This is a genomic window from Streptomyces sp. NBC_01717 (assembly GCF_036248255.1).
Taxonomy (GTDB): Bacteria; Actinomycetota; Actinomycetes; order Streptomycetales; family Streptomycetaceae; genus Streptomyces.
In genome coordinates, this window is sequence record NZ_CP109179.1 from 748,357 (window position 1) to 799,261 (window position 50,905).

At 67.1% G+C, this 50,905-nt stretch carries 39 protein-coding genes and 6 pseudogenes; 25 read left to right on the plus strand and 20 right to left on the minus strand.

The annotated features are described in order from the left end of the window. Nucleotides 1-683: 683 nt before the first annotated feature. The 4 genes from OHB49_RS45055 (at nucleotide 684) to OHB49_RS45070 (ending at nucleotide 4,265) form a co-directional block, all read left to right on the plus strand. Nucleotides 684-1,148: a hypothetical protein gene (locus OHB49_RS45055; RefSeq protein WP_329167426.1), complete on the plus strand. Its 465-nt coding sequence runs from the start codon at nucleotides 684-686 to the stop codon at nucleotides 1,146-1,148. Nucleotides 1,149-1,385: 237 nt separating this feature from the next. Beyond that, the gene (locus tag OHB49_RS45060; RefSeq protein ID WP_329165699.1) at nucleotides 1,386-2,564 is read left to right on the plus strand and encodes an IS4 family transposase; all 1,179 of its coding nucleotides are present in this window, start codon (nucleotides 1,386-1,388) and stop codon (nucleotides 2,562-2,564) included. Nucleotides 2,565-2,830: 266 nt separating this feature from the next. Then, nucleotides 2,831-3,645, plus strand: a protein-coding gene (locus OHB49_RS45065; RefSeq protein WP_329167428.1) for an IS5 family transposase whose coding sequence is annotated in 2 segments (ribosomal slippage) — nucleotides 2,831-3,179 and nucleotides 3,179-3,645 — 816 coding nt in all. Because the reading frame shifts where the segments join, the coding sequence is not laid out codon by codon here. A gap of 125 nt (nucleotides 3,646-3,770) precedes the next feature. After that, nucleotides 3,771-4,265, plus strand: a complete 495-nt coding sequence (locus OHB49_RS45070; protein WP_329167430.1) for a hypothetical protein — start codon at nucleotides 3,771-3,773, stop codon at nucleotides 4,263-4,265. Here the strand turns inward: OHB49_RS45070 and OHB49_RS45075 are convergent. The 4 genes and pseudogenes from OHB49_RS45075 to OHB49_RS45090 all read right to left on the minus strand — a co-directional run. After that, nucleotides 4,231-5,013, minus strand: a complete 783-nt coding sequence (locus tag OHB49_RS45075) for an IS5 family transposase (protein WP_329167432.1) — start codon at nucleotides 5,011-5,013, stop codon at nucleotides 4,231-4,233. The genes OHB49_RS45070 and OHB49_RS45075 overlap by 35 nt on opposite strands. A gap of 328 nt (nucleotides 5,014-5,341) precedes the next feature. Then, nucleotides 5,342-6,367, minus strand: coding sequence for a terpene synthase family protein (locus OHB49_RS45080; protein ID WP_329167433.1), 1,026 nt, complete (start codon nucleotides 6,365-6,367; stop codon nucleotides 5,342-5,344). A 719-nt stretch (nucleotides 6,368-7,086) separates the two neighbouring features. Next, a protein-coding gene (locus tag OHB49_RS45085; RefSeq protein ID WP_329167428.1) for an IS5 family transposase occupies nucleotides 7,087-7,901 on the minus strand; the annotation gives its coding sequence in 2 pieces (ribosomal slippage) (nucleotides 7,087-7,553 and nucleotides 7,553-7,901; 816 coding nt in all). Nucleotides 7,902-7,951: 50 nt separating this feature from the next. Continuing rightward, nucleotides 7,952-8,260: pseudogene (locus OHB49_RS45090) on the minus strand (transposase); the annotation flags it as partial. Nucleotides 8,261-8,484: 224 nt separating this feature from the next. Between OHB49_RS45090 and OHB49_RS45095 the strand changes: the two are divergent. Beyond that, nucleotides 8,485-8,619, plus strand: a pseudogene (locus OHB49_RS45095) (IS110 family transposase); the annotation flags it as partial. Nucleotides 8,620-8,640: 21 nt separating this feature from the next. On the opposite strand, the pseudogene OHB49_RS46130 reads toward OHB49_RS45095, so the two are convergent. After that, a pseudogene (locus OHB49_RS46130) lies at nucleotides 8,641-9,539 on the minus strand (IS630 family transposase); the annotation flags it as partial. A gap of 350 nt (nucleotides 9,540-9,889) precedes the next feature. Between OHB49_RS46130 and OHB49_RS45110 the strand changes: the two are divergent. Continuing rightward, nucleotides 9,890-11,227: a cytochrome P450 gene (locus OHB49_RS45110; protein WP_329167436.1), complete on the plus strand. Its 1,338-nt coding sequence runs from the start codon at nucleotides 9,890-9,892 to the stop codon at nucleotides 11,225-11,227. A gap of 423 nt (nucleotides 11,228-11,650) precedes the next feature. Further along, a pseudogene (locus OHB49_RS45115) lies at nucleotides 11,651-12,235 on the plus strand (IS630 family transposase); the annotation flags it as partial. 323 nt (nucleotides 12,236-12,558) lie between these two features. On the opposite strand, the gene OHB49_RS45120 reads toward OHB49_RS45115, so the two are convergent. Continuing rightward, the gene (locus OHB49_RS45120; protein WP_329167438.1) at nucleotides 12,559-13,704 is read right to left on the minus strand and encodes a tetratricopeptide repeat protein; all 1,146 of its coding nucleotides are present in this window, start codon (nucleotides 13,702-13,704) and stop codon (nucleotides 12,559-12,561) included. Between the two features lie 518 nt (nucleotides 13,705-14,222). Between OHB49_RS45120 and OHB49_RS45125 the strand changes: the two genes are divergently transcribed. Further along, nucleotides 14,223-15,053 (plus strand): hypothetical protein, encoded by an 831-nt coding sequence (locus tag OHB49_RS45125; protein ID WP_329167440.1) that lies wholly within the window; start codon nucleotides 14,223-14,225, stop codon nucleotides 15,051-15,053. Further along, nucleotides 15,002-15,283: a hypothetical protein gene (locus OHB49_RS45130; RefSeq protein ID WP_329167442.1), complete on the plus strand. Its 282-nt coding sequence runs from the start codon at nucleotides 15,002-15,004 to the stop codon at nucleotides 15,281-15,283. Before OHB49_RS45125 ends, OHB49_RS45130 begins: the two co-directional genes overlap by 52 nt. Before the next feature lie 191 nt (nucleotides 15,284-15,474). On the opposite strand, the gene OHB49_RS45135 is transcribed toward OHB49_RS45130, so the two are convergent. Then, nucleotides 15,475-15,954: a hypothetical protein gene (locus tag OHB49_RS45135; RefSeq protein ID WP_329167444.1), complete on the minus strand. Its 480-nt coding sequence runs from the start codon at nucleotides 15,952-15,954 to the stop codon at nucleotides 15,475-15,477. Between the two features lie 951 nt (nucleotides 15,955-16,905). Beyond that, nucleotides 16,906-18,105, minus strand: coding sequence for a PP2C family protein-serine/threonine phosphatase (locus tag OHB49_RS45140; protein ID WP_329167446.1), 1,200 nt, complete (start codon nucleotides 18,103-18,105; stop codon nucleotides 16,906-16,908). Between the two features lie 232 nt (nucleotides 18,106-18,337). Between OHB49_RS45140 and OHB49_RS45145 the strand changes: the two genes are divergently transcribed. Further along, on the plus strand, nucleotides 18,338-19,429 hold the full coding sequence (locus OHB49_RS45145) for a recombinase family protein (RefSeq protein ID WP_329167447.1): 1,092 nt from the start codon (nucleotides 18,338-18,340) through the stop codon (nucleotides 19,427-19,429). A gap of 1,968 nt (nucleotides 19,430-21,397) precedes the next feature. On the opposite strand, the gene OHB49_RS45150 is transcribed toward OHB49_RS45145, so the two are convergent. Next, nucleotides 21,398-22,111 (minus strand): hypothetical protein, encoded by a 714-nt coding sequence (locus OHB49_RS45150; RefSeq protein WP_329167448.1) that lies wholly within the window; start codon nucleotides 22,109-22,111, stop codon nucleotides 21,398-21,400. A gap of 226 nt (nucleotides 22,112-22,337) precedes the next feature. Here OHB49_RS45150 and OHB49_RS45155 point away from each other — a divergent pair. The 4 genes and pseudogenes from OHB49_RS45155 to OHB49_RS45170 all read left to right on the plus strand — a co-directional run. Continuing rightward, nucleotides 22,338-22,607, plus strand: a pseudogene (locus tag OHB49_RS45155) (WhiB family transcriptional regulator); the annotation flags it as partial. 1,549 nt (nucleotides 22,608-24,156) lie between these two features. Continuing rightward, nucleotides 24,157-24,339: a hypothetical protein gene (locus OHB49_RS45160; RefSeq protein WP_329167449.1), complete on the plus strand. Its 183-nt coding sequence runs from the start codon at nucleotides 24,157-24,159 to the stop codon at nucleotides 24,337-24,339. 275 nt (nucleotides 24,340-24,614) lie between these two features. Next, entirely contained in the window at nucleotides 24,615-24,854 is a 240-nt protein-coding gene (locus OHB49_RS45165; RefSeq protein ID WP_329167450.1) for a hypothetical protein, read from the plus strand. Next, nucleotides 24,854-25,228, plus strand: coding sequence for a toxin Doc (locus OHB49_RS45170; RefSeq protein WP_329167451.1), 375 nt, complete (start codon nucleotides 24,854-24,856; stop codon nucleotides 25,226-25,228). The genes OHB49_RS45165 and OHB49_RS45170 overlap by 1 nt, the downstream gene beginning before the upstream one ends. 281 nt (nucleotides 25,229-25,509) lie before the next feature. Here the strand turns inward: OHB49_RS45170 and tpg (OHB49_RS45175) are convergent, their stop codons facing one another. Further along, nucleotides 25,510-26,064: a telomere-protecting terminal protein Tpg gene (gene tpg / locus OHB49_RS45175; protein ID WP_329166885.1), complete on the minus strand. Its 555-nt coding sequence runs from the start codon at nucleotides 26,062-26,064 to the stop codon at nucleotides 25,510-25,512. 279 nt (nucleotides 26,065-26,343) lie between these two features. On the opposite strand from tpg (OHB49_RS45175), the gene OHB49_RS45180 reads away from it, so the two are divergent. The 5 genes from OHB49_RS45180 (at nucleotide 26,344) to OHB49_RS45200 (ending at nucleotide 30,802) form a co-directional block, all read left to right on the plus strand. After that, entirely contained in the window at nucleotides 26,344-26,583 is a 240-nt protein-coding gene (locus tag OHB49_RS45180; RefSeq protein ID WP_329166884.1) for a hypothetical protein, read from the plus strand. Next, complete coding sequence (locus OHB49_RS45185) at nucleotides 26,583-26,960, plus strand: fic family toxin-antitoxin system, toxin component (protein WP_329167452.1); 378 nt, start codon at nucleotides 26,583-26,585, stop codon at nucleotides 26,958-26,960. The genes OHB49_RS45180 and OHB49_RS45185 overlap by 1 nt, the downstream gene beginning before the upstream one ends. 642 nt (nucleotides 26,961-27,602) lie before the next feature. Further along, nucleotides 27,603-29,528: a MobF family relaxase gene (gene mobF / locus OHB49_RS45190; protein ID WP_329166883.1), complete on the plus strand. Its 1,926-nt coding sequence runs from the start codon at nucleotides 27,603-27,605 to the stop codon at nucleotides 29,526-29,528. A gap of 173 nt (nucleotides 29,529-29,701) precedes the next feature. Further along, the gene (locus tag OHB49_RS45195) at nucleotides 29,702-29,977 is read left to right on the plus strand and encodes a hypothetical protein (RefSeq protein ID WP_329166882.1); all 276 of its coding nucleotides are present in this window, start codon (nucleotides 29,702-29,704) and stop codon (nucleotides 29,975-29,977) included. A 603-nt stretch (nucleotides 29,978-30,580) separates the two neighbouring features. Further along, on the plus strand, nucleotides 30,581-30,802 hold the full coding sequence (locus OHB49_RS45200) for a hypothetical protein (protein WP_329166880.1): 222 nt from the start codon (nucleotides 30,581-30,583) through the stop codon (nucleotides 30,800-30,802). Between the two features lie 51 nt (nucleotides 30,803-30,853). On the opposite strand, the gene OHB49_RS45205 is transcribed toward OHB49_RS45200, so the two are convergent. Together OHB49_RS45205 and OHB49_RS45210 are read right to left on the minus strand one after the other, a co-directional pair. Continuing rightward, nucleotides 30,854-31,630: a class I SAM-dependent methyltransferase gene (locus OHB49_RS45205; protein WP_329166878.1), complete on the minus strand. Its 777-nt coding sequence runs from the start codon at nucleotides 31,628-31,630 to the stop codon at nucleotides 30,854-30,856. A gap of 92 nt (nucleotides 31,631-31,722) precedes the next feature. Beyond that, nucleotides 31,723-32,310, minus strand: a complete 588-nt coding sequence (locus tag OHB49_RS45210) for a molybdopterin-dependent oxidoreductase (protein WP_329166877.1) — start codon at nucleotides 32,308-32,310, stop codon at nucleotides 31,723-31,725. 378 nt (nucleotides 32,311-32,688) lie between these two features. On the opposite strand from OHB49_RS45210, the gene OHB49_RS45215 reads away from it, so the two are divergent. Then, nucleotides 32,689-33,540, plus strand: coding sequence for a hypothetical protein (locus OHB49_RS45215; protein WP_329166876.1), 852 nt, complete (start codon nucleotides 32,689-32,691; stop codon nucleotides 33,538-33,540). A 155-nt stretch (nucleotides 33,541-33,695) separates the two neighbouring features. Here the strand turns inward: OHB49_RS45215 and OHB49_RS45220 are convergent. Next, nucleotides 33,696-34,573, minus strand: a protein-coding gene (locus OHB49_RS45220) for an IS5 family transposase (RefSeq protein ID WP_267009715.1) whose coding sequence is annotated in 2 segments (ribosomal slippage) — nucleotides 33,696-34,180 and nucleotides 34,180-34,573 — 879 coding nt in all. Because the reading frame shifts where the segments join, the coding sequence is not laid out codon by codon here. A 633-nt stretch (nucleotides 34,574-35,206) separates the two neighbouring features. Here OHB49_RS45220 and OHB49_RS45225 point away from each other — a divergent pair. Continuing rightward, nucleotides 35,207-36,229 (plus strand): hypothetical protein, encoded by a 1,023-nt coding sequence (locus OHB49_RS45225; RefSeq protein WP_329166874.1) that lies wholly within the window; start codon nucleotides 35,207-35,209, stop codon nucleotides 36,227-36,229. A 202-nt stretch (nucleotides 36,230-36,431) separates the two neighbouring features. Here the strand turns inward: OHB49_RS45225 and OHB49_RS45230 are convergent, their stop codons facing one another. The 3 genes from OHB49_RS45230 to tpg (OHB49_RS46135) all read right to left on the minus strand — a co-directional run bounded on the left by OHB49_RS45230 (nucleotide 36,432) and on the right by tpg (OHB49_RS46135) (nucleotide 38,609). Further along, complete coding sequence (locus OHB49_RS45230) at nucleotides 36,432-37,199, minus strand: hypothetical protein (RefSeq protein WP_329166873.1); 768 nt, start codon at nucleotides 37,197-37,199, stop codon at nucleotides 36,432-36,434. Between the two features lie 139 nt (nucleotides 37,200-37,338). Further along, entirely contained in the window at nucleotides 37,339-37,470 is a 132-nt protein-coding gene (locus OHB49_RS45235; protein ID WP_329166872.1) for a hypothetical protein, read from the minus strand. A gap of 143 nt (nucleotides 37,471-37,613) precedes the next feature. Beyond that, nucleotides 37,614-38,609, minus strand: coding sequence for a telomere-protecting terminal protein Tpg (tpg, locus tag OHB49_RS46135; RefSeq protein ID WP_443079708.1), 996 nt, complete (start codon nucleotides 38,607-38,609; stop codon nucleotides 37,614-37,616). Nucleotides 38,610-39,192: 583 nt separating this feature from the next. On the opposite strand from tpg (OHB49_RS46135), the gene OHB49_RS45245 reads away from it, so the two are divergent. The 3 genes from OHB49_RS45245 to OHB49_RS45255 all read left to right on the plus strand — a co-directional run bounded on the left by OHB49_RS45245 (nucleotide 39,193) and on the right by OHB49_RS45255 (nucleotide 41,840). Then, nucleotides 39,193-40,014, plus strand: coding sequence for a hypothetical protein (locus OHB49_RS45245; RefSeq protein WP_329166870.1), 822 nt, complete (start codon nucleotides 39,193-39,195; stop codon nucleotides 40,012-40,014). Next, nucleotides 40,011-40,163: a hypothetical protein gene (locus OHB49_RS45250; protein WP_329166869.1), complete on the plus strand. Its 153-nt coding sequence runs from the start codon at nucleotides 40,011-40,013 to the stop codon at nucleotides 40,161-40,163. Before OHB49_RS45245 ends, OHB49_RS45250 begins: the two co-directional genes overlap by 4 nt. A gap of 594 nt (nucleotides 40,164-40,757) precedes the next feature. Continuing rightward, a complete protein-coding gene (locus OHB49_RS45255; RefSeq protein WP_329166867.1) occupies nucleotides 40,758-41,840 on the plus strand; it encodes a hypothetical protein in 1,083 nt (360 codons plus the stop codon). Between the two features lie 153 nt (nucleotides 41,841-41,993). Here the strand turns inward: OHB49_RS45255 and OHB49_RS45260 are convergent, their stop codons facing one another. The 4 genes and pseudogenes from OHB49_RS45260 to OHB49_RS45275 form a co-directional block, all read right to left on the minus strand. Then, nucleotides 41,994-44,042, minus strand: a complete 2,049-nt coding sequence (locus OHB49_RS45260) for a hypothetical protein (RefSeq protein WP_329166866.1) — start codon at nucleotides 44,040-44,042, stop codon at nucleotides 41,994-41,996. Nucleotides 44,043-44,072: 30 nt separating this feature from the next. After that, nucleotides 44,073-45,869 (minus strand): hypothetical protein, encoded by a 1,797-nt coding sequence (locus OHB49_RS45265; protein ID WP_329166864.1) that lies wholly within the window; start codon nucleotides 45,867-45,869, stop codon nucleotides 44,073-44,075. Nucleotides 45,870-46,282: 413 nt separating this feature from the next. Further along, entirely contained in the window at nucleotides 46,283-46,849 is a 567-nt protein-coding gene (locus OHB49_RS45270; RefSeq protein ID WP_329166863.1) for a hypothetical protein, read from the minus strand. A gap of 408 nt (nucleotides 46,850-47,257) precedes the next feature. Continuing rightward, a pseudogene (locus tag OHB49_RS45275) lies at nucleotides 47,258-49,931 on the minus strand (Helicase associated domain protein). A 157-nt stretch (nucleotides 49,932-50,088) separates the two neighbouring features. On the opposite strand from OHB49_RS45275, the gene OHB49_RS45280 reads away from it, so the two are divergent. Next, on the plus strand, nucleotides 50,089-50,454 hold the full coding sequence (locus tag OHB49_RS45280; protein ID WP_329166860.1) for a deaminase: 366 nt from the start codon (nucleotides 50,089-50,091) through the stop codon (nucleotides 50,452-50,454). Nucleotides 50,455-50,905 lie beyond the last annotated feature (451 nt).

Here is a 50,905-nt window from a genome sequence, read left to right on the forward strand (position 1 = left end):
TCCGCCCGTACTCTTTCATTGTGTCCTCGTCGAGCATGGCTGTGGCCAGGTACCGGCCCAGTCGCACAGAGGCGGCAACGGCCTCATCGTCTCTTCGTCGAGGAAGACCCGGCGTGCCGTCGAGCACACCCCGCCGCCGGGTGTAGTTGCCTGCCCCCGATGCACCTGCCTCGGTCGTTCTGGGGGCCGCCTGTGGCCGCCTCGACATCCCGCCCGCCTCACCCGGCCGTCTGAGCCGACGCCGCGAACCTTGGCGGAGTGCGGTGCCGGCCGCCTGGTGGGTCACCGTCACATCTCTCACGGATTCGTCACCTGGGACCGTATCTGCCCGTGGCCGCAACCTACTGCCCAACGGGCAGGCGGGTAGCACATAGTGGACCGACCCACCGACCCACCGACCCACCGACCCACCGACCCACCGACCCACCGACCCACCGACCCACCGACCCACCGACCCACCGACCCACCGACCCACCGACCCACCGACCCACCGACCCACCGACCCACCGACCCACCGACCCACCGACCCACCGACCCACCGAGCAACCATGAATGGATGGCCCGTGACGACCGTGCACAGTGAATCCTCCACCGAGCGTATCCCCGGACGGTCCTGGACGGTCCGGCTCGTCGGTTACACCGACCGCTCCGCCACCATTACCTGCAGCACCGCGGGATGTCGGATGCCAGCGAGGTCCAAGGACCTGGTGGCGCTGCGCACCTTTGCTGCCCGGCACGCTATGGCCCACGCGAAGGCGGCCGCGATCCGCGCCAACGCTTCCTGCCACTGCTACGCCCAGCGATGCGCTGCCCATCCGGACGCCAAAGTGCACTGCGCCGGTGGCATGGTGATGATCGGGCGTCACGACCCGGTGGTGGGGCGGGTATGGACCGTCGAAGAGGTCTGCGAGACGTGCGCCCGGCTGATTCCGCATGCCACGGTCATCGCCCGCGCCGTTCCGGCCCGGCCTGCCGCCGCGCAGCCTTCCGCGCAGTCCGTCCCGAAGGTTCCGGCACCGGCACGTCCTGCGGTGGCGGGCGGTTTCTCCTCGGCCGGCGCCGAAGCCAAAGAGGGGCCCGCGGCACCTCGGCGCTCTCGCAGTGTGGCGCGGCGACCTGGCCGGGACAGCTTTGGCCAGGGGCGCTGAACAGCGCAGCCCCCGGCGGGTACCGGCATGGCCTCACACGGAACCGCGGCGTGAGGCCGCGCCGAGAATGTGCCGAGCCTGAGGGAAGACCACCGGCCAAGAGCTGGTCAGTAGGACCGCGGCCCGGCATCATGGCGCAGCTCACATCATCACCACATGAGACATCCTCTAAGACCAATGCCGTTGCTTTTGCCGTGAGCGTAGGCTGGCTGGCAGTGGGTCCCGGGGGTGGTGTGGGTGGCTGCGAGTGCGTCTGACTTATCGGGTCTTGGTCTGTTGACCTGGGTGTATCCGCCGGGGTTGGTGGACCGGGTGGTGGCGGCGTGCGGACGTTCAGAGCAACGTAGGCGACTGCTTCCTGCGCGGTTGGTCGTGTACTTCGTATTAGGGCTGGCACTGTTCTCGCCTGCTCCCTATCTCGAGGTCATGCGGCATCTGGTCGCGGGTCTGCGGGGGCTGGGACTGCTGGGTAAATGGCACGTTCCGGCGAAGTCTTCGCTGTTCAGAGCCCGGCAACGGCTCGGCTTCGAACCGCTCCAGGTGCTGTTCGCGGCGACTGCAAAGCCGATGGCCAACGAGTCGACGCCTGGCGCATTCTGGCGGGGCCTGCGGCTGCTGGCCGTCGACGGGACCTGCTGGGACGTAGCCGATACCGAAGCCAACCAGGCCGCCTTCGGCCGTCCCGGCAACGGCCGCGGAACCAGGCGCAGTGCATTTGTCCAGGTGCGGATGGCGGCCCTGGTGGAAGTAGGCAGCCATGCGGTGCTGGACGCGGAACTCGCCGGCTGCCGGACCGGTGAAGTCACCCTCGTCGGCCGCCTGCCCCGGTCCTGCGGCGCAGGCCAGCTGGTCCTGGCCGACCGCGGGTTCCTCGGCGTCCCGCTGTGGCGAGCCTTCACCGCCACCGGGGCTGACCTGCTGTGGCGGGTGCCGGCCAACCGCGTCCTGCCCGTCCGCAAGCTGCTTCGTGACGGATCATGGCTCTCCGACATCCACGCCGGCACCGACCCTGCGAAACGAGACCCGGTGCAGGTCCGCGTCCTTGCCTACCAACTCAAAGACACCGGCAGCGCCGCTGGACCAGACGGCTACCGCCTGGTCACCACTCTTCTGGACCCCCGCCGCTATCCAGCCAGGCAGCTGGCCGCGCTCTACCGTGAGCGCTGGGAAATCGAATCTGTCTTCGCCGAGATCAAGACCTGCCAGCGCGGCGCGAAGGTGGTCCTCAGCAGCAAGACACCCGACGGTGTCCTCCAACAGATCTGGGCTCACCTCCTGGTCCACCACGCGCTGCGGGAACTGATGCTGAGAACCGCAGCCACACGCCAACTCGACCCTGACCGCATCTCTTTCACCGAGACCCTGCGCTCCGCCCGGCGCAGTGTGACTGTCACCCCGGGCGGTTTTTCCCCCTGAACTTCTGGTCCAAGCACTGCAAGTACTCCAAGAGGACCTGCTGGAAAGACTCCTGCCCGCCAGACGGCCCAGGAGCCAGCCCCGTGTCGTCAAGCGCAAGATGTCCAACTACTGGCTCAAACGAGCTGAGCACTACACATGGCCCCAACCCACCCACACCGGCACCCAAGCCATCCGCATCAGACGACCCAGATCTCCAGACCCGTAAAGCAACGGCATTGCCTCTAAGACAGTGTCCTACATGGCTGTTGGTCGTTGAGGAGGACATGGGGAGTAGTGGGTGGGGTTGGATCGTTCCGGACGGTTTGTGGGAGATCACGAGGCCGTTATTGCCGCCGGCTCGTGTGCGGCCGCAGGGTGGTGGGGTGGCAAACATCGATGATGAGGCGGTGTTCGCCGCGATCATCTACGTGCTGGTCAGCGGCTGCGCCTGGCGTGCGCTGCCGCCCTGTTTCGGGGCGTCTAAGTCGACGGTGCATCGTCGGTTCGTGATCTGGTCGCGGGCCGGAGTGTGGGGCCGGCTGCACCAGAAGGTGTTGCAACTCCTAGACGAACAAGGGTTGGTCGATCTCTCTCGCGTGGTCCTGGACTCCGCCCATGTGCGCGCTAAAAAAGGGGCGAACTTGCAGGTCCGAGTCCCGTGGACCGGGGTAAGCCAGGTTCCAAGATGCACGTCCTGTCCGACGCGGAAGGACTGCCCCTACGCGTCGGGCTCTCCGCGGCCAACACCCACGACAGCCAGGCGCTGAAGCCGATGCTGTCCCACTTCCACATGGGACACGAATTCCACGCAGCCGAATCCAAGCCCCAACGTCTCCACGCGGACAAGGCGTACGACGTCCCTCACCTGCGAAAATGGCTATGGGGCAAGCGCATCGGAGTCCGGATTGCCCGCAAGGGTATTGAGTCCAGCGAACGATTAGGACGCCGGCGATGGGTCATCGAGCGGACCATGTCCTGGCTAACCGGCTACCACAGACTCAACCACCGCTACGAACGCTATCCCCGCAACTACCTGGCCTTTCTCGGCCTCGCCGCCGCCCTCTGCTGCTACAAACGCTTCCTCAAACTCACCATGTAGGACACCGTCTAAGAAGCCGTTGTCTTTCCGAGAGTGACGGATGAGTTTGCGCTGGTCAGGTGTAGGTGCGGTGTCTCGGCGGCAGGGACGAGGTGTTGTGTCGTCTCTCTGGTGGAGGTGCCGGGATGCCGTCGGTGATGGGGTTGTTGGAGGAGCGTGAACGCGGCGCTCGGCAGCGGGTGGAGGCTCTTCAGGCCGAGCTGCGGGGGGCCGAGGCCGTGTGGAAGCGGTTCGTGGTCGCCCGTGAGACGGTGGGCGAGGTTCTGGCGGAGCCTCGCAGAGGCGAGGACGTGCCGCCGATCGCGGTGGCCGGCGAAGAGTCGGTGCAGGTCCCGGCAGCAGTGCCCGGTTCGGTGGTGCCGCACTGGCGGGAAGAGCTTGCCCCGACTGTTCTGGCGCCGGACTACCAGCGGATCATGGATGCCTTGGCCGGTGGGAGCGGAACGTGCGGGGAGGCGATGGACTGCCGGCAACTCGCGGCGGCACTCGGGCTGGAGCCGGTCCCGGCGAAGGTCGAAGGGGTGCGGTCGAAGGCGAAGCGCCTGGCCGCACGAGGCTGGCTGGCGGAGGAACGTCCGGGGCTGTTCAGCGTGCCCGTCGCGCGAGCCGGCGGCTCATGACCATGCTCATCGACCAACGGATCACCGCCTCCGAGGTGTCGGTGCGCGTCTCGTAGTCGCGGGCCAGCCGACGTGAGTGCATCAGCCACGCGAACGTGCGCTCCACCAGCCACCTCTTCGGCAGCACTCTGAAGCCGCTCGTGTCGTCGCTGCGTCGCACCACTGTCAGCGCGACGCGCAGGGCATCGCGGGTGAAGTTGACCAGGCGTCCGGTATAGCCTCCGTCGGCCCACACGCGCGTGACGCGCCAGTGCCGCTCGCGCAGTCGGACCAGCAGTGTCTGCCCCGCGTCCCGGTCAGTGACCGAGGCCGCGGTCACCATCACGGCCAGCAACAGTCCGAGGGTGTCCACCACGATGTGCCGCTTGCGGCCATTGACCTTCTTCCCGCCGTCGAAACCCCTGCTCGCGGCAGGCACCGATGCGGCTCCCTTCACCGACTGCGCGTCGATGATGCCCGCCGTCGGCTCCGGGTCCCGGCCTGCAACCATGCGGACCCGCTCGCGAAGCCGGTCGTGGAACTCGGCGGTCAGGCCCTTGTCCCGCCAGCGCCGGAAGAAGGCATAGACGCGGTCCCACACGGGGAAGTCCGCGGGAATGGCCCGCCAGGTGATGCCGCCCGCGACCAGGTAGCGCACCGCGTCGACCATTTGGCGGTGGCAATAGCTCTCCGGTTGGCCGCCGCGGCCCTCCAACCAGCCGGGGACGGGCATCGCGTCGCGTACGACCGCCCACTCCGCATCGCTCATGTCGGACGGATACCTCGGGCGCCTGTACGGCCGGTCCCCGGCGTTCCCGAACCGGTGAGCGAGGCAATCACACGTCAGAGAAGCCGGGTTGGACGACATCGGCGTCGGCACGGAAGACTGCAGCACCAGGGGCCTCCTGTTGCTCGGTTGGATTCGACACCCACGAGCTGTGCGGGAGGCCCCGCTTTCATGCCCGGCCAGCCAGAAGACCACCCGACCGAGTCGACGACCTCGAACTCACGCTCACCAAGATCGATAGAGCAACGGCTTCTAAATCAAATGCCCTCTGAAAACCGACTGGGACGGCCACTCGGCGAGTGACCATGAGTCACTGGCTTCCGTTCTCGAATATGGTCCTGTCTGGGTACAGCACCAACTCGGTGGGCCAGCGACCGTCCCAAAGGTGGCCGGGCCCGTGATAGCGGGAGGATTCGTAATGCCATGCGACATTGCCAGCCATCATGTAACCCACCCCTTCGAGATACCGGTGCACAGCGTTGCCCAACGGATGGTGCCGGTAGCGCGCCCGCAACACTCGGCATGCGCGACGGTAGTCGTCGTCGGCCACCTTGATCCGATCCAGCATCACATCGGCGGCTGCCTGCGCAGATAGGTCATCATGGAGCATCAGGGAAAACATCAGGTTCATGCAGTCACCGGATGCCATTTCCTTACGCGCTGACAACAAGTCGTTAACCAGCACGACGTGCGTCCCAGCAATGCGCCACAGACCTGCCAGATCACCATCGCGTTCCATTAGGATGGTCAGATCGATGCCCAGACCAAATTCGATGGGAACCATGATCGTCTCGCCGCCGGTAGAAAGACGGCGCAGAGGAAAACAGACGTCTGGATGGATGGGATATCCGGTAGCCCGCAGGGCGTTCTCCATTGCCAGAGCCTCGGCCCAGCGTCGCTGCGTGCGAGCGTGCCGGGTGCGAACACCCGAGGGCATTGCATCTGTCAGAGCTGCCCAAACGCCATTATAGGCGCTGGAGTAAGGGCTGGCGTCGTCACCTGTGCCGTCGAGCATTTGCATGAAGCCACGGTAGGTGCCCCAATCGTGGGCAGCTCGGTCATCGAGAGCGAACAACAAAGTGTATAGGCGGCTGATATGCCCCATGCGTGCGCTCGCGGCAGTGGGGTAGCACCAGCACGACCAGCGCGGGATCTTCTCCTGGATGAATGCATCTCTGCTCTCCTGGCTGGCGAAGGGAACTGAATCCCGCAGCCACGTGTGGTCAGCATCAGTCACGACGGCATGACTCGGGTGGATTCTCGCCTGCCCCGGAAATGGGATTGCAGAGATGTGAACGCGCGACCCGGGATCCATCAGCTCGGCCAGAGAGGCCATGACACTTCTCCATATCCCCGGATTCGGTTATAAAGCCGGGTCGGAAGTTGACGTCGCCAGAGCCCAACGCGAGACTCTGTGCATTGCCTTTGATGTCGTCACCCGATCGTGGGGTGCGTTGATATATCTTTGGATGGAGGCATCTGTCGGCTATGTTTAGATTCTCATTCGTGTTATCCCTAGATAATCTTTTCTGTTTGGTCCCAGTTGGTAGCGCAGGCGACGCCTCCCGTGTTCCAGCCCACCAGGAGACATGGATAGCCCACCGATCGAAAGGCGTGGCCGTTAGCCGCCTGGGTGGGTATCCATCGCTGGCCTGAGTCAGCGGTATTGCAGCTGGAAAGGTAGGTGTCGGCCCCGTTGGTGTCCAGGCGTGGCGAGATTGATGGGGCGCGGAATGATGGCTGGGTCGGTCTCCCGGTCAGTGGAACGAGTTCCTCCACTGACCGATAGGCCGCAGGTAGCCTGATTGACTGTGCGCCCACTGCCGCTCAGACACAGGCCTGGGTTCTGGTTCTTGAAATTGTGGACCCGGCCCTGTCGCGATTCGAGCTTTGCGCACGTCATCTCCGTCTCTTGTGCAGTCGGCGTGTGTCTGCCGATCACTACAACGTCGGGACGGACCCGGCGGTTCAACGACGAGATGGGCACGTTCCCGGGACCGCGGCGATAGGGTGCGGCCCTCGGCGTTGCTGCGCACGTACGGCTTAGACGGTGTCCTACATGGTGAGTTTGAGGAAGCGTTTGTAGCAGCAGAGGGCGGCGGCGAGGCCGAGAAAGGCCAGGTAGTTGCGGGGATAGCGTTCGTAGCGGTGGTTGAGTCTGTGGTAGCCGGTTAGCCAGGACATGGTCCGCTCGATGACCCATCGCCGGCGTCCTAATCGTTCGCTGGACTCAATACCCTTGCGGGCAATCCGGACTCCGATGCGCTTGCCCCATAGCCATTTTCGCAGGTGAGGGACGTCGTACGCCTTGTCCGCGTGGAGACGTTGGGGCTTGGATTCGGCTGCGTGGAATTCGTGTCCCATGTGGAAGTGGGACAGCATCGGCTTCAGCGCCTGGCTGTCGTGGGTGTTGGCCGCGGAGAGCCCGACGCGTAGGGGCAGTCCTTCCGCGTCGGACAGGACGTGCATCTTGGAACCTGGCTTACCCCGGTCCACGGGACTCGGACCTGCAAGTTCGCCCCTTTTTTAGCGCGCACATGGGCGGAGTCCAGGACCACGCGAGAGAGATCGACCAACCCTTGTTCGTCTAGGAGTTGCAACACCTTCTGGTGCAGCCGGCCCCACACTCCGGCCCGCGACCAGATCACGAACCGACGATGCACCGTCGACTTAGACGCCCCGAAACAGGGCGGCAGCGCACGCCAGGCGCAGCCGCTGACCAGCACGTAGATGATCGCGGCGAACACCGCCTCATCATCGATGTTTGCCACCCCACCACCCTGCGGCCGCACACGAGCCGGCGGCAATAACGGCCTCGTGATCTCCCACAAACCGTCCGGAACGATCCAACCCCACCCACTACTCCCCATGTCCTCCTCAACGACCAACAGCCATGTAGGACACTGTCTTAGACGGTGTCCTATGTGGTGAGTTTGAGGAAGCGTTTGTAGCAGCAGAGGGCGGCGGCGAGGCCGAGAAAGGCCAGGTAGTTGCGGGGATAGCGTTCGTAGCGGTGGTTGAGTCTGTGGTAGCCGGTTAGCCAGGACATGGTCCGCTCGATGACCCATCGCCGGCGTCCTAATCGTTCGCTGGACTCGATGCCTTTGCGGGCGATGCGCACGCCGATGCGTTTGCCCCGTAACCATTTTCGCAGGTGGGGGATGTCGTAGGCCTTGTCGGCGTGCGGGCGCTGGGGCTTGAAGTACCTGCCTCGGTGGGGGTCGTGTCTCCTTACGTTGTTGGTGGGTTGATTCCGGTCACTCGTAGGATCGGAAGGCCCAGGGATGCTGGGTGTGGCTGCGTGTCTCCAGCCCAGTGGTGGCTTCAAACGATTGGCCGCCTGGCCTCCCGCGACGACTCGACCACTCATTGGGATGCGCGCGACAGGGTAGCTCGGTAAGGACATGCTGGCGAAGTCGTCTGCTGGGACAAATACAGGCAACGATTTCGGGGGTGGCCGTGCCTGAGCTGTGGGCCGGTACGGACGCGGGCAAGGCCGAGCATCACTGCGTGGTGATTGACACCGACGCCAAGCGGGAGTTGTCGCGGCGGGTGGCCAACGACGAGGCCGCACTGCTCGAACTACTGAGGTTTTCAAGGTGGGGTCGGCGGGTTGAGGGGGTCGGGTGCATACGGCGGAAGCCGGACGGTGGTGAGCCAGTCGTGTTCGGCCTCGTACCGCTTCAGCCCCGCGGCCAGATGGGTGTTGAGATTGTCCCAGACCACCACGATCGGTCCGTCGAGCTGGATGTGTGCCCGCACCAGGAGGTCGCGATAGTCCTGCCACGAGAAGCTCTTGCGGGCGCCCTTGAGCAGGAGGTGCGTGCGGGGCCGGTGGATGAGACGGCTCTTCTCGCCGGCCTTGTAGCAACACAGCGCGGCAACCGAGGTCCGGCGGCGGGACCTGCCACGCACGCGGATGACGGGGGTGTGCCCGCGCCGGCCCCAGGTGCGGGCACGGGGCGGCGTCATCGAGAAACCGGCCTCGTCCTCGAAGACGATCCAGGCCCCAAAGGCCGCCGCGAGCCTTTTACCCGGGGCCAAACCTCCTTCTTCCACAGCTCCACCGCGTGCTCGTCACGCTCCAGTGCTCTGCGGGCGGGAGCCTGCCAGGACCAGCCGTGCCGTTTCAGCAGCCGCCACACCGTCGCCACCGACAGGCTCACTCGCAGCCGACGGCGGATCACCGCCTGGACCCGGACCAGGGTCCAGCGTTCGTCTTCGAAGCCGTGCGTCGCCGGGCCTTTGCCGAGTTCCTCCTCCAGCACGGCGAACTGGGCATCGGTGATGGTCGGTGAGTTCGCCGGACCCGCGGAACGCAGGCCCTCCATGCCGCCCTCGCGCCAGGCACGGCGCCAGCGTTCCACCGACCGCACGCTCACTCGCAAGTCCTTGGCGATCACCGAGGTCTTCTCACCCGCCGCGAACCGTTGCCCGGCCTGAAGCCGGATCTCCTCACGAAACGCCCGACGTTCAGCGGTCAGGCCCCCACCCTCCGAATACCTCACCCCACCGGCATACCGCAGGGATCACGAACCGTCACCACCCGACGACAACACGAAAACCTCAGTAATCCCTTCCGTGGGGGCCTGGTGAGTTGTATTGACGTTGCAACACGTGAGCAAGCAGATGTGCTACTTCCCAACGCCACCGTGCGGTAGCAGAGTTGGCGCGTCAGATGTATGGTCCAGCTGGATTCCAGCCAATCTCGGCTTGCTGGAGCGTACGTATGTGATGTGCCCGTCGGTGTCGGCTGCGTAGCTCGGTGGTTCCCCTTCCCGACGGAAGAAACGATTGGGGGCTCGAGCGTTCCCTGGAGGATGCCGAGGCGCCTACGCGAAAGGACGCTGCATCAAATATGCTGAGCACAAACAAGATGCCGAAGGCCCCGCAGGCTCTCCCGCTGGTGGGACACGCTTGGCAGTTCCTCAAAGACCCCCTCGGTTTCCTCCTGTCCCTGCCCTCGTACGGCAGTCTGGTCCGCATACAACTCGGCCCCGAGCCTGCCATCGTGGTCTGCGACCCGGAGCTCACGCGTCAAGTCCTGGTCGGCGACCGCACATTCGATAAGGGTGGGGCCTTCTTCGAGCGCGGACGAGAAATCGCGGGCAACGGGCTCGCGACGTGCCCCTATGGCCAACATCGGCGGCAGCGGAGGCTGGTGCAACCTGCCTTTCAGCAAGGCCGGATGCCCGTATACGCAGATGTGATGACCGCCTTCATCGCGGACATGGTCGAGGGCTGGCGCGATGAGCAGGTCCTCGACGTGCCCGCGGTCATGCATCAACTCTCCATGAAGGTGACCTGCGCGACGATGTTCGGCGCACAGCTGGACGCGTCCAGCCAGGCGGAGATGCTTGAGGATCTGCACATTCTCTTGTCGGGGATGTTCACCCGGACACTCCTGCCGCCGTTCCTGGACAAAGTACCCACCCGTGGCAACCTCCGGCATGAACGGGCACGCGCGCGCCTATACGAGACGATTGGCCGGATAGTCAAGGGCCGCCGCCGTGCCGGAATAGACGGGGACGATGTCCTGTCGACGCTGCTGGCCTCGTCTGACAACGCCGACGGCTCGGACGGCCTGTCAGACGCTGAAATCGCCAACCAAGTCGTGACGTTCTTCCTCGCCGGCACCGAAACCACCGCGAACACCCTGGCCTGGACCTTGCACCATCTGGCGTTGAATCCGGGCATCGAGAGTCGGCTTCAGGCTGAGACGAGCGCTGTATTGGCAGGCCGCTGCGCAACCTTCACGGATCTCCCCGCGCTGGAGCTGACCGGACGCGTCATCACCGAGACGATGCGGATGCGCCCCCTGCTGTGGCTGCTCACCCGCATCACGACCGACGACACCGAACTGGGCGGACATCGAATCCCGGCCGGGACCACCCTCATCTACAGTCCTTACCTCATTCATCACCGGTCGGACGCATATCCCGACCCGCACCGATTCGACCCAGACCGCTGGACTGACAAGGAAACCGCCAAGAAACCCCGTGGAAGTCTCATTCCTTTCGGCGGCGGCGCCCGCAAATGCATCGGCGACACGTTCGCCATCATGGAGGCCACCTTGGCACTGGCCTCCATCACAGCGCGGTGGCGCCTGGAACCAGTTGAAAACTCCCGCGTCCGCCCTGCGGTCCGGGCCACTCTGGTCCCCCGGGGGCTCCACATGCGCTGCGTAGCCCACTGAGCGTCTCTAGAACTCTGTGTGTGCCTGTGGTTTCCAGGCTTGTCGGGCGCGGCGTGGCCGGGTGTGGTCACCGTTATGGGGTCCGATCATCGGGGTGAGGGGGTGGGCTTGGCTTCGGTGGTGTGCAGGTGGTGGAAGCCGGTCCGCTCGGCGGCATGGGTGCGTCGTCGACATGTTCTGTGTGAGAGCCGCACCCGGCCGGAAGTTGGTCTTCTAAGGCTGTCCCGTAATCCCTGGCGGGCGCACGACGACAGCTACGGCACCTCGCCGCGTTGTCGGAACGCCCGAATACGACCGGTATGAGGACGCCCCTCCGCCTTGCGATGCACCGCATCTGACGCCGCGCGCTGATCCACCAGGGATTACGGGACAGCCCTTAGTGTTCTGAGTCATGAATTCCATGTAGATATGCAGGCTTGCTCTATGGCGCGGATGGGGCGGCCGAAGGCCGAGTTGACGTTGTCGGACGAGGAGCGGGCTGCGCTTGAGGGGTGGGTGCGGCGTCGTTCCACGCCGCAGGCGTGGGCGCTGAGGTGTCGGATCATCCTGGCTTGCGGTGAGGGTGCCTCGAACAAGGACGTGGCTGCTCAACTCGGCTCCACACCACAGGCGGTGGGCCGCTGGCGGGCCCGGTTCGTGCAGTACCGGATTGCCGGTCTCGGTGACATGCCGCGTTCGGGCGGCCCCAGGACGGTGACGGACGAGCAGGTGGCCGCGGTAGTCACCAGGACACTGGAATCCACTCCGAAGAACGCCACTCACTGGTCGACACGGTCGATGGCCACGGAGATGGGTCTTTCCCAGTCGTCGGTGTCACGGATCTGGCGGGCGTTCGGGCTGCAGCCGCACCGCTCGGAGACCTTCAAGCTGTCGACCGACCCGTACTTCGTCGACAAGGTCCACGATGTTGTCGGCCTCTACCTGGACCCGTCCGAGCGGGCGTTGGTGTTCTGCGTGGATGAGAAGTCGCAGATCCAGGCCCTGGACCGGTTCCAGCCCGTTCACCCCGCAGCTGCTCCTCACGTTTCTCGTCGCCGGCCAGGCGGGCGGGGGTGACGACGGGATCGGTCAGTCCAGCCGAGACAACGGTGCGGGTTGCTTCGTCGCGGGTTGCCGGCCTCGCCCGTTGGTGATGTGCACCGGAACGGCGAGGGCCGGCGCCGTTCCGGCTCTGGCGGACATGATCGACATGTTCCGCCAGCCCCGGCCGTTTCTTGCGGAACCTGTCGCCCGTCGTACCACCTGCCCTGCCCCCGAGCGGGACTATGGCGAGGACACTGTTACTGCAGCCGGCGGCGCCGGGCCAATGTTGTGGGCCAACGGAGGCCTGATTACGTGTGGTGTCTGCGCATGCGGTTGGCTTCAGAGCGATAGTGTTCCGCCTCCGCCTCGTTGCCCAGGTCGCTGAGCCGGTTGGCAAGATTGGTGAGGCAGTCGAGGAGGTCCGAGCGGTAGCGTTCGGGAAAGGCTATGTGGAGTGGGCGCAGGCAGCGGACGGCTTCTTCTGCGTGGGAGAGTGCCTCGTGAGGGCGGCGGTCCACGGCAAGTCGCGTGGCGAGGTTGTTCAGGGCGATTCCCAGATCGCCGCTGAAGCGGTCAGAGTTGGCCTCAACAAGGTGCCTGAGGTACGTCACGGCCGCCCTGGACGCTTGCATGGCTTCTGCCTGATGACCAGCTGCCGCCTGATAGACACTCAGGTTGTTCAAGGCGGTTGACAGGTCGCCGAGCACACCTGGGTTACCAGCCTGGATGAGGGCTTGGTACAGATCCACAGCTCCTGCGGCAGCCTCTGCAGCTTCGGTGGCGCGTTCATCCTCCCACGCGCGGTTCGCAAGGTTGCTCAGGGCTGTAGCCAGATCGGATATATACCGCCCCGGGTATGCCTCGGACAGAGCACGGAAAATATCGACGGCTTCGGCTGTCGTCTCACGTGCCAAATCACCGAGCTTGGAGGCCGCCAGAGCCTCCCCGAGATTGTTCAAGGCCGCGGCCAGCTCCGCCAACTCGGCATCACGCGTTTGCAGATCCGATCGGGTATTCACCCGCTCCCGCTTCAAGGTGACTGCCTCTCGGCCGTGTATCACGGCATCCTCGTGCCGACCGAGTTCCTTGCAGCGCACTGCAAGGTTGTTCAACGCTGAAGCGAGCTCTCCCACGTACCGGACAGGATCTGCCGCGAACAGTTCTCGGCGGAGCGCAACAGCCTCGTCCGCGGCGATCAATGCTTCGTCCAAGCGACCTACCGCGGCCAGGCGGTTTCCGAAATTATTCAGGGCTGACGCCAGGTTCTCCCGATAACGGTCATCGCGCTGCGCGACCCGGCGATGGGCTTCAACGGCCTCCTGCGTCAGCTCCAGTGCTTCATCATGCTGGCCCAGCACGAACAGATACACCCCGAGATTACTGAGCGCGGTTGCCAGCCCACCCTCATAGCGTGCTGCATCTGCCACGGCCAGACGCCGACGGATCTTCACCACATCTCTAGTCGGACCGACTGCCTCATCTGGCTGTCCGTCCCGATACCACTGCTGGCCCACTTCGCTCAGCTGCGAGGCGACATCAGCCAAGTACGCGAAGTCGGCCGGAGAATCAGCGGCCTCTAACCGGCGTCGCACTGGATCAGGCAGTCCCGTCCACGGCATGGACTCAGCTCCCACTCTTCGAACAAATCTGACTCGGCGTCCATTCGGCATCGCGGGAAGACTTCCATCACCCGAAATCCGAACGGATGATCACATCAATAACGTCAGCAAGCGCTTACGCGCGAGTTCGTTCTATACCGAGGGGCCGCCCGACTGCTGACCATATGCGCGGCTGACTCGAGTTGCTTGCCGCCGAGCAGGCGCAGCAATAGGCGGGCGGCGCACGTACAGCAGCGGTCAGGCACCGGTTCATCAGCCGCAGCAGCCCGGACGAGCAGGCCCCGCCACTGGCCCGGCTGCTGCGCGGCGGCGGTGGCCGCGGTGGCTCCGCCCGCCTGAAGTTCTACCTGTCGATGCTGTGGCTGTCCCGCAACGAAGACGCTTCTCTTAACACCTACCCCGCCCACCAGTGGGCCCTGCTCATGGGGCTCGACGCTCCGGAGCAGGGCGCGCCCTCCCACATCAGGCTGCTCAGCGACACCGGTGGCGGCAGGCCTTACCGGGCACCGGGCCTCGCCATGCGGAAGGCGACCAAGCAGGAGAAGGCCGCCAACCTCTACGTGCAGTTGGCGGCCGGCTTCTGGACCAAGGGCTGGGTGGCGCACCTGTCCGGGGCCGCCATCGCTATGTACCTCGTTCTGCTGCACGAGCAGATGGGCGAGGAGAACAAGTCCGTGTGGATCGCGCCCCGCATGGGCCAGGAGCGGTTCGATCTCAGCGACGAGACCCGGCGCAAGGGGCTGAAGGCGCTCGTCGATCAGAACCTGGCAGCGGTCCGCAAGCCCGCGGGTGCCCGCCCGGCCCCGGACATTGCCGCTCACCGTGTCCGCGCATGGGTGGACGCCATGGTCGGCCGCGTCGCGTACGGAATCGGCACTCACCAGGGCCAGCCTGTGTCGGTCGGTGTCGCTGACGCCCGTGCTCTCGCCGACGAGACCGCAACTGATGCCCAGTGCGAGGAGCTGCGGGCCGCCGTCACCGCGTACCTGACCCACGCCGAAGGCGAGCCGCGCACTCTCGCCCCAAGCAACGGCACGCGCCCGCCGCTGTTCACCTACGACGTGCTGGTTCTCCTGGACCTGCAGGACGGTGTGACGTGTCGGTACGGGAACCGGTCGCCGGAGTGGAGTGCATGGAGATCGACCCGCGTGAGCCGTGCGCCCAGGACGCGGAGGCCGAGGTGATCGAAGCCTCCATGGGCCTGCGCGGGCCGACCACCAACGAGGACGGCCGAGGCCCGGTGGACGTCTACGAGGTGACCGTGCTCCGCACCGAGAAGATCACCTTCCGCCTTCCCGCGGCCTCCGCACAGGACGCCGAGGAGCGCTACCTCCTGGACGGCGAGGAGAGCAGCAGCAAGACCGTCGGGCTGTGCGTCGACTCTGCCACACGTCTGGACCCCACACCGGCTTGACCCCCTACTGGGCCCGCGCCGGTGACGGCTGGCTTGGTGACCGATCCCTGGCACCGTGACCGTCCCCCGCCACTGACCCGTCCCCGGGCAGGCCCCGGTATCTGCCTCCTGGTGCCGGGGCTGCCCCATGCCTATATCCGTCCCGCCCGTGTTTTGTCAGGCGGCAGCCGGGCGAGGACACGCCGCCGTTGTCACTTGTTCTGCTCCCACACACAAACGCCGACAAAGGCACCGAAGAGCATGACGAGAGCAGCCTGGCTGTCTCCGAAGTACCAGACGAGTCCCACGAAGAGGGCAAGAGCGAGCAGGCTCCCTGCGAGGTTCGCTTGCCGCTGGGCCTTCGTCACCTGGTGTGGCCGGCGCCCCTTCTCCATCTGGGAGAGCTGCACAGCCGCGCACGGCCCACACAACGGAACGGAATGAGTACCGGTCAGCGTGACCGCGTCGGCCACGATTGTCTTCTTGCACGACTCCCGCAGCCGGTAGACGTGTGCGTGATCGCACGGACACCCGCACGTCCCTTTGCTGCTGTCAGTACGGATCTCGACACGATCCGGCTCCCAGCGTGGCTTCTCGTCATAGCCCTCGCTGCCGCGCGGTCGCTTCATGTGTGCTTCGACGCTCTCCATCCCCGCCCCCTCACCGATGACATTGGCGCCGAAGTCTCCCACGACCTCCCACTCCCCGACGGCGATGCGCTGGAGGAGGAGAACCCCCTGCGTTCGCTCAGCAGAGGACCAGCCTGTCGCTCTTCGACCGCGTATGACTCCCAGGCACCGAGCGGCAACCCACCCGCTCTGACGGACCTCGGTCACTTGCCCCGTTCTGCGGTGCTCTGTACGCCTCTTGTGGTCCTTACCCGACCGGCGGGCAAGCTGCGTCGGCCGGATCAGTGGACCACCCGCCCTGGCTGCCCGGCCGGACGTGGTGCCCCGCCATGAAAGGATCGCATCACGTCATGCGCACTCTGCTGCTCGACCGTTAAAACCACGGCGGCAACCTTCTGATCGAGGAGTCCTACGGGATCGAGGACGACGCCGACACAGGCGCCCTTGTCGACGGCCAGGACGGCACCGAGCGTATGGCCTGGTCCGCCACCTTCGACACCGTCAATCACCGCGAAGCCGTCGATACCGCCTACGAGGTGTACGTCTACTAGGAGAGCGACGGCAAGAACGTGGGCGGCACGCTCATCGACCCGACCACGGGACTCCGGCTCCGCAAGGGGTAGCCGCCACGCCGGGCCGCTCCGAACCCTCCGCCTTCCACCTTTCGGCCCAGGTTCTGTTCTCGCGGTGCCGGGCCGCCGTGTGTCCGGGCACCCTCGATGGCTCTTGCGGTCCTTACCCCACCCGCAGGGATGGTGCGCGGGTCGGGCCGGCGGGGTGGGGTGGGGTTTCCCGCCCCGCCGGCCTGGCTGACCGATCTCGATTCCGATCAGGAGGCACACCTGTGTTGTTCGCTGAACCCAAAGACCTGCACGAGGACCCGGAGGGCTGCGCCGAGTGGGCGTGGCGTTACGGCTACATCGAGCTCTCCTGCAACGTCATCCTCAAGACGCTGACGCCGGAGAGGAATGACCTCTTCCCGGCAGCGGTCTCCGGATGGACACGGGGAAGTGCTTATCGGCTGGCTCCGGCGTGGGCGTGGCGGCCGTCGTGGTGGGGGCCGTGCCAGTCGAGGCACAGCACCGTGGCGTCGTCGGGCAGGTGGCCGCCGCAGGCGTCGGTAACCGCTGCTGTCAGGACGCGCACGACCTCGCGGGGATGTTCGAAGGCGGTCTCGCGCATGAGGCCGGGCAGGTCGACGGACTCGGCTTGTCGTTCCTGCATGCCGTCGCTGTGGAGCAGGAGCCGGTCGCCGGGACGCAGGTCGAGGAACTGTACGTGGTACGGGGTGGGTCCGGGGGCGCCGAAGAGCAGGTCGACGTCCAGGCGCACCTCGTTCACCGTGCCGTCGCGCAGGAGCAGCGGCCAGGGGTGTCCGGCGTTGACGAGCTGTGCGCCGGTCCCGTCCAGGGCGATGCGCAGGAGCTGTCCGGTGGCCATGGTGTGGTGGCCGTGGTCGAGGAGAGCCTGGTGGATCCGGCGGGCCTGCTCGGTCAGGCTGGCGCCGTCGCGACGAGCGCCGCGCGAGGCGTTGACCAGGAGGGTGGCCATGAGTGCGGCGTCGACGTCGTGGCCCATGGCATCGGTGACGGAAAGATGCAGGGTGTCGTCGTCGAGGGCGTAGTCGTAGGTGTCCCCGGCGGCGTCGTCGGCCGGGACCAGGCACGCGGCGAGCACGAACTGTGCGGCTTCGCAGGAGGGCGCGTCGGGCAGGAGCTGGCGCTGGATCTCGGCGGCCAGGCTGAGAGGGGTAGCGCGCTGACCCCACCGGTAGAGGTCGGTGAAGCGGCGGTCGGTGACGATGATGTACGCCAGCGCGTGCGCGGCCTCGCCAACCTCGTCCAGGATCTCCTGGCTGACGTGCGGCAGGGACAACTCCAGGACGCCGATGGTGTCACCGCGGTTGGTCACCGGGGCGAACACCCGCTTTCCGCGCCCGGCGTCGGGGGCCCGCACCAGCTCCTGGGTGCGCAACACCTGGTCGTAGACGCTGCCGGCCAGCTGGATCTGATCGGCGTCGAGGCCGGCCCGCGGGGCGATACCCTCGTCGACCCGCACCATCTGCCGGCCAGCGACGCCGACGAACAGGAACGACACCGCCCGCGCGTCGAACCGGTCGCGTAGATTGCGCGCCACCACAGCGAGAGACGCCCCCGGTGCCGCGTCCTCCGCAGCGGCGAGCACCTCGGCCAGCCCGAACGGGTCGCCAAGCATCCTTGCCTCCGCTCATGCGAATGTCCCAGCCTGACCGCGGGCACTGCCCACATGCGATCTCACACCGGTTCCATCTCGGCGGCGGGCAGGCACGCCCAGTCCCTCGCATAAATGACCAGTTGCGAGAGTTTTGCGAACACCCCGGAGCCGATCGTGAATCCGCAGGTCGTCGTTCGCAGAGGTCCTCTCAAAACCGGTGAGTTGTGCGAGGCGGTTCTGAGACACTGCCGGGGTGGATCTGACGCCCGATCAAGCAGCAATCGCGGTAGAACGAAACGACTGTCCGAAGTGTGAAGCCCCGGCCGGCAGCGCATGCCGCACCCGCAGCGGAAAGTGCGCGACGAAGTACCACACCGCCCGCTTCATCCTCGTCCCCGCGCTCCGCGAGGAGCTTGAGGTGATCGTGCCGGAGGACCGCTGCCCGGGGCGGCCGTGGAAGCCGGGCCCGCCCGTCGAGGCGGCGCCAGCCACCGCGGTGGCGAAGCCCATCCGGATCGGGTACGCCCGCTGCTCGACCGCCCAGCAGGAACTCGCCTCCCAGCTCGCCGCGCTCGAACCGGTCTGCAAGCGGATCTTCTCCGAGAAGATCTCCACCCGGGTCAAGACCCGGCCCGAGCTGGAGAAGGCGCTGAAGCTGGCGTATGACATCAAGGAGGCGGCCCCCGACCAGGAGGTCATCCTCACCGTCCACGAGCTCAAGCGCCTCGCCTGCAACGCCGCCGAGCTCATGACCCTCTCCGGCCAGCTCCAGGACGCTGGCGTCCAACTCGAACTCCTCACCGGCCCGCTCACCGGCATCTATGACCCCAACGGCATGGGAGCGATGTTCTTCGCCGTGCTCGCCGTCGCCGCGCAGCTCGACCGCAACTACATCCGCGAGAAGACCCTCGAAGGCCGGCAGACCGCCGCCGCCAAGGGCAACCACGGCGGACGGCCCAAGGTCATCGACGACGACATGCTCACCTTCGCCGTCGCGCTGAAGAACAAGGGCGTCCCCGTCCCCGACATCGCAAAGAAGCTCACGATCAAGACGGGCAAGAACGCGGGGCGCCACCCCTCGGTCGCCTCGCTGTACCGGGCGCTCGCCGAAGCCGAGGAAACCGCCGAGCCCAACGAGGCACAAGTCATCAGCCCCCGCCGCCCGATCCGAGCCCGCATCACGGGCCCCGGCAGCGGCACCGACCCGGAGTTGATGGAACGGCTCACCGCACAGGTCCTCGACGGCGACACCGTGCTGGACGACCTGGCCCGCCAGGCCGAGGATAGCTCCGACGACGTGGTGGCCCAGCTGCTCGTGCAGGCTCGGAACGGAGACAACCAGTGATCCCCATGCCGCCCCATCGCTGGAAGGGCCCGGCGTCCTCGGCGCCACCGGACCCGGAGAACACGGTCTCTTCGGCCCTGGCCCGACCCCACGGAGCCTGAAGTGGACAACGCCGACCCCGGCCACAGCGCACCGGAGCGCTCTTCGCAGTAGGAGAACCCCAGCAAGATCAATCTCATCGGGATTTCCTGTACCTCAACTACTCACACCCGAGCCACTGTGGGGGGATTGCCTGTTCTGGGCTGACTGGGTGTTGTGCGCGTCTTGTGGTCTGCTGAACGTTTCAAAGAGACGTGTGGCGGACGCGCGGGTGGTGGCTGCCTGGCAGGCCGTGCACGTAGTGCTGTGAACAGTGTGCTTTCGGGTGGCGGTCATGTAGTGCTTCTACAAGTCGTTCATCATGATCGTGTTGCCCTGCGTGCGGGCTGCTGTCGAAGGCTGACGGCTGTCTGTCCGGAGCTGCTACGTCGCCCGATCTGGGCGCGTACGATCGCGTGCCTATGCGGGCCGCGTTGAGCTGTCATCGTGTGTGCGGTGAAGTTCGGGGCCGGGGGGTTGTGGTCGCCGGCTGAGAGATAGATCCGGGTGCTGGTGCGGCTCACCAGGGTCGGTGTGTGGGTCAGAGTGGGTGATCGTCGGGCTGTAGGTGCCGGCCAGGGCGTCCGCCGGGATGCCGCTCTGTGAGACTGCAGGACATCCGGGATCGACGATATGTTTTGGCGCCCGGTCGTTATGCCGGCGACGGCGACGGCGACAGCGACAGTGGCAGTGGCAGTGGCAGTGTGTGCGGCGCAGTCGGGCGAACTGGGGACCGCATGGGGACACTTACTGCTGGTCTGTTCGGTCTCCTGGACGAGGCACAGCGTGTGGGGGTCGAGTTGTGTCGGCGGCGGGGGCCTGCCGCCGGGGCGCTGTCGGCACGCCCGTAGGGTTTTGTCATGGGATTCACCGACGTCCGCGTTGACGGACTGGTCACGTTGGCTCGGTATGCGGTGGCCGACTGTCCGGTGGGGTTTTTGACGCCGGACCAGTGCCGGGCGCAGGGTCTTGTCCGTCCTCCCGGCGATCATGGGAAGGTGGATGGCTGGCTGGTCGAGGAGAGGGGTGCAGGGTTTGTGCATCGGCCGCTCCACGATCTGCGTGGCCTGGTTGCAGTGAGGTCGGGGGACCGCGGGGCCCGTTCCTGGGGTGCTGTCGTCCGTGACATGGCGCGTAAGCGCATCGCGATCGAGGCCAGGGAACTCGTTGCCCGCGCCGGGTACCGGGCAGGTGTGGTCGCGGACCGAACTCTGAGCGGCACAGTCGTCAGGCCGGAGGGGAGGCCTTACGCCTACGGCCACCCGCTGGTCGCCACGGTGCGCCAGACAGCCTGCTGCGGCCGTGTCTGCGAAGTCGCCGTGCGTTCCCTCTTCGACCTCATCGCCGTGCACCACCGGTTCCGTAGCGAGCCGGGTCCCACCTGCCTGCCCAGCGATCATCGGCGACCGGGAACTCACCCCCGGCGAGGTGGACCTGCTCCCTGCCGATCCGAGAACCCGGAAACCCTGTGCCGAGGACGACTGAGACACGGCCGGCCGGACCGCCGAGGAGGTCCGTGACCAGCGCGCCGTCACCCTGGCCGAGGCATACGCTCGCAACCCCGAACACTTCAGCCGCCGCCCCCTACCACCCGAGATACCCCTGGATCAACGACCCAGCCAGCTTCGGATACGGGCCGTACTCGGGAAGGTCGGTGACTGGGACGGCGAACGCGCCAATCGCCGCGGTGACTGTCGCGCACTGCCAGACGGCCACCATCCACACACAAATCCGCCAGGTCCAGGCCAGAGAACTCCCCTGTCACCGGCGGCCCGGCAGATGATCGCAGCCCTCACCCACGAGTCACAACTGCGCCGCAAGCTGCGCTGGAGCGACCAAGCACGAGTTCGAAGGCAGGCCACCGGTCAGTCGGGTGAACAACTCTGTGGGTCAATACATCTGGGCCGTCGCCGGGGTCTTCTTGTTCGGGTTGTCGGTGGCGGTTTCGGTTGTGGGTGTGATTTTGGTGGGTTTGGGTGCGGTGTACATCGCCGACCCCTGTTTCTTCTCCTTCTCGATGATCTTCTTGTTGGCGAGGCTGTCCAGGATGTTGCGTACCGTCTGGATGGTGGTCGCACGCTTGGGGTGGGCTGTCTCGAGGTCCGCATGGACCTCGCGGGTGATGCGGGGCTCACCGGCGTGCGCGAGGAGGAGTCCGAGGACGAGCTCGCTCAGCGAGGGCTCCGCAGCGTTCGTGGCGTCCGTCTTCGTGGCGGTCTTCTTCGCGGCAGCCTTCTTCGGCGCGGACTGTGTCACTTTGCCGGGGGCCTTGGCGCGCGCCGTCTTCTTCCCACGGGACGCAGCGGCGGTCGTCTTCGTCACCGTCTTATGCCGCGGAGGCGGAACAGCCTGGGTCGGGGCCGCCTCGGCCAGTGCGTCGGTCTTTAGGAGGGCAGGTGCGCTCTGCTGTTCAGCCGGCGGGCCCACCAGGCCCTGCATGTCGGACAACAACACCTCGTCCGCCTTGAGTTGCTTCAGCCTCCCCTGCAGCTCTGTGATCTGCGCGGCGATGCTTTCCTGCTCCTTGTGGTTGGCCTCACGGTCGGCGGCGAACTGCTGCGCGTACCTGTTCTGGATGGGGGTGTTCTTTGACGCGTCGGTCACAGCGGCTCGTTCTCCTCGTACCTGGTGTGTGGGCCGGATGCTACTCAATTCCAGGGCGTTTAGTTGTTATCCCGCACGATCTGCACTCTTGCGGGCATCACGGACGTAGTGCTGTCTGCTCGGGGCAGCGTGGCAGCGGCCCCCGTGGCCCGCCAGCCGATCCCGGAGGCGGAATAGGCTGAACGTCTGCTGCTGTGACGCAGCATCGACGGGGGAGGGGAAGACGATGGGCGAGACGGCCTACTGGAGTGAACGGGCAGCCTGCCGCAGCAGTGATCCGGAAGAGCTGTTCGACGCTGCGGCACGGCAGAACCGGGCCAAAGCTGTCTGCAACGGATGCGCGGTGCGCACCGAGTGCCTGGTCGAAGCCCTCGACAACCGCATCGAGTTCGGCGTGTGGGGCGGCATGACCGAACGGGAGCGCCGGGCACTGCTGCGCCGCCGCCCCGAGGTCACCTCGTGGCGGCAGATGCTGGAGGCGGCCCGCGTCGCCCACGGGCAACCACAGGCCAGCTGAGCGGCGTACTCACCGCGCTGCTGCCTCTCACCTCGCGGCCGGGGGTGTTTTCTCCCTGAGATGTCCGAGCCGGGGGAGAGCGAAACGCTTGGGGTGGAGGTTGGCCCGTGTGCAGCGGCCTGGTACTTGGTGGGATGAGTGGGTGCCGTCCTGTGAGAAATCCCTGTTGAGAATCTCCCGTCAGGAGAGCGCCTGGCCCACCGGTTGCCCTGCGCTCCTTTTGCCTGCATGACCGTGACCAGCCGCCCGAACAGCCCACCTGTGCGCGTGGCCGGGGCCCGCGACCTCCCGCACGGCTGGCGTGCCTGCCGGGGTCGGTGAGCGCGGGCAGGAGCAGGCGCGGCATGAGGGCCCCATCGGCAGTCGATCAAAGTATCCCTGCGACGAATACTTCCGGTATCCCGGCGCGATCCCCGAAAGACCTGAGCCCGGATCACCAAGCAACCTCGGGCACAGACTTGACGGCCCGTCCCCGGCGTGAAAGCAAGGTGGTCGGCCGGCGCAAGGCGCAGGGCCGCTCCAGAGACGGGTCACAGTATTCGCTGAACGAATACTTGAGCGCTGCGACTGCTCATCAGACCTCACCTCTTGTATTCGCGAGACGCATACTTTGCGAGAGCCCGAAGGGGGAAGGGCCGGATCCTGGAGTCCGCAGAGTATTCGTCTCACGAATGCTTCCCCTCTGTCTGTGGGGGTGCGACGTCAAGGACCAGGTCGGGGGCATGCGTGCGGAGAATGCTGCGCCCGGCATATATGCCCTGTGGGGGCATGTATGGCGGGCGTATGGGGTCGCAGAGAGCGGTGTGGTCAGCTGGCCTGGCGCAGGATGGGTATCGGGGACAGGGCGGTGAGGGGCTGGAAGCTGGCCGCGTGGACCTGCACGTCCCCGGGTGACCCGAGTTCCACGGGCCCGTTCCGGAACAGGGCCGGATCCAGGATGTGATTGTCCCAGCTGTGGGAGTGGTGGCGGGCGGACTAGGCGGCCTGGTCGCGCGAGGGCTGCTCGGCCGGGCGGGGAATCGCGGGTGTCTCGTTCAGGGGCGTTCCGGCCGGTGTGGGCAGGCTTCATTGAGGCGAAAGCGGCTCAGCCGTCGTTTGTTGAGAACTGCTCACAGCCATGGGTGGGACGGGATACTCGCGGTGTCGGTGGTGACGCACTCCGGGGCCAGGGTGACGCTCGGGGTGACGCACTTTCCGCGCTGCCATGACACATCTGACCTGCATTTTTTCTGCTGCCCGCTATCGAGGGGGTGACGCGGTGACGCACTTTTCGGCTATCTCTCTGTGTGAAAGAGAAAGATCAGGAGAGAGGTATGGAGAGATGTCCGCAAAGTGTGTCATTGCGTCACCGGCGACGTCGGATCCAGCAGATAACGGCACGTCAACTGGGGTATAGAGACTGAAGAGTGCGTCACCTTGTCGTCATCCCCTCATCGAGTGCGTCACCAGGGGACCGGTTGGGCAGGGCGAACGGGTCGCTGTCTCCTATCCCCTGGCGGGGCAGTGTGCGCTGGGTACATCGAGGCCGATGGCCAACCGCGCCGCGGGCAGGCTCCACACCATCACCGCCGGCCGGCTCGGGTCCCACCGGCCCAGGCCGCGCTCCCATATGAACGCCGGTCTGGCCGCGGTGACGGTTTTGCTGCGGGGGCGGGTGGTCTGGACGGACATGGTCCGAGGACGGACGTGCGACCTGACGGCGGCCCCGTAGTCCCGGGTCAGAACGCAGCACACCGGTTGGCGGAGTCGGCCCGTGAGACAGGCGCCAACGGCAGGGCGGGAGACATCGCCGCAGCGAGGGGTGCATGGTGCGGTTTCCTGCGCCACGCAGGGCAGGGTCTGCACCGTGGGGAGGCCGGGCGCCGGGAAGGACGGGCAAAGCGCCGCCGGAGCACCCCCCGAATGTCGGCGCCCCCCGGAAGACGGACCGCTGCCCGGGATACGGCACCCCTGGCCCTTCAGGTACCTACTAGGTACCATCAGGGTATGCCGTCCTTGAACATCACCTTCACCGACGACGAACTCGAAGCGGTCCGCGCCGCCGCGGCCGCCGAGGGCAAGTCCCTCAAGCAGTTCGTCCACGACCTGCCGCTGCGCGAACAGCAGCGCCTGCAGTTCGTCCGCTACGCCGTCTCCTGGGGCGAGCGGCACCGGGACGAGTTCGACGACGCCTTCCCCGACGAGATGCCGCCGGCCGGCCGCCGGCAGGGAGCCGAAGCTGCCTGATGGTCCTCTACATCGACGTCCCCTGGCTCCTGGACGTCCAGGAGCAGGCTGTTCCCGAAGACGTCGCGGTCGCCGACTACTCCGCTCTCGTCGCGGCTGTGGCCCGCCACAGGACCCGCATCCCGCGCCCCGCCACCGCCGAACCCGACGCAGCCTGGCGCGCTGCCGCTCTCCTGCACAGCCTGGTCCGGCTCCAGCCGCTGCCGTACCGCAACTCCCTCTACGCCTGTCAGGTCGCTGCGGCCTACATGCACGCCTCGGGCGAGGGCATCGACCCCCCATACGGTGCGCTGGTGGAACTGGTCCGCGGCATCCAGTCCGGCAAGGCAGGCGTCTACCAGGCAGGCGACCGCATCCGCTCCTGGCGCATCTGACGGCGTTGCCGGGGGTCTTCGCGCTGCGCGAGATCGCCCGCCGCAAGTTCGCGTACCTGGAGTGCCGGGCCGCGCGGGCAGGACCGCGTCACGGGGAGCGGGTCGGTGCGTGTTCGGGTGCCTTCCACGCGATGTGCTCGTACTGCCGACGGCGCCTGCGGCTGCGGCGCGCGGGGCGGCACCCGCCGGCCCGCTGGTGGCCTCGTCGCCCGTCGCGCTCAACTCGCCCGGCCAACTCCAACTCGCCGACCGAAGCGCTCGGTGAGGGCTTCGGTGCTGTGTCAGAGGCTGAGTTCTATGTAGTCGATGTCGGTGAATTCGACCAGGAGTCCGTCGGCACGGCGGCCGCGGTCCTTGAAGTACTCCTGTTGGAGTCCTTCGGCGAGGACGGCCTGGAGCTGCTGCTCCGGGGCGCCGGCGGCCTGTGCGTCGAAGAGGCGGGCTGCGTAGGTGGCGGGAAGGTGCTGGGTGATGCGCCGGATGCGTGCGTCGTCCGTGCTGCCCGGCGCGGCGGTGAACCCGAACCGCGCTCTGGTTTCCACGACGATGCCGGTGGAGACGGCCGCGTTCTTCTTCGCGTCCTCCTTCACCCGCGGCTGCCACCGTGTGCGGACCTCGTCGGCGAGCCGGGCGCCGAGCTGTGCCCGCGGCGTCTTGATCTGGTTCCTGGCGTACCGCTCGACGGTGCGCTGGGAGACCCCCAGCAAGTCGGCCACCGGCCTGGTGCCCTTGAGCCGTTTCACCAGGAACCGCACCTGCGCGCCCGCCGATCTCGGGATCGGCCGGGTGGCCGCGGCCGCTACTGCATGACCGAGGCTTTCGCTCACGACGCCCATCGGATGTTCCCGCTCCCCGCAGTTCTCAAGTCTGCTGTCGCCCGCACCCGTCGCCCGCCCCTGCGCCGATGCCCGCCGCGTTCCTTGATGCCCGAGGGCACGTGAACCTGCGACTGGGCGCGCAGCCCCCGTAGTGCATCGATTTCACCTGTGGTCTCATCGGCTGTCCACCGGGCAAGAGAGCCTGGTCGCGGCCCTCTTCGGCGGGGATCGGACGGACGGGACCGCTGCTTCCGCCGTTGCCTGGACAGGCTGGTAACAGATGTTACCATGTGGGGTATGGCCAAGACACAGCTGGGCGCACGCGTGGATCAGGATGTCGCGGAACTCGCGAAGAAGCGCGCCGCCGACCTCGGACTGAGCATCGGGGACTACCTCGCCCGTCTCGTGCAGGACGACGCCAGCGGCCTGCGCGCCCGCGCGGTGGACGCCGCCGCCCGCTTCCTGTCCGAGCACCAGGCGGTCTTCGACGAGGCCGAAGACGCCCAGCAGGCGCCTGCGGGAGCGCGCGCCGCGTGATGGAACTGCACATCGACGTTCCCTGGATCCTGCAGGTCGCCGAAGCGGCCGGCGCGGACGATCCCGCCCCCGACGACTACGGCGTCCCCATCGCCGCTGTCGCCCGCCACCGGGCCGAACTCTTCGAGCAGCCCGTCTACGACGGCCCCTACGCCAAAGCCGCAGCACTCGTGGACAACCTCGGCCGCTGCCGCTGGCTCGAGCGCTCCAACATGGCCGTGGCCGCCGCCACCGGCGTCATGTATCTCGAAGCCGCCGGTATCCCCGTGAAGCCCACCCGCGACGACGCCATCGCTCTCAAAGACCTCCTCCTCGATTCCGCCTGCACCGCCGCGAGGATCGCCGCGCTGCTGCGGACCTGGCCCACCACCACCTGACGCTCGCAGAACACGACGCCGCCCCGGGGCACCGGGAGCGGTACCGGTCATGCAAGGGCCGTTGAACGCCTCCTGTACTCGAGGCGTGCTCCGGAGGGACCGTGCAGTTCACCGTCTGGCGGGCGGCCACGCCGCTTTGGGCCGGCAGCGCATGGACCTCCCGTTCCCGATGAACAACCGCGCCCGCTACAGGCTGGGTCCGCCCCCGGGCACCGGGAGCGGTACCGGTCATGCAAGGGCCGTTGAACGCCTCCTGTACTCGAGGCGTGCTCCGGAGGGACCGTGCAGTTCACCGTCTGGCGGGCGGCCACGCCGCTTTGGGCCGGCAGCGCATGGACCTCCCGTTCCCGATGAACAACCGCGCCCGCTACAGGCTGGGTCCGATCGCGGCGGGTAGGACCCAGTTGCCCGAGGAGCTTGGGCGCCCGCTGACCGAGCTGCGCGGTTGTTTGTGGGGCCGAAGCACGTGCTGGACCGGGAAGCACGTGCTGGACCGGAGAGCGATGACACTCGGCTCGGGCTCCTGGAGCGGCTTCCCGCCTGGCGGGCCGCCGGGAAAATGGTTCGGCTGTCTGTCCCGCCTGGCGGGAGGCGCGGGATCTCGCTCTTTCCTTGCAGGTCAGGGGGTGTGGTGTGGTCTTCATGATGGATATCGCGAGGATCACTGCTGGGCAGATGTACCGGTACTACCTGCGTCAGGTCGTCGTCGGTGACGGCCGGCGCCCGCCCCGCGCACCGCTGAGGAAGGCTCAGGAAGAGGCTGGTGTCCCGGCCGGGCGATGGATGGGCCGGGGCCTTGTGGTGCTGGGTCTGGTGGCGGGGGAGGAGGTCACCGAGCGGCAGTTGCGGAACTTGTTCGGCGAGGGAGGCCGGCACCCGCACGCCGACCGGATCGAAGCCGACCGGTTGGCCGCGGGGGAGTCCCCGGCGGCGGCGTGGCGGTCCGGGGCGGTCGGGCGCCGGGTGAAGGTCACCGGACTGGATTTGGTGTTCCGGCCGCAGCCGACGATCTACCTGTTGTGGGCGCTGGGTGATGACGAGACCCGGCGGGCGATCGAGGCCGCGCACGAGCGCGCGATCGAGATGGTGCTGGAGTGGATCGAGGACCAGGTGGCGGTGATTCGGTTCGGCAGCGGTGGCATTCACTGCGTCCGGCCGCCCGGCGGTCTGGTTGCCGCGCGCTTTCGCCACTACGAGGCACGGTCCCAGATGCCGTTGCTGCATGACCATCTGCTGTTGTCGGTGAAGGGGCAGCGCCCGGACGGCACGTGGGGTTCTGTACACACAGAGGCCCTGTACGAGAACACCGTCGCCGCGTCCGCGCTCTACAACGAGCTCGTCATGGCTGAGGCCTGCGAGGCGTTGGGGTTGGCCTCTGAGCCGCGCACGGTCACGCCGGGCCGCCGACCGGTCATGGAGATCGCCGGGGTCCCGCATGAGCTGATCGGCTGGACCGCGCGGCGCGGCGAGCAGATCGCCGCCTGCCTGACGGAGCTGGAGGCCGAGTACGTCACCGCCGTCGACGACGACGGCGAGCTGAAGTTCCTGCCCGTCGTCTCCGAGCGGGCCCGCACCAGGCTGAACCGGATCGCCGCCCGCAAGACCCGGCCGCCCAAGCAGCGCGCCCGGCCGCTTGCTCAGCTGCGCGCCTGGTGGAAGGCGAGCGCCATCCTCAGCTCCGGGGTGGAGCTCAACGTCATCGAGTCCCTGCTCGAGCGCGCCCGCGCCGCGGCCGCCGTGATCCGGGCCCGTGTCGCCGCGGTGGTCGACGTCGCCCTGGCGGCCGTCGACGTCACCGCGCGCGTGTTCGTGATGAACGGCGGCGGCTGGTTCCACCGTCGGCACCTGCTTGCCGAAGCCCGCCGCCACCTCGCCCTCGTCCTGCGAGGCCGCCGCCACGAGCGTGGCCTGGACGAGCAGATCGTGGACGCCGCGCTCGCCGCGCACTGCACCGACATCACCGACGCGAGGACGTCGCGCGGCGCGCGCCCGGAGTACCGCCTCTACACCACCCGCTGGGCCCTCCCGGGCGCCGCTTTCGCCCGGCGCCCGCCGACCGACGTTCCCGAGCCGGACCGCAATCCCCCGGCCGGCCCCGGCGACCCGGCCGCACCCCGGCTTCCCCTGGAAGCGGGGCAGCAGGACATACCCCGGGTGCCGCTGCGCTACGACCGCGCCGTCATCGCCGGCGCGGTGCTGACGGCGCAGCTGCGGCCAGCCCGCCGCACCGGCCGGGATCCGTACGACGTGGCGGTCCACCAGCAGGCCGCGATGCCCGAGCAACTGGACGTCTTCGCCCAGGAGGAGGACCGCCCTGTCCTCAAGGCCCGCCGGGCCGTCGACCTGGACGCACTGCGCACCGACATGGAAACGCTGGAGTTGACTGCCGACCAGCTGCTTCGGTTCGAGCGGGCGGGCACGAAGCTGAACGCGGGGGCTCGCGAGCGGATGCACCAGGCCCCTGGTCTCCCCGACGAAACCGCACCGCGCCCGCACCGCGAGAACGACCAGCGTGCGCACCGCCCGCACCAGCCCGGCCCCGGCCAGAGTCCGGGTGCGCCCCGCTGAGCGCCGGGCAAGCCTCTGGTGGCTCCCTCCGTCAACGCGTGCGAACCCACTGGTCCGGCGGCTGGCGAGCTTTGGCCCCTGACCCGGGCAAGCCTGTGCCGACACGGGCGGGCAAGCCAAAGGTGAACCTGGGCAAGCCCGCACTGTCGGTGGTGGCTGGGAGCCTGGGACGTATGGACAGGGATGAGGAGTTGCTGCGCGGCCGGGTCTACGGCGCCGACCATGACGATCCCCGGCCCGGACCGCAGCCGGGACGCACCTACGCCGAGCTGGTCGGCGGGCCGCTGGACGGCCTGCTGCTCGACATCACCGGCTGGACGAAGGGCGAGATCGATACCGGTGTCGCCCTGATGACGGAGCTCGGGCAGTTCGGTGCTGGGGGGCGGGCGATGTATGACCCGCGCCCCGGCGACCGGCGCCGCTGGGACTGGTCCGGCGACACTCCCTGACCGGTCGCACGGCGACGGGTGACACCTGCGTCGCGTCGTTCGTTGACCTCATATGCCTGAACTGCCCTCCGTGAGGCGGAACGGGAGCGGCAGCGCCAGGAGCAGCGCGCCGAGCTGGACGCCAGGCGAAAGAGGCGCCGGCCCGCTGAACGGCGGCCCCTACCGACTGGACCCTCGCGAGGACTGGGAGAAGGAGAAAGTTCCGCCGGCCGACGGGGAACACTGCCCCAATTGCCGGAGGTGCCGAAGTGGCTGTTCGATGCCTTGGTGCGTCGTGGTCTGAGCCTGGTGGCCGCAAAGCTGAACGCCTTCGCCGGCGTCAACGTCCAGCGGGGGACAGTACGCCGTCCCTGTTCCGCCGGGTCGGGGAGCAGGAGCTTCGCGAGCGGTTGATCGCGGCGTCAGGCAGTCAGGTCCCTCAGCTCGTTCGCCAGGGTGTGCTGGGTTCGCGGGACATTCCGCCGTCCTGCGCCGTCGCCTGCTGGAGCTGTCCGGCAGGATCTGGTGGCACCCCTTCTGGACCACCGTCCCCGGCAGTGCGCCGGCTGCCCGGGTGGAGCTGCGTCGCTTCGCCCGTACACAGAGCTGCGGCGGGGGATCGGCATGAGCGGAGGCGGTGGGCTCTCGCCGAGGCAGGAGTCGATCCTGCGGGTCATCCGGAACTCGATCATCGAGTGTGGTGAGGGGCCGGCCGTGCGGCAGATCGGCGAGCGCGTCGGCCTGTCCAGCACCGGCACCGTCGCTCACCAGCTCGGCCGCCTCGAAGCACTCGGCCTCATCAGCCGCAGCGCTTGGCGCTGGCGCTCCTGCCGGCTCGGCACCTGAGTCGGTGGTGAGCTGTGTTGGCAGATACCTGTGTCGGGGCGCTGCTGTTGGTCAGGGGGTTGCGCGGAGGAGGACGAGTGATCCGTTGTAGGTCGGGCGGTTGCGGAGGTGGCCGAAGGCCTCATCCCAGGTGCCTGAGCCGAGGGCGCGGCGCAGGGAGGTGTCGAAGGCTTGGCGGGCATGGTCGTCGATGAAGCTCCAGGCCGAGCAGGCTTGTCGGGCTGCGGGGTTGAGGAGGAGTTCGGGGCGGCCGTAATAGGCCTCGTTGAAGCCGTCGGTGCAGTCCAGCGGGATGGGGACGGACTGGATGGTGGTGGTGCCGCCGAGAGCGGCGGTGAGTTGGCCGAGGGGCGGGTAGCGGCGGGCTTCGGTGTCGAGGACGTCGGGGGCGTACTCGTAGAGCCAGAAGTCGCGTACGCGGGCCGGGTCGCAGGTCAGTACGACGACGGGGCCGCGGGTGACACGTCGCATCTCGCGTAGTCCGGCGGTGGCATCGGACCACTGGTGGACGCTGAAGAGGGTCATCGATGCGTCGAAGTGTCCGTCGGGGAAGGGGAGGTCTTCGGCGACGGCGTCGACGGCGGTGGCGAGTTCGGCCGGCCGCTGGGCTCGCATGGCCAGTGAGGGTTCGACCGCGGTGATCGTGTGCGCGGCGGTCTCGTACGATCCGGTGCCCGCACCGACGTTGAGGACGGTGCGCGCACCGCCGAGGGCCTGGGCGATGACGTGGGCGATGCGTTCGTCGGGGCGGCGCCAAGCGGCGTAGGCGGCACCGATGGTGCCGTAGTCGACGTCGCCGACGCTGCCGTCGTGGGTGCGCATGACCATGGGGGACCTCGCCTTGTGGGTCTGGCCGGGGCGGCGGCATCCGCGTCCCGGACAACGCTTGGTCGGCGTGCCCCTGGGGTTTGCCCGCGAAGCTAAGGGCCGCCGTCCTCCTGGTAGGAGTGGCGTTGGCCGGCCCAGGGGTCGGCGATGTTGTGGTAGCCGCGTTCCTCCCAGAACCCGCGGCGGTCCTGCGTCATGTACTCGATGCCGCGCAGCCATTTGGGGCCCTTGTAGCCGAAAAGGTGCGGGACCACCAGACGCAGGGGGAAGCCGTGTTCGACGGTGAGCGGCTCGTCGTCGTGGTGGGTGGCCATGACCGTGGTGTCGGCGATGAAGTCGCTCAGGCGCAGGTTCGCGCTGTACCCGTACTCGGCCCAGGCCATGACGTGGGACACGCCTGCGGCGGGCGGGGCAAGGTCCAGCAGGGTGCGGGCCGGAACGCCGAAGAACATGTGGCCGGTGGTGCTGGTGCCTGAGGCGCAGTGCAGGTCCGCATGCACGGTGATCTTTGGCATGATGGCGACTTCATCGAACGTCCAGGAGTGGGTCTGTCCGCTCGCGGTCGCGCCGAACACCTGCAGGTTCCACCGGTCGGGGCGGAAGCGGGGCACCGGCCCGTAGTGCGAGACGGGCCACCCTTTGGCCAGGCGCTGCCCTGGCGGCAGCATGCCTTCCTTCATGACGCAGCCCCATCACTTGCCTTGTCCGCAAATACAAGGGCAAAGCCTATGTCAGACCGACAGAGGCCAGCACTATGGTGAAAAAGGGTCGTATCTTCCGCATGACCGACGCTCTCGGGTAAGCCGCAGGGGAACCTGGGCAAGCCGGCCTCCCCGACGGCTTACCCACCTTCAGTACCTGCGTGCTGCTGCCCATTGCCAAGGGCCCGGCACGTCCCTCAAGGCCCTGGAGCCGTCGGTCCTGTGCGTCGCTCGTCCGGGCCGGGTGTCGCCGAACGTTCCCGCCTGCCTGGTGGGCCTTGATGTACTGGACTGTCGGAGCTGGGCGAGGCAGGGGAGCGGGACGTGGCCGGGTACAGCGGGGGTCACACGGGGCGCGTGAAGGATTTCAAGGACTTCGAGTGGGTGGTGTGGCGCCTCGAGGTTCAAGACCCATCGCAGCTCGCGGGCGAGGATCCGGATCTGGACGAGCGCACCGGGGAGACGATGACGGAGCTGGCCGCCTCGCTGGGCTGCGTGTACGAGCACTGCGTCGACGACGACTCCTACGACGACGAAACGCCGTATTACGCCTGGTGGGTCCGCCTGCCCGCAGCCGAGCATGCCCGACTCGACAAGGACGGCCTGCCGCCGGCCATTGCCCCGCTGCGCCAGTACCTGACCACCCAGCTTCCCGACGGTTTGAAGTGGGAGATCACGCCGGACCGCGAGCTGACGTACGACCACGCCGGCAGCGTGGCGATGCGGGCCGCCTACGACGATCTGATCGCCCCGTTCGAGCGCGCCCTGATGCCGCTGCGCGTGGACGGGGCTGATGCTCTTGATCCGCGGGCGAAGGTCTGGACGTGGGAGGAGAACCTCCTGGTCGGCACGTTCGACCTGTGGCTGTGCAACGACCCGGACCACCCGCACACCTGGATCGTCGTCACTGTCGGCCTGTGGACCGAACCGCAGCTCTTCGGCGAAGCGCCCGCAGCCCGCCTCGGCCACTTCGACTTCACCCCGCACCACCCGCTGCTCTTCCTGCCCCGCCCGCCGGCCCCGGCGACCTTCACCGCCCGCATCACTTCCGGCTCTTTCCCCCGCACGGGCACCTCCAGGACGAAGGCGGCCGACGCCATCGGGACAGCTCACCAGTGGACGGCCAACGACCCCGACGTCCTGGCCGAGCGGGTCGCCCACGACCTCAAGCTGCTGTGGCCGCACCTCACGGGCCCGGAAAGGAGCTGACGATGGCCTCGCACGCGAAGGACCCGCGCTGCACCGCCATGGCCGAAGCCCTCGCTTCGGGCCCCGGGGCCGGCGGGCTACGGCGGAGGAGATCCCCGGTCGCCCATTGATGGGATGGCAGGCTCTGCCTCCACTAGGACGTGTTTGAGATGTGGTCACAGCGCCTGCCGTATGAGGGTGAGTTGGACGGTCGACTCGTAGCGGACGGCGAGCTTGTCGTACCTGGTCGCAACGCCTCTCGCCTGCTTCAGAAGGCCGATCCGGCACTCGACTTTGTGCCTGCGCTTGTACATTTCGCGGTCGAAGCCGGGCGGACGGCCTCCGGCGGAACCGCGGCGGAGTCGGTGTCCGGCCTGGTCTCGCTTCTCCGGGATGGTGTGCGCGATCCCGCGTTTGCGCAGGTAGGAGCGAATCTGACGGGAGGAGTACGCCCGGTCGGCAAGCACATGTCCGGGCCGGGTGCGGGGGCGTCCACCGCTGATCCGGGGGACACGAATTCGGTCCATCACCTGCTCGAAGGCGGGCGCGTCGCCTCGTTGGCCGGCGGTGATGACGGCAGCGAGGACGTGGAAGGAGGCGTCGACGGCGAGGTGAATCTTGGTGGTCAGTCCGCCGCGCGAGCGTCCCAGGCCGTGGTCGTCCGGCTCGGCCGCGAGGCCGTTCGGACGCGTCCGGCCCGGATCGTCAGCCCCCTTTTGCGGGCCCCGGCGGCGTGCTGGTGAGCCCGGCAGACGGTGGAGTCGACCGAGACCTCCCACTCGATGATCCCATCCGCATCTGCCTTGACCTGCAACTTCTTCAGGACGCGGGCCCATGTTTCGTCGATCTGCCACCGTCGGAACACCGCATACGCGGTCTCCCAGGGGCCGTATCGCTCGGGCAGATCCCTCCAAGGCGAGCCGGTCCGGGCCCGCCACCAGATCCCGTCGAACACCTGCCGCCGATCCCTCGGAGGTCGACCCATCTTCGGTATCGGCGGCAACACCGCTTCCAGCCGCTCCCACTGCGCATCCGTCAGATCGCCACGAGACATCTGAAGATCATTTCACGACCTTGATCAACATCTCAAACACGTCCTAGAAGGGAGCTCTGCGATGACCGATGCGGAACGCGTCGACTGCACCGACTGCTTCGTCCTGCCGGGCGGATACGTGAAGTCCGGTGGCGGGATCAGCGAGACCTGGCACGCCCGGACTGCCCGGCGCCCGCGATCACGCAGATCAACATGGAGGAGGGAAGCAAGCTGAGCGGCTCGTGCGCGGCGGGGAAGACAGCCCCGGCCCACGCGTCCTGCTCTCGGACCCGCAGGCCCAGCACGACTGGAACACCACCTACCGAGTGCTCACCACATTAGGCAACCGTCACACCACCGCCCTACGAGTCGGGCAGGGGCTGGCGACTACTTCGGCTCTTGGGCCCTCGGCGAGCCGCCCCGCCCACGAACGGGTGAAGCATGCTGGACCCGCCCGACGTGACGGCTACTCTGCAGCCAAGGCGGCCGCGGCAGGGCCGTGCTCCTCGAACGCCATCGGCCCGTAGACGTTCCCGAAGAGGATGCGAAGGAGCTCAGCTTCACTCCGCGATCACGCGCATCCATTACCCGGATACGGCCCTATCGCCGCTACCGGAGGGCCGACCGGTACGGAGACACAGGACCCGACCGCCCATGCGCCACGACCAGCTCAGCCGCCTCGCCACCCGCCGCCAGCTGTACACAAACGAGTCCTATCAACAGGCGAAGAGCCTGCTGCGCCCCGGACGGCCGCCCATCCCGCCCGCGGACTGCGCGGACCAGCGGATCTTCGAGGCCACGCTGTTCCACCAGGTCCTCGACTCTTACACGGACTTCAGCGCATACCCGTTCGGGATTCGGCGCGTGCGCCCCCAGCCAGACACCATCGATCTGGTCATTGAAGGCGAGCAGCGTGCCGCCAGGCTCCTGTCGCGTGTGCTCCCCTCCTACGAGCCGGACGGCGAAGTCCACGGCATCCCCGGACTGCGCGTCCGACAGCGCGACCACAGAGGAGTCGAGGTGCACATCGCCGGTCAGCGCACCTCCGCCTGGCTGACCGGTCAGCCCCTCAAAGTCTTCAAGCGCGCGGAGACAGAGAGCCTCGAGCGCGCGGCCGACACCGGATGGAAGGCACTGTGGCGAGGACCAGAGCAGTGGTCAGCTGAAGAACTCGCCTTCGAGCAGCGGTGGAACACAGGGACGTGGGAGCGGCAGTTCCGAGCCGGTGCTTGGAGTGCCAGCGGAGTGCTGCGACGCATCGGCCTCTTCCACACCCTCACAGCCGCCGACGCCGTCACCGGCTACAAGGGGCTGGGCATCAACGGCTACGACGGCAGCGGGCCGGTGCGGTGGTGCCTGGACATCATCCACCGCTCCGGCGTCCGTTATCAGAAGCAGCCTTTGATCGAAGCGATGACGGATCCGGTGTTCGGTCTGCCCGTCGCCCGAGCCCATCACCTAGACGCGATCTACCCGCCAGAACAGATGGAGAACTGGACCCGTTTCGACGACGAAGCCCGGACAGGGCTCATCGAGCTGCGCTTCACCACGTGTACCTATGAGCAGTTGCAGTTGGTGTCCTGTCCTCCCAGGTACCGAACGATCGCTGAAGCTGTCCAACGCCGGGTCACCGCTGCGACCCAAACGACACGGGGGAGAGGCGGCGTCGTCGGATAGCGGCCCGGGTCAGACCGGGTGGCCTGCTTCCAGTGCGGCGAGCGTTGGCGCACGTGTCCTTGCGCCCCACGGCAGGCCCCGACCGGCCCGGGGCCCAACGTCCAGCAACCGTTTGTTCCAAGTTTCCGTACCGGCGCCCGAGCACACCGCCGAGTAGAGCGACCGAGGCGTCCGACCACGGCCAATCAGCGGTGTTACGCCGCTACCCGCCGTCTGGAGCAGGTAGTTGTATGCCTCTGGCGCGTGATATCCAGTGGATGCGTTGCCGCGACGGCAGCAGGCTGTAGTTCAGGGTGCGCAGCCCCGATCCCTCGGTCAGGTGCCACGGAGCCATCATCCACAGGCCCTCCCGGTCGGGGACTGGCTGGACCGGGCAGCCGGTCAGTACCAGGTCCCAACGATCCGTGCTTCCGTTGTCACGGTCGTCCTCCGCCGTAACCGTGCCGAACACCTTGTGCGGCAGCTCCTGCGCGGCCTGCTTTGCCGTGTAGTTCTCCGAGAGCTCCTTGATGGTGAATTCGCGCTGCAGGTAGACGTCCTGACTTGTTTCGCCGGGCCCCAGGACGATGACGCCGGCGGCAGCGGGCCGCCTGTCCTCATCGGCCACGACCAGGTCGCCGTCGAACCGTGCCTGCACGCGTCGGTCGCTGAGATTCTCCATGATCAGAACCTGCTGCAGCACGAGGCGGTTGGCGCCCTCCTGCTCTGCGGGGAAGTGCCAGGTGTGCCCCTGCGGCCAGGGGTTGCACGGCATCCCCATGGTGGTTGCTGCCAGCGGATCCCATGGCGGGGGACTGAGCCTGAGGGTGACTCCCGGGGCCTGGGAGTCGAGTCGGCTGCGGATGGCGTCGGCGGTCATGAGCTGGTTGGCCTTCAGTGCTCCGCGCGTGAGGTACCCCTGCCACACGACGCCCCCGAAGGCCAGGGTGGTGCCGATCGAGCCGAGGGCCACCCAGAAGGTTTCTGACATGGCGAAGATTCTGGCCCCACCCCGTACGGCCACGCACCAGCGGGTCTCGTCGGAGCTTCCCGACCGCCGACCACCACTGCGAGCACGACGGCTTCACTCTCGTCGCTGCGTACGCGAACGGCTTCATGGCCGGCTTCGGCTACGCCAGCCGGTAGTACCGGCCTTCAACATCGTTGAAGCCGAGATGGCGGTCGCCGTGCGGGTTGATCAGGTGGGTGGTGAAGGGCAGATCGTTCGGGCCCGGCTGCCAGGGCTGTTCCTGCTGGCTCAACGCGTCCTCCGTCGGCGTTCGGCGATCACGACGCACCCGATGGCAGCGCCGGTCCCGGGCCCGCAGAGCTTCGACCGAGCCCGGCGCCCTGCAACACCAGCTCTTGGCACTGAAACGCAGCCAGTGAAACACCGCCGGGCGTTTCACCCCTGACCTGCTGCGGAGCCCCGGATCAGGCTTCTGGGACCGTTGTTGCACCACCGTGTTGCAGTGCGTCGGCCGGGGCCCGGGGCTGCGCTGAGTGTTGCCGGGCTGTCAGAGGCGTGCGGCATCATCGGCAGATGGCCGCCACACAAGCCCCGCCGACGTACCTGGAACGCCTCCGGTCGGACCTGGACCTGATCGAAGCGGATTTCCTGAAGGTCCTCGCGGACTCGCAGATCAGGAACGTTGATCCGAACCGCCGGTCCAGCGGCATCGTGCACCTTGGTGCCGCGAAGTGGGGCTGGGTACCCAGCGGCCCCGAACTCGAGGCGCGAAGGATGGAACTGCTGGGGCGTGTACGGGAATGGGAACCGTTGTTCCGGCTGCTGTTCCCGCACCCGACACCGGAGGTCACCAAGCGCCTCGACGGGACCGTTGCCCTGTTGCAGCGCTGGCTCGTACGCCCCCGGGACACCACCGTGCCGGCCAGCATCGACAAGGCCATCGACAAGGTCAAGACGGCCGTGGCCACGCTCCGGAAGCTGGGCGAGCTCCTGCCAGATGACGCCTGGGCGGTGCGTGTAGCGGTCGACACGAACATCCTGCTCGATGACCCCGACGTGGCGATCTACACGCCAAACCCGCGGATCGTCCGAGGAGCCTGCAGGAGCCGCGAATCCGAATCGCGCACGGGTATGGAAGACGAACCCCTCCGCCTCTGCCTGGGCACGCCGACGGGCCCGTACCCGGGGCTGCCACCGAGCCAGGACCGCTTCCTCGATCGCCCGCACCTGCGTCGGCCCCGGGGGACGACGTGCTCCGGGCTTCTTCGTCACCCACCGCTGCACGGTGCGCTGCGACACCCCCAGCACGGCGGCCACCCTCCGGGTGGAGCCCCGATGCGCTGCCAGCAGGAAACGCAGGCGGGCCTCGGTGCTTGAGGGTACGGGCCGAGTGCGCAACGCGCGCTCCAAACCCTGCTCAATCTGTCCCATGTCCGCCTCTCGAAGCGGCCAACAGGCAGGGCCGGCACCTGTAGTCCGTCGCGTCAGTTCTCCCACGTCGTCTGCCTCTGCCTGCCAGTTTCTGCATTCTCCACACAGCGCTGGCCGACGCAGGCTACGAGCCCTTGGGTGCGCATCAGCGACAAGCCGGCGGCGCGGGTCACGACGGACGTCGCCGGCATCCCAGCCCCAAAGACCTGTCCCTTGCCTCGCCTGCCCGCGTGAGTGGCTGGAGCCCCACCCCGCTCCCCGGCGGCCGGCGATCCGGCAGCGTGACCCGAGCGCCTCATGTCCGGGCCCAAAAGTAGAACCAGCTCACTCGGAGCCGTGAGTCCTGGAGTCTGTGACATCGGGACTCACGGGCTCTGTCCCACCGGCCTTCCCCTCCCACGGCGGCCCAGCGACTCGCCGGGCCGCCGTGGCGCGTCGACCCGCTTGCGTCACCCCTGAGCGTCGCTGACCAGCGGAAACGAGATTTCGTCGCGGAATTATCAAAAAGTGCGTGGGATGAATTGCTGTTCTTTCCATACGGCACCGCCAGTAGAACTTCATGTGCGAGATGGATTGGTGCCACATGCCCGAGCAGACATCGGAAGTAACGGACAAGTCACCCCAGGGGGTTGGTAAGCGGTCGAAGGGTCCGAAGCGGCGCAACTTTGAGCAGCACGCGGCGGACTGCGCGCTGTACGAACGCCTTCGGCTCCGCGATTTCGACCCCGACCACTGGGAGATGAAGTACCTGCGCGACGACCTGTGGGTCTATGGCTGGCGGTGCCTGCGCGCATGGATGCGGGACGGGACGGTCATCGAGAAGTGCGGGGAGCGCGGTGTCCCTCTCGGGGCCCGCTACTTCGAGGTTGAGATCCTCAAGCGGCGCGGGGACATCCGTGACGAGATCGCCCACCAGGCCGTCGAGATCGCCGTGCAGAGGTTCACCGAGGAACTCCTCCCCGCCGGCAAGTGGGACCCGGAGGGGGGCGCGACGATGCGCACCTACTTCGTGAAGACCTGCCTGTACGCCTTCCGCGACGTGTTCAAGAAATGGGCCTACGGCTACCGCCGACGCCTGTTCGAGGCCGCAGATCCCATCGCCGCGGAACCCTACGAGGACATGTGGGGTCCCCGATACATCCGTTCCCCCGAGGACGCGTTCGTCCTCCAGGACACCGTCCAGCGGATCCTGGACGGCGCCGGCCCCGAGGTGCGCGCGATCTGCGGCCTGATCTGGGAGTCCAAGATGACCCAGAAGGCGATCGGCGCCGAGCTCGGGATGACGTCCCGGATGGTCGAGGGGCACATGGCCCGTCTGCGTGCCCGCGCGAAGGTCATGGCGTCACATGGCGAGATCGAAGCCCTGTACGGCCGTGCCGCCGCCCGTAAGGCGGTTGGTCGGTGAACAACGGGAACGGGCTCGACTTGCGTACCGCGCTCCTGCTCTTGGTCGGCGGGGTCACCACATACATCGCCCTGCTTCACCCTGCCGTCGGCGTCGCCCTCCTGGTCGGCGTCGGCATGGTGGGCCTCCTGCACCTGCTGCTCAAGTAGTGCCCGGCCCGGAAACCGTCTGGGAGTCCCGAAGTCACAGACTTCGGGACTCACGCACTCCGGGCGGCGTCCGGCCGGTGTCGGGACCGGAGCGTTCGTCGAGCTCGGATCAGCCTGCGGGGGGCGGCGCTCACCGTGGATGGAGTCGAACACCCACGAGTGTGCTTCGGGCGGTTCGTCGCAGACGGTGCATACGCCGGGCGTAGGCCTCGAAGCAGTTGTGAGCGAAGCCGCCGTGGCCGTCATAGTCGCGTTACGCGTCTCTCATATATGGAGGACGAAGAGGTCGCCGAACTGCGGCTCGCCCTGGAGACGTCCTGGACCTGGTTGTGCGCGCGACCGGCGACCACCCCCGCACCGGCAGCTGCCCGAGCCCGATCAGCTGAAGGACCTCAGGTTCGTCCAGCGGTACCAGCCCATCGCCAAGCGCCTGCGCACGACGCTGGACGCCCGTCCCGCCCGAGGGAACTGACTCAACAGGGCTGGCCCGCACCGCGACCCGTGGACTAGCCCTTCGAGGCTCTTGGTCCTCTTGACTGGCCCACCAGCCATGCCCGCGCCGTCGCCGCATTTTCACTCACGGCCGGACTGTCGGTGCCCACCCGTACCCTGTCGCCCAAGCACGTGCGACAGGAGGGCGATGTGGCCCGCAGCGGGATCAATAAGCGTGAGCTGGACAAGTGGGCGAACAGTGTTGCCAAGGAGACCAAGAAGAGCCTAGAACGCGCCCAACGACGGAACCCTGCTCGTATGTCTGCACAGCTCGATGCCACCGTCAGCGCGCATTCCGGCGGTGAGGTGACCGAGAGCAGCGGCTATCTGGACCGGTTGCTGCTCTTGCTGGACACCCGGACCGGGCGTGGCGCCAGCCTGGAACACATCGAGCAGGAATTTCAGGAGGACCTGGCCCCCCTCGCTCTTCAGTTGGAACAGCGAGGCCTGGTGAGGGCCTTGCGGGCCGCATCCGGCCTCTACGCCATCCACCTCAGCGATGAGGGCCTGGTCGAAGTGCACCGGCTGAAGGAGCTGCAGAAGAACCGTGCTGCCCGCTTGCGGCACACCATGGATGTCTTCCACCGGTGGCTGTTCAACACCACAGGCGACCACGAGCCCATCAACCCGGTGCTGTTCCTTGACACACCTTGGTCGTTCTTCGCCGGGGCCGTGATCACCGAATCCGAGCTGCACGAAGCGCTCGGCTACCTGTCTGAGCACCAGCTGATCAAGTACATCGAGACCGAACCCGTCACCGTCGCCATCACACCTCAGGGCGTCAGCTGTGCCCTGGCAGGAGGAAGCGTGCAGGAGTACACCAACCGCCAGCGTCCCGGCACCACTTACAACAACTTCCTGCCGAACGCGCAGGGCGTCATCATCGGTGAGCAGCAGAACGTCACCCAGAACAACACCGCCGGCATCGACCCGAGCGCGTTCGTCCATCTGGCCGGTTACGTCGGCCAGATCAGCAACACCTTGGGCATGCCCGACCCGGACCGAGTGGAACTGGAGCGCGTCGCCCAGGAGCTCCATGACGAAGCGACGTCGCCGACCCCGGAGCCGGGCCGGATGCGGCAGTTTGCGACCCAGGTCAAGGACATGCTGGTGGGAGCGGGAGCGACGGCGGCCGCCCAGGTCGGCATTCAGATGGCTGAGCAGGCCCTGGGCACGCTCGTGTAGAACGCCTTGCCCCACAGGATGGGAGCCCCGAGAGATCAGTCATGGTGCCCGGGGCTCCGGCTGCGACGGCTGCCTTCCCTAGTTCGGAGGTACGGCCGCCCTGAGCGGCGCTCGTTGAACGGACATGGCGCACCAGAATGTCAGATCGCTAGATCAGGGCTGATCTACACGGCTGCGCTGGCGGTAGGCAGCGGGAGTTGAGGAGTACGAGGGGGATCTGGTGTTCCCCTGGATCCGTACGGTGATCACGGCGTGGGGGCGGCCGCCGGGTTCGGCTGGGGGTACCTCTGTGACGCGAAGGCACTGGTGGAGCAGCGCTTTGCGGGTTTTGGGGGTGAGGTCGAGGACAACGAGAAAACCCACGGGGATATCAGTGGCACCGTACTCGGCGGGCTGAACGCTGTAACGGGTGCACAGGTAGTCCATCGATGCGTTCTTGGGTTCCTGCTTGCATTCGATGACGATGTAGAAAGCGCCGTAGAACAGGACGATGTCGGTGCGGCCGGAGCCGATGTTCTTCACTTCCCACCGTGGGCTGGTGCTGACCGACGTGTACAGGCGTTTGGCGAGGTCTTTGGCCATATCGACCTCCTTTGGCGATTCCTCTCCCTTGGTGAAAGGCCGCAGGAAGGGTTCGCCCAGCGGGCCGCCGGACTCGGCCTCGATGGACCAGCGCGTGTAGCGCAGGAGGAAGACCAGCAGTTCCTCGACGCGAAGTGCAGCTTCTCCGCCGATGCCGGTGATCCGGTCGATGTCCTCCTGCAGCTCGCGCAAGATTGTGTTGGCGTAGTCGCTGAGATCGGGCTCGCGCGCGGCAAGGACGGCCCGACCGGACTTGTTGAGGTCCTCGGCGAGCTCCGGCTCGTTGTGTAGCAGAGCGGTCAGGCGGTCTCGCACCGGTGCAGTCAGCGCCAGAGCCGAGGTGACGGCGCTGACCTCGATCTCACGGCCTTTTGGGTCTTCACTGCCGCCTCCGGTGCGCATCAAGTCACGCAGTTCACGAACTGCGGCCCGGGCTTCCTGGCTGGTGCTGGGGTCGTCGGCGTGGAGGGACAACCACCGATCGAGGAAAGCGGAACTGTCACCCCTGGCCGTCAGTGAGCTCATGAGCCGGGGCTGCAGCAGGTGTGGAAGTGCTGTGGCGTCACCAGACGCGGGCGGCTCCTCGGCGGCGTGGGGGATGTCGGGCGGCACGAGCAGACGGATGGTTCGGTGCGCGCTGTAGGCCTGAGCAATGGAGGAGATGAGCGCCGGCGGGTCCCACCACACCTCGTTGAGGCTGTGCAGGGCGTGCAGTCGGTCGGTGAATTGCACCCAGGCGGCGGTGGCATCCGCTCGGGGCTGGCGCCAGGTGGGTCGCTCGCGGAGGCCGGTCAGCCGGTACTCCACCACCAGTGCGTGCAGGTCTTCGAGGGTGGAGCCGGAGATGGCGTTGCCGGCGGTGAAAGACAGCAGGGCGTCCAGAGCGGTGTGGAAGATGCGGGCGTCCAGGCGGTCTTCGTAGCGACTGCACCGGTCCAGCCACACCAAGGCCTGCCGCAGCGCTGGAACGGCCTCATCCAGGGTGTTCTTGGCCAACCCAGTTCGCATGTGGAGCATGGCCAGTTCGAAGGTGATGTCGTCTTCGCAGGCTTCCAGCGACAGCAGGCTTTCCAGCGCGGAGGGCACTTCAGCGTCATCCCACCACTCGGCGGCAGCACCCAGGGCGCGGATGACCCGCTGGATCAATACGGGGTCGGGATCGGAGCCCACGATGCCTTCGGCCAGATCGGTGGCTTGCTCGACCAGCTGGCTGCGCACCTGCAGCGAGCGGATCCAGCCGCCCAGAGCCAGGCGCGTCAGCCCTTCCAAGGCGATTCCGGCCTCGGCGTCGGCGCCACCGGCCCGGCGCAGCAAGGCTCGGCTGATGGGGGTGGCCAGCAGCGGAAGAGCCTCGGGACAAGAGAGAGCATCGTCAACGATGTCTTCAAGTGCGAAGGCGTCCTGTACCGGGATGCTCTCGACGATTAAGGCTGCGGCTTGCTCCGGTGCTGGCAGCTGCGGCCACTCGTGCAGCAGCACGCTGACCAGAAGCGGCATCTCGGGTGAGGCCAGGAGGTCTTCCTGGTCAGCCAGAATCGCTTCCATACCTCCCAAAGCGTCCAGGGTGAGGTCAGCCTCGGCCTCGCGCAGGGACTCCAAGCGCGCCAGTACGCGGCTCACATCTCCCCCTGAATTCCTCGACGGCGGCCGTCACCAGAGCGTATGCCCCGGCTCTGCCAGGTAGGTCCGATCAGGGCCCAGGGCATCGGTCAGGTAGGCGCCGTGGGCGCTGGTGACGATGACCTGCAGGCCGGGGATCTCACCGGTGAGTTGGATGAGCTCTTCGAGCATGCGGGCAACGTGTGCTGGGTTGGTCTCCTCGCGTCCGACGGAGTCCAAAATGAGCAGGCCGGGGTGCCGGGTGACGCCGGCCTCCTTCCCGACCCGCAGCAGCGCTGCCACCACAGCGATCTTCAGGCGCAGCCGTTCTCCCACGTTGACCTTGCTGAACGGTACGGTCGTGCCGCCCTTGGTGACATCCATCCGGCATCCGCCGTTGAGCTCCGCACGAGTCAGCTGCGCGACCCCCAGGTGCTGTCCGATGGTGGTCAGTTTCTCGTTGACCTTCGCCAGAAGTTCGCTCTGGTCGGCGCCGCGCCTATCCACTGATACTGCCTCAGCAGTAGTGACGATCTTCAACCGCCTGCGCAGGGCGTCGATCTGCTGGCTGAACAGTGTGACTTTGGCGCCGCGGCGCTCGCTGAGCTGTCCGCTGAGCTCGGCGCGGCGCAGCTGCAGGGCCATGCGGCGTTCGGTCACCGAGGTGTCGATGCTCTCCAGTTGCGAGCGGGCCTTCGCCAGCACGGCTGCGGCTTGCTCACGCTGCCGCTTGGCGTCGTCCAGCGCACCTTCTTCCTGCGCAAGTGCTTCCTCCAGCTGCAGGATGGCCAGGCGGGTCTGGGTGAGGTCGTCGAGCGAATCCAAGTCGATGGATTCCCCGGCCGTGAGTAGCTGGTGGAGATCCTGGGGCGAGGCCGCAGCCACTTCCTGCTCCTGGTCCGCTTCCAGGTCCAGGTCCAGATCACTGGCGCACAGAGAACAGCTCCCGGATTTCTCCGCCGCCCACCGCTCGGGGGTGACGTCCGTCTCGCAGCGAGGGCAGCACGTGGGCTTGAGCGCGTGCCAGAAGCGTCGGGTGTGGGCTGCCTCCGTGAGTGCCGCCTGATCGGCTTCGGCGGACTCCAGCAGCTTCGAAGTGTTCCCGTAGGCTTCGCTGCGCTCCAGCCACACCGCATTGGCCTGTGCATATGCCGCCGAAGCCTGCTGCAGTTCGCCTGCGAGCTGACCAAGCTGGACAGGGTCGGGTGCGGGTGACAAGGCTGCGAGAGAGGCGTCGATCTGCTCGATCTCTTGCTGGAGGTCGTCGAGGCTTCCACTGTGTGCGGTGCTGGCCTGTTCGGCCTGCCGAGTCAGCACCGAGATGCGGTTCTCCAACTGCTTGACGTGAGCGTGGGCGGTGGCGGCGACGGGAGCCCAAGGACTGCCGAGATAGACCTGCAGCAGGCGTGCCGCTGCGAATGTCTCCTCGCCCAGCACGACCTTGATGCTGGGGTCGCTGATCAGCAGGGCGCCGCTCCAGGTGGGCCACCCCTGTCTGCCCATGGTCCCGTCGGACTCGTCGATCCGGTCGCTCTCGCGCCGGGCCGCCCAGCTGGGGATGCTTTCAAAGCCCAGACGGGACGTCATGATCCCGTCCATGACGCGCTCCATGTCTCCTCCGGAGGAGAAGGAGGCAAGCTCATGCTGCACGTACGGGCGCAGAATCCTGTTGATCTCCTCAGTGAGCTCCGGGGTAGCTACCGTGGCATCCCCGCTCGCCTCGAAGGCCGTGCGCACGATCTCGTCGCTGGCCTGCCTCAAACCGTCCCACGGAAGTTCGGCATCCGGAGCCAGCAACCACACCGTGCCGCGCGGGCGTCGATTGTGGATCGAAAAGACGCATGCCATGCGCTCACCATCGACAGCGAGCTCCACAAGTACACCGCGGAGCCACTTCTTGACGTCGTCCTGGATATCGGTCCGGCCGCGGATAGCCCACAAGATGATGTGCAAAAAGCTCGACTTGCCCGCGTCGTTCACCTCATGAGTGCCGAACCCGCTGACCCCCGGGCCAACCGCGGTGGCGAAGGAGAATGGAGCAGGAGCTGCATCCCGCAGCTGCTTGATCCCCGCGAAGTGCACCCCGCGCACCTCCAAAGTGTGCCGACCGGTGCTCCAGCCTGTCGGAGGCCGGACCGATTCGGCAGCCAGGACCTGGCGAACCTCCTCCTCACCGCACCGAGAGCGGCGAACGACCTCAGCAATCCACCCATCCGCACCCACGATGGGTTCGGCATCAACACCGCCCTCCCACAGTTCGGTCATGTCTGCGGCCCCCCATCTGCGACGTCCTGTGATGCCGGCGGCCAGACAAGGCCAAACCGCCCCGCCACGTCCTCCGTCCGTTTGGTCACTTCCTCAGTGATCTCAGGGATCAGGCGGCCATTGACCGCAGCTTCATACCCTGGATGCTCGTACTGGCGCCGGCGCATGAGCCCTCCGCTGACGGCTTCCGGTATCAAGCTGATGGCCTCAGCCTGACGCACGTACCACTGCATCGGCGGAACCTGCTCTCGCAGGGCGGTCGCCGCGGCCTGTCCCTTGAGTAAGAGGTAGTAGTCCTTGCGGGCGTTGGCACTGCTCTCATTGACCCGCAGCATCTTGATGTGCTTGCGGGAAGCCAGCAGGGCCAATGCGTTGTCGGGACGCTCATACGCCCCGTAGAGGTACTTGGCCATCGGATAGCGATGCAGTGACGGCGCTGTCCCGCCGATCATGCCTGCGACCAAGAGCAGCGTGTCCTGTGGAGGCTGACGGCCTTCCTCCACTTCGGTCAACAGCTCATGAGCCAGGTAGTCCGGATTGCGCAGCCAGAAATCGATCTTCACCAGCCGAGTGAGGGAGCGCACCGCTTTGACAGCACCGGGCACGGCACCGTCCCGATCTGCGGGAGTTCCCAACACATCCATGATCACGAGTAGGCGAGATGCTGACTGTGAGGTGCTCCCGCCCCCAAGCCGGTGACGGCTCACTAACCTGCTGTTCACGCATCCCCCAACACCCAAACGACGCTGGAACGTCACGCGCACGAACGGATCGTGCGCGGAGAGTACTGAATGACAACACTGGTGTGACCCTTTGATCAAGCCCTACCGCCGAAGAAGACGACCTGGGCCGCGCGACAGCCATTCGAGGCCTCACGGCATCATCGGGTCCCGCAGCACATCCGGTCCGGCGCCGCCATGAGCGGCTTGGACTATCGTCGGAGTTCAGCGGGCCACCGACCGAGTGCTGCTCTACGCCCATTCCACGCCCAGTTCCCGCAGCGCGTCCAGCTGCTCCTGGGCAAGCCGGTCCCGTCTCGCGCGGGTGTTGGAGATCCATACGCCGAGCCGTACGGTCACGGGTTCTGTCTCGCCGTCGACGGTGATCTGTTCGCTGTGGCCGCGGGGGATAGGCCGGTCGGCGCCTTCGCGTTCTACCCATTGTGCGAGGGCCGCAAGGCCGCGCTGGAATGCCAACTGCGCCTTGTTCGGGCCCTTCGCCGAAGGCTTGGCCGACGGGGCGGGGGCCGGAGCCTCGAGCGGCCTCACCCCCAGTGCGGACAGCCGTTCCTGCTGCTCGGTGGACAGTTGCGCCCAGGTGCCCGGGTGCTTCTGCCGCTGAAGCCACTTCCCGAGGTCGTCCCCGTCGAACAGCACGCCGGGCTCGATGGCCGGGACGATGCCGTCGGCCTCGGTGTCGACGAGGTCGGCGAGCACCTTGTAGTGGCGTTGCCAGTCGAGCGGCCAGGGGCAGTTCCAGTCCGGGTCGATCGCCTCCAGCTGCGCGGCTCGCTCTTGCGCGCGTGCGGGGTTTTTTCCGAGGCCGTTCTTGCGGCGGAGGTTGGCGATCAGCTGCCCGATGGGCACGAGCTCGTTGTCGGCTTCGCCCCACACGGCGTCCTGGCGGGGTGCGAGGTGCCCGGTGGCGCGCCGGTAGGACCGCAGCGCGGCGAGTTTGTTCTCCCATGCCTCGTCGCCCGGTTCCCAGACCATCCCGGCCTCCGGCGTGTCGAGCAGGGTCTTGCGGCGTGGCTCTAGCTCCCCGGTCCGCAGTGATTTCCGCTGTTGGTGGACCCACCTTCCGAGCGGAAAGGTTTTCGTCGTGCCGACCTCGGTCTCGGCATCGTAGGGAACGGCGTAGAGGCCGGTGGTCTGGTTCTCGGTGCGCCAGCGGAGCAGGGCTTGGTAGCCCTCGAGCCAGACCAGGGATTCGGGCCGGTAGACCCGGGTGCGCAGGAGGGCCGCGATGGTTGCCGCGTCCCTGGGAGAGGAGAAGTGGAGCAGGGCGGACTTGGCTGCGGCGTCGGTGTCGTCCTGGTCCTGGTCCTTGCCTACCTCGCCGCCGGCGCCGATGATCCGCCCGTCCTCGTCGCGCCGGAGGTGCACCTTGCGCTGCCCGCTGGTGAGGGCCCGGTTGGCGAGTTGCTCGACGAGTCGTTCATCGTGCGAGCGGAGGCCTTGGAGGACGGCTACGAGGGGGCGGTAGCTGGCGGAGGCGACCATGTCGGTTGGGTCCTCGCCGGGCTCCAGGAACACCGGCACGATGATCCTGGCGACCTTCGTGGTGCCGTCGCGGTTGAGCCGGAGCGCGCGGCCGATGTTCTGGACGATCTCCACTTGCGAGCCGCGGGTGTCGGCGAAGCAGATGGCTTCCACTCCACGTTCGCCGGTGATGTCGACGCCTTCTCCGAGTACGCGGCAGCTGGCGAGGAATGCTCTGTGTACGCGTCGGCCGGCGGCGTCGATTCCATTGGCGAACTGGTGCAGGATTTCGCGGCGTTCGGTGACGAGGTGGTCGCCGCAGAGCCAGGCAGACCAGACGCGGTCCGGGGGTACGTGGCGGCCGGCCTCGAGTTCGTAGAACTCAGCGTCGATCGAGGACTTCGGCAGCCGGTCCGCGGCGTCGGCCAGCGTCGTCGCTGGACGTCTCGGTGACGTACAGCTCGGCTGCCGTCGCCGGCATCTTCTCCGCGAACGCGGCGGCTTCCTCGACTTTCTGGTGGAAGGTCATGACGGTGCGCAGGTTGTCCGCGGCCGCGTGCTCGAGGAGCGCGGTCTGCAGGAGAGCGAGGCGTCGGCCTCGCTGCGCCTCGTCCGATTCCCCGAGGGCGGGCTCGGGGTCGCGGATCTCCAGGACGTCGATCTCGAAGCCCGCGAGGATGCCCCGCTCGATCGCTTCTGAGAGCCCGAGCTCGGCCAGCCATGGCCCGTAGGTCTCGGAGTCCTGGCCCATCGAGGCGAGCTCCAACTCCTGGCCGTCCGTGCCCTTCTGCGGCCGGGGTGAGGCCAGGATGCGAGGGGTGGCGGTGAGGTAGAGCCGGAAGTCGGCGGGGATTCGCTGGTTGTCGTGGATGGCCGCCCACGGCCTACCAAGATCACCGGCGGTGCCGTGGGCCTCATCGACGATCGCGAGGTCGAACGGGGCCATCTGCTGTCCGTAGAGCCGCTCCCCGCCTGCCAGAGCGGCCTCGAGCGGCCCGCGGACCTTCCGCTGGCCCACTGGTGCGTCGATGTCCTCGCGGTCCACCAGGGAGGCGTAGGTGGCGAACACGACGACGGGCCCGCTCCCGGCCCACAGTGCCAGTTGGATCGGGTTGGTAGTGGTGCGCACGCCCAGCTCGTTCAGCACCGGATCGTTCTCCAGCGAGCACACCGCGACCATCGGGGCCCGGTGACCCACCAGACGCCACGCCTGGGCGGTCTGCGCGAGCAGGTCCAGAGTCGGGACGGTGACGAGGATCCGCCCGCCAGGGAAGCACTCCAGCGCGCACGCGGCGGCGGTGATGGTCTTCCCCGATCCGGTCGCGGACACGATCGTGCCCCGTGCCCCCTGAGGGGGCACAGATGATCTTGCAGGGAATCCCACCCACTTACGGAAGGCTGACTTCTGGTCTACCTGGTGTTCTTTGAGCCGGAGCGTGAACACTTTCTACATTCTCCTGAGAAGGTAATCGCGTGCCGTACCGACATACGTTGACGAGAAGGCTTCTTCTTCCAGTGAGAGCTTCAGACCCAGCGACTAGACTCCAGCCACACGGAGGGGTCCACCCCTCAACTGGCCCGAAAGCACTGGTACGTTGACGATGATTAACCTGGCGCTGAAGCAGGCGCTGCGTTCCCAGTGCCGGCACAGAGTCGGCGCGGTCCTCACAGCGGGCACGCGGGTAATTGCGGCATCCCCGAACCGGCGCCGCAACGATCCGGCAATCACCTTCCTCCACGCCACCTTCCATGCCGAAGAAGCCGTCCTCCGCCGCGCTGCGCGAACGGCGGGCTCCACCATCTATGTTGCCCGCGTGGATGCAGCTGGCGCCGCACAACTCGCAAAGCCCTGCCCACGCTGCCAAATAGCATTGATAACAGCCGGGGTGAGCCGCGTCCATTACACCGTAGACCCCCACACCATCGAGACCCTCAACCTTGCAAATATATCCCTACCGACCCCCTGAGGGACGTCTCGCATTTTCACCAACACTACATGCTGCATCATAGTGATGCACCCACTACGCCGAACCTGCCACAAACGAGCAACCCCCTCCCCTCCTGGCCAGCCAGGCCCGCGGCAGCGGGCCCTCAGGACTGGAGGCGCAGCCGAAAGGACCCAGGGTGGGGGAGCGCAGCGGACACACCCCAGGGAACGCGGAGCGTTCCCCAACTCCCATACAAAAAGCCCCACCAGCCCGCACCTGACACACCACCAAACCCGGCCCCGCACAGCGGGGCCTACCAGCCCGCAACGCGGGCCGGCCCCCCTCAACTCCAGAAGCGAAGCGGAGGGAGTTGGCCCGGCCTCGCCGGGCACGCCACGCGCAGCGTGGCGCAGACTCCGTGAAACGGAGTCAACTCCGGTGCGAAGCACCGGAGTGCGCACCCGCGAAGCGGGTGCGCAACCACCGTGCG

Coding starts and splice junctions, on each gene's coding strand:
- OHB49_RS45070 (WP_329167430.1), top strand. CDS start 3,771: ATGCCGTCGGTGATGGGGTTGTTGGAGGAGCGTGAACGCGGCGCTCGG.
- OHB49_RS45230 (WP_329166873.1), bottom strand. CDS start 37,199: ATGTCAGAAACCTTCTGGGTGGCCCTCGGCTCGATCGGCACCACCCTG.
- OHB49_RS45185 (WP_329167452.1), top strand. CDS start 26,583: ATGGAACTGCACATCGACGTTCCCTGGATCCTGCAGGTCGCCGAAGCG.
- mobF (WP_329166883.1), top strand. CDS start 27,603: ATGATGGATATCGCGAGGATCACTGCTGGGCAGATGTACCGGTACTAC.
- OHB49_RS45195 (WP_329166882.1), top strand. CDS start 29,702: ATGGACAGGGATGAGGAGTTGCTGCGCGGCCGGGTCTACGGCGCCGAC.
- tpg (WP_329166885.1), bottom strand. CDS start 26,064: ATGGGCGTCGTGAGCGAAAGCCTCGGTCATGCAGTAGCGGCCGCGGCC.
- OHB49_RS45205 (WP_329166878.1), bottom strand. CDS start 31,630: ATGGTCATGCGCACCCACGACGGCAGCGTCGGCGACGTCGACTACGGC.
- OHB49_RS45265 (WP_329166864.1), bottom strand. CDS start 45,869: ATGGCATGCGTCTTTTCGATCCACAATCGACGCCCGCGCGGCACGGTG.
- OHB49_RS45225 (WP_329166874.1), top strand. CDS start 35,207: ATGCGCCACGACCAGCTCAGCCGCCTCGCCACCCGCCGCCAGCTGTAC.
- OHB49_RS45245 (WP_329166870.1), top strand. CDS start 39,193: ATGCCCGAGCAGACATCGGAAGTAACGGACAAGTCACCCCAGGGGGTT.
- OHB49_RS45210 (WP_329166877.1), bottom strand. CDS start 32,310: ATGAAGGAAGGCATGCTGCCGCCAGGGCAGCGCCTGGCCAAAGGGTGG.
- OHB49_RS45110 (WP_329167436.1), top strand. CDS start 9,890: ATGCTGAGCACAAACAAGATGCCGAAGGCCCCGCAGGCTCTCCCGCTG.
- OHB49_RS45170 (WP_329167451.1), top strand. CDS start 24,854: ATGGTCCTCTACATCGACGTCCCCTGGCTCCTGGACGTCCAGGAGCAG.
- OHB49_RS45075 (WP_329167432.1), bottom strand. CDS start 5,013: ATGAGCGATGCGGAGTGGGCGGTCGTACGCGACGCGATGCCCGTCCCC.
- OHB49_RS45280 (WP_329166860.1), top strand. CDS start 50,089: ATGATTAACCTGGCGCTGAAGCAGGCGCTGCGTTCCCAGTGCCGGCAC.
- OHB49_RS45160 (WP_329167449.1), top strand. CDS start 24,157: ATGGCCAACCGCGCCGCGGGCAGGCTCCACACCATCACCGCCGGCCGG.
- OHB49_RS45140 (WP_329167446.1), bottom strand. CDS start 18,105: ATGCTTGGCGACCCGTTCGGGCTGGCCGAGGTGCTCGCCGCTGCGGAG.
- OHB49_RS45130 (WP_329167442.1), top strand. CDS start 15,002: ATGGAGATCGACCCGCGTGAGCCGTGCGCCCAGGACGCGGAGGCCGAG.
- OHB49_RS45165 (WP_329167450.1), top strand. CDS start 24,615: ATGCCGTCCTTGAACATCACCTTCACCGACGACGAACTCGAAGCGGTC.
- tpg (WP_443079708.1), bottom strand. CDS start 38,609: ATGGGACAGATTGAGCAGGGTTTGGAGCGCGCGTTGCGCACTCGGCCC.
- OHB49_RS45200 (WP_329166880.1), top strand. CDS start 30,581: ATGAGCGGAGGCGGTGGGCTCTCGCCGAGGCAGGAGTCGATCCTGCGG.
- OHB49_RS45180 (WP_329166884.1), top strand. CDS start 26,344: ATGGCCAAGACACAGCTGGGCGCACGCGTGGATCAGGATGTCGCGGAA.
- OHB49_RS45125 (WP_329167440.1), top strand. CDS start 14,223: ATGCTGTGGCTGTCCCGCAACGAAGACGCTTCTCTTAACACCTACCCC.
- OHB49_RS45080 (WP_329167433.1), bottom strand. CDS start 6,367: ATGGCCTCTCTGGCCGAGCTGATGGATCCCGGGTCGCGCGTTCACATC.
- OHB49_RS45055 (WP_329167426.1), top strand. CDS start 684: ATGCCAGCGAGGTCCAAGGACCTGGTGGCGCTGCGCACCTTTGCTGCC.